Annotated in this window: 35 protein-coding genes and 3 tRNA genes; 16 read left to right on the forward strand and 22 right to left on the reverse strand. The window is 68.7% G+C overall.

What is annotated here, in order from left to right:
* Positions 1–82: 82 nt before the first annotated feature.
* Genes Q9R02_RS15440 through Q9R02_RS15460 form a run of 5 tightly spaced genes read right to left on the reverse strand, consistent with a single transcriptional unit; the run spans position 83 to position 6635 of the window.
* Complete coding sequence (locus Q9R02_RS15440; RefSeq protein WP_305997599.1) at positions 83–1807, reverse strand: glycosyltransferase family protein; 1725 nt, start codon at positions 1805–1807, stop codon at positions 83–85.
* Entirely contained in the window at positions 1804–2706 is a 903-nt protein-coding gene (locus Q9R02_RS15445) for an ABC transporter ATP-binding protein (protein WP_425279290.1), read from the reverse strand. Before Q9R02_RS15445 ends, Q9R02_RS15440 begins: the two co-directional genes overlap by 4 nt.
* The gene (locus Q9R02_RS15450) at positions 2693–3568 is read right to left on the reverse strand and encodes an ABC transporter permease (protein WP_305997632.1); all 876 of its coding nucleotides are present in this window, start codon (positions 3566–3568) and stop codon (positions 2693–2695) included. The genes Q9R02_RS15445 and Q9R02_RS15450 overlap by 14 nt, the downstream gene beginning before the upstream one ends.
* A 5-nt stretch (positions 3569–3573) precedes the next feature.
* Positions 3574–5364, reverse strand: a complete 1791-nt coding sequence (locus Q9R02_RS15455) for a glycosyltransferase family 4 protein (protein ID WP_305997601.1) — start codon at positions 5362–5364, stop codon at positions 3574–3576.
* Positions 5361–6635 carry a glycosyltransferase family 4 protein gene (locus Q9R02_RS15460; protein WP_305997602.1) on the reverse strand — a complete coding sequence of 425 codons (1275 nt, stop codon included), beginning with the start codon at positions 6633–6635 and terminating at the stop codon, positions 5361–5363. The genes Q9R02_RS15455 and Q9R02_RS15460 overlap by 4 nt, the downstream gene beginning before the upstream one ends.
* Positions 6636–7537: 902 nt before the next feature.
* Here Q9R02_RS15460 and Q9R02_RS15465 point away from each other — a divergent pair.
* Positions 7538–8044, forward strand: coding sequence for a DUF3515 domain-containing protein (locus tag Q9R02_RS15465; protein ID WP_305997603.1), 507 nt, complete (start codon positions 7538–7540; stop codon positions 8042–8044).
* A 76-nt stretch (positions 8045–8120) separates the two neighbouring features.
* Here Q9R02_RS15465 and Q9R02_RS15470 read toward each other — a convergent pair whose 3' ends face one another.
* From Q9R02_RS15470 to Q9R02_RS15490, 5 genes are all read right to left on the reverse strand, one after another.
* Positions 8121–9239 (reverse strand): D-alanine--D-alanine ligase family protein, encoded by a 1119-nt coding sequence (locus Q9R02_RS15470; RefSeq protein ID WP_305997604.1) that lies wholly within the window; start codon positions 9237–9239, stop codon positions 8121–8123.
* A 42-nt stretch (positions 9240–9281) separates the two neighbouring features.
* Positions 9282–10304 (reverse strand): NAD(P)H-dependent glycerol-3-phosphate dehydrogenase, encoded by a 1023-nt coding sequence (locus Q9R02_RS15475; RefSeq protein WP_305997605.1) that lies wholly within the window; start codon positions 10302–10304, stop codon positions 9282–9284.
* Positions 10301–11068, reverse strand: a complete 768-nt coding sequence (locus tag Q9R02_RS15480; protein ID WP_305997606.1) for a lysophospholipid acyltransferase family protein — start codon at positions 11066–11068, stop codon at positions 10301–10303. The genes Q9R02_RS15475 and Q9R02_RS15480 overlap by 4 nt, the downstream gene beginning before the upstream one ends.
* Positions 11069–11073: 5 nt before the next feature.
* On the reverse strand, positions 11074–12396 hold the full coding sequence (gene murA / locus Q9R02_RS15485) for a UDP-N-acetylglucosamine 1-carboxyvinyltransferase (protein ID WP_305997607.1): 1323 nt from the start codon (positions 12394–12396) through the stop codon (positions 11074–11076).
* Positions 12397–12508: 112 nt separating this feature from the next.
* Complete coding sequence (locus tag Q9R02_RS15490; protein WP_305997608.1) at positions 12509–13732, reverse strand: ROK family protein; 1224 nt, start codon at positions 13730–13732, stop codon at positions 12509–12511.
* Positions 13733–13999: 267 nt separating this feature from the next.
* Between Q9R02_RS15490 and Q9R02_RS15495 the strand changes: the two genes are divergently transcribed.
* From Q9R02_RS15495 to Q9R02_RS15530, 8 genes are all read left to right on the forward strand, one after another.
* On the forward strand, positions 14000–15262 hold the full coding sequence (locus Q9R02_RS15495; RefSeq protein ID WP_425279292.1) for an ABC transporter substrate-binding protein: 1263 nt from the start codon (positions 14000–14002) through the stop codon (positions 15260–15262).
* On the forward strand, positions 15259–16170 hold the full coding sequence (locus tag Q9R02_RS15500) for a carbohydrate ABC transporter permease (protein ID WP_305997610.1): 912 nt from the start codon (positions 15259–15261) through the stop codon (positions 16168–16170). Before Q9R02_RS15495 ends, Q9R02_RS15500 begins: the two co-directional genes overlap by 4 nt.
* On the forward strand, positions 16170–17072 hold the full coding sequence (locus tag Q9R02_RS15505; RefSeq protein WP_305997611.1) for a carbohydrate ABC transporter permease: 903 nt from the start codon (positions 16170–16172) through the stop codon (positions 17070–17072). Before Q9R02_RS15500 ends, Q9R02_RS15505 begins: the two co-directional genes overlap by 1 nt.
* Positions 17073–17109: 37 nt before the next feature.
* A complete protein-coding gene (locus tag Q9R02_RS15510) occupies positions 17110–18801 on the forward strand; it encodes a glycoside hydrolase family 13 protein (protein ID WP_305997612.1) in 1692 nt (563 codons plus the stop codon).
* A 26-nt stretch (positions 18802–18827) separates the two neighbouring features.
* Positions 18828–20534 carry a glycoside hydrolase family 13 protein gene (locus tag Q9R02_RS15515; protein ID WP_425279291.1) on the forward strand — a complete coding sequence of 569 codons (1707 nt, stop codon included), beginning with the start codon at positions 18828–18830 and terminating at the stop codon, positions 20532–20534.
* Positions 20535–20756: 222 nt separating this feature from the next.
* Entirely contained in the window at positions 20757–21968 is a 1212-nt protein-coding gene (locus Q9R02_RS15520; RefSeq protein ID WP_305997614.1) for an MFS transporter, read from the forward strand.
* 23 nt (positions 21969–21991) lie between these two features.
* Positions 21992–22567 carry a sugar O-acetyltransferase gene (locus tag Q9R02_RS15525; RefSeq protein ID WP_305997615.1) on the forward strand — a complete coding sequence of 192 codons (576 nt, stop codon included), beginning with the start codon at positions 21992–21994 and terminating at the stop codon, positions 22565–22567.
* Between the two features lie 12 nt (positions 22568–22579).
* On the forward strand, positions 22580–23140 hold the full coding sequence (locus tag Q9R02_RS15530; RefSeq protein ID WP_305997616.1) for a TetR/AcrR family transcriptional regulator: 561 nt from the start codon (positions 22580–22582) through the stop codon (positions 23138–23140).
* An 86-nt stretch (positions 23141–23226) separates the two neighbouring features.
* Here Q9R02_RS15530 and leuD read toward each other — a convergent pair whose 3' ends face one another.
* A complete protein-coding gene (gene leuD / locus Q9R02_RS15535; RefSeq protein ID WP_305997617.1) occupies positions 23227–23826 on the reverse strand; it encodes a 3-isopropylmalate dehydratase small subunit in 600 nt (199 codons plus the stop codon).
* A gap of 33 nt (positions 23827–23859) precedes the next feature.
* On the reverse strand, positions 23860–25299 hold the full coding sequence (gene leuC, locus Q9R02_RS15540) for a 3-isopropylmalate dehydratase large subunit (protein ID WP_305997618.1): 1440 nt from the start codon (positions 25297–25299) through the stop codon (positions 23860–23862).
* Positions 25300–25446: 147 nt separating this feature from the next.
* Between leuC and Q9R02_RS15545 the strand changes: the two genes are divergently transcribed.
* The 3 genes from Q9R02_RS15545 to Q9R02_RS15555 all read left to right on the forward strand — a co-directional run bounded on the left by Q9R02_RS15545 (position 25447) and on the right by Q9R02_RS15555 (position 28537).
* Positions 25447–26166 carry an IclR family transcriptional regulator gene (locus tag Q9R02_RS15545; RefSeq protein WP_305997619.1) on the forward strand — a complete coding sequence of 240 codons (720 nt, stop codon included), beginning with the start codon at positions 25447–25449 and terminating at the stop codon, positions 26164–26166.
* 15 nt (positions 26167–26181) lie between these two features.
* Complete coding sequence (locus Q9R02_RS15550) at positions 26182–26721, forward strand: DUF1697 domain-containing protein (protein ID WP_305997620.1); 540 nt, start codon at positions 26182–26184, stop codon at positions 26719–26721.
* Positions 26722–26788: 67 nt separating this feature from the next.
* On the forward strand, positions 26789–28537 hold the full coding sequence (locus tag Q9R02_RS15555) for a DUF4434 domain-containing protein (RefSeq protein WP_305997621.1): 1749 nt from the start codon (positions 26789–26791) through the stop codon (positions 28535–28537).
* A gap of 46 nt (positions 28538–28583) precedes the next feature.
* Here the strand turns inward: Q9R02_RS15555 and Q9R02_RS15560 are convergent.
* The 9 genes from Q9R02_RS15560 to Q9R02_RS15600 form a co-directional block, all read right to left on the reverse strand.
* Positions 28584–28659: transfer RNA gene (locus Q9R02_RS15560), tRNA-Glu, on the reverse strand.
* Positions 28660–28736: 77 nt separating this feature from the next.
* Positions 28737–28809, reverse strand: a tRNA-Glu gene (locus tag Q9R02_RS15565).
* A 38-nt stretch (positions 28810–28847) separates the two neighbouring features.
* Positions 28848–28919 (reverse strand) — tRNA-Gln (locus tag Q9R02_RS15570).
* Positions 28920–29053: 134 nt separating this feature from the next.
* Complete coding sequence (locus tag Q9R02_RS15575) at positions 29054–29869, reverse strand: HAD family hydrolase (protein ID WP_305997622.1); 816 nt, start codon at positions 29867–29869, stop codon at positions 29054–29056.
* 9 nt (positions 29870–29878) lie between these two features.
* Positions 29879–31396 (reverse strand): glutamate--tRNA ligase, encoded by a 1518-nt coding sequence (gene gltX, locus Q9R02_RS15580; protein ID WP_305997623.1) that lies wholly within the window; start codon positions 31394–31396, stop codon positions 29879–29881.
* Between the two features lie 81 nt (positions 31397–31477).
* Entirely contained in the window at positions 31478–32254 is a 777-nt protein-coding gene (locus tag Q9R02_RS15585) for a fumarylacetoacetate hydrolase family protein (RefSeq protein ID WP_305997624.1), read from the reverse strand.
* Positions 32255–32259: 5 nt separating this feature from the next.
* Positions 32260–33078 (reverse strand): MBL fold metallo-hydrolase, encoded by an 819-nt coding sequence (locus Q9R02_RS15590; RefSeq protein ID WP_342006942.1) that lies wholly within the window; start codon positions 33076–33078, stop codon positions 32260–32262.
* Positions 33079–33083: 5 nt separating this feature from the next.
* Positions 33084–34196, reverse strand: coding sequence for a branched-chain amino acid aminotransferase (locus Q9R02_RS15595; protein WP_305997625.1), 1113 nt, complete (start codon positions 34194–34196; stop codon positions 33084–33086).
* 87 nt (positions 34197–34283) lie between these two features.
* Positions 34284–35345 carry a 3-isopropylmalate dehydrogenase gene (locus tag Q9R02_RS15600; protein ID WP_305997626.1) on the reverse strand — a complete coding sequence of 354 codons (1062 nt, stop codon included), beginning with the start codon at positions 35343–35345 and terminating at the stop codon, positions 34284–34286.
* A gap of 140 nt (positions 35346–35485) precedes the next feature.
* On the opposite strand from Q9R02_RS15600, the gene Q9R02_RS15605 reads away from it, so the two are divergent.
* The 4 genes from Q9R02_RS15605 to Q9R02_RS15620 all read left to right on the forward strand — a co-directional run bounded on the left by Q9R02_RS15605 (position 35486) and on the right by Q9R02_RS15620 (position 40832).
* Positions 35486–36709 (forward strand): sensor histidine kinase, encoded by a 1224-nt coding sequence (locus Q9R02_RS15605; protein WP_305997627.1) that lies wholly within the window; start codon positions 35486–35488, stop codon positions 36707–36709.
* Between the two features lie 4 nt (positions 36710–36713).
* A complete protein-coding gene (locus Q9R02_RS15610; protein ID WP_305997628.1) occupies positions 36714–37424 on the forward strand; it encodes a response regulator in 711 nt (236 codons plus the stop codon).
* 103 nt (positions 37425–37527) lie between these two features.
* A complete protein-coding gene (locus Q9R02_RS15615; RefSeq protein ID WP_305997629.1) occupies positions 37528–38304 on the forward strand; it encodes an ABC transporter ATP-binding protein in 777 nt (258 codons plus the stop codon).
* A complete protein-coding gene (locus tag Q9R02_RS15620; protein ID WP_305997630.1) occupies positions 38304–40832 on the forward strand; it encodes an ABC transporter permease in 2529 nt (842 codons plus the stop codon). Before Q9R02_RS15615 ends, Q9R02_RS15620 begins: the two co-directional genes overlap by 1 nt.
* Before the next feature lie 73 nt (positions 40833–40905).
* Here Q9R02_RS15620 and Q9R02_RS15625 read toward each other — a convergent pair whose 3' ends face one another.
* Positions 40906–42054: a sulfite oxidase gene (locus Q9R02_RS15625; protein WP_305997631.1), complete on the reverse strand. Its 1149-nt coding sequence runs from the start codon at positions 42052–42054 to the stop codon at positions 40906–40908.
* Positions 42055–42303: the final 249 nt, after the last annotated feature.

A 42303-nucleotide genomic window follows, 5' to 3' on the forward strand; every position in this document is an offset into this window, starting at 1 on the left:
CGCCTCCACACCCGCACGCTGCTCACGGCGACGCGCCTCACGCGCCTGCTTATCGATCATGGTCATCAGTGTCTCCGATCAATCAGGAGCACCGCCCCTCACACAAACCATCTGACACCCTCAATACCTCTGCACGCGCGGTGATAGTAGGGCCCATCACCATGCGAGTGAACCGGTGTTCCATATGGCCGGTCCGGAGCACGGTCAGATCCCTGGACGCAAAGTACATGTAATGTGCCTGCTTACCCACCACATCTGCCCGCGAATACTTCATCGCATGCAGAAGATCCCCAAGGTACTCGGCCCCGTAGAAATCGTCGTCGTCCATCTTGGTCAGGACCTCTCCTGACGCTGCCGAGACGCAACTATTGAGGCACTCTCCCAAGGAGACGTCACGTCCCGCGGTGAGGTGCACCACGTTGCTCAGACCATGACGCCTGGACAGCTTCCGGATCTGCCGTGCGGGCACCTCGAACCCGTGGGTCAGCAGCACGAGTTCGGTGTCCACACCGCGTTGCCGGGCAACAGTCTCAAACACACGCTCCAGCTGCTGCGGTCGGATGGTGCTCACCATTGCACTGACCGACGGGAGCCGCACCGGCCTGACACGCGCCGGCGCGGCAACGGCGAGCACCGACTCCACGCGGTGGGCATATGTGTGCTGCGACCAGATCTTCCGCTGTGCCTTGTGCACGGTCCGGCTCCGCAGTTCCTCATTCAGCCCGAGAAGCTTGATCTGGGCGGTCGCCTGTGCGCGATCGTCCGCCACGAACACTTCGTCAGAAGCGAAGAACTCTCCGATCGCCTCTGACGGCGCACTGACCACCGGCGTCCCGGACGCTGTGATCTCAAAAATGCGGCGCGCACACATGCTGGGCGAATCCACTACCGAGTTCACATTGAGGAACACCTTGTACGCCCGGTAGGCCGTCAGCATCTGGTCGTAGCTAAGACCACCGACCACGTACTTCGACAGCCCCTCGGGGAACTGGTACTGCAGCTCCCCACCGAGCTGCCGGGAGAAAATCTCAAAGCTCAGGCCCTTGGTCGACGCGGACACATCGGCCGCTCCTCCGAGCAGGAAATCCATCTGTGCGCGTCGTTCCGGGTATTTGTGAGCGAAATACATCCCACCAAACGCCACGCCTCGTTTGTGGAACCCGTGGACAGGACGAACCGGATGGTGGATCGCCGGCTGGGCCGCGAAGGGAAGGACACCCACACGGTCATGGCCCAGCGTCTCGCGATAAGAGTCGATCCGGTTCGCATCCGTGGTGAACACCGAGTCGAACATCGTGGCCGCTTCGATGAAGTCGTCGAAATGGACAGGGTCTTCCTTGTTCCAGAACACGGTGGGAATCCCCGCGTCCCGGCAAGCCGCCAGCAGGTCCTTGAAATCGTCCTTGACGCCGCTCGTGCCGGTCAGCTGATACTTCCACTGGCCGTGGTTCCCGTTCCAGGCTGATTCGACGAACACCAGGTCAAGGCCGTCAAGCTGCTGCCTCCACGCCGACCGGGATAGCTCCACCTGGTCCCACTCATACCGGAATGCACTGAAGGAGAAGTCGTCAAGGATCACCCCCACACGGAGATCGGCACGACGCGGATCGAGGCCTGGATAGTCGAAGGCATTGAACACGGGAGCCGCAGCGGCCTTCACGGAACGGCCTGCTGCCTGGATGGACGGAGCGTGGATCGCCGTCACACCCGTAGCGGCCGCGTGACGGCCGTACCAGAGCCGCAGCTGAGGAACACCCCCTTTGCGCAAGTGCCAGAAGGCTCTCCGAAGAGTGTCGATCTGACTCATGATGTAAATCCTTCCTTCCGCCGCCCGGTCACTCGAGGCATGAGCTGTGCTGTCACGAGCTGCTCCCGCGCACGGTCCTTGATTTTTTGTGCTGACACATTGTTGCCTTTGGACAGATGCGCGGTGAACTGCCGGTAGGCGGCTGTCACTTCCTGCGGGTCCCCGTCCATCACCAGGTCCCCGTAGTCCAGCCAGAGCACCCGCGTGCTCATGTCCACGATCGTCTCCAGGCTGTGGCTGACGATGAAGACGCAGCCGGCATTGGCGCGCAGCTCATCCATCTTCATGCGGCTCCTGTCCAGGAACTGGGCATCACCGGTGTTCAGGGCTTCGTCCACCAGCAGGATCTCCGGCTCCACTGCCGCCGCGATGGCGAAGCGGAGACGCGAGCTCATGCCGGAGGAGTACCCCTTCATGGGCAAGTGGATGGATTTCTCCAAGCCGGACAGCTCCACGATCTCGCTGAACTTCGCCTCGATCGCAGCCCGCTCCAGACCCATGGCCAGGCACCCCAGGACGATGTTCTGATCCCCGGACAGTTCCGGCACCAGCGCTGCGTTGACCCCGAGCATGATGGGCGTGCTGGAGGCGTACACCGCCCCCGCGGACGGCTTCTGCTGACCGCAGATGAGCTTCATCATGGTGCTCTTGCCGGATCCGTTGCGTCCGATGATCCCGATGGACTCTCCGCGCTCCACCACCAGCGAGGTGAGGTTGAGCGCCTGCACGGTGACCGCCCTGGCCTGCCGCCCCACGATGCGCCGGGCCATCCGCTTCAGGGGGTTCCTTGACACCCAGCCGCTCTGTTCGGAGGACCTGACCGTGAAGCGTTTGCCCACAGCATCCAGCACCACACAGGGGCTTCCCTCAACGAAGATCGTCTCCTCAGCCACGGACATAGCCCTCCTCCCCCTGCCAGAAGAACACCAGGCCAATCACCAGGGCACCGAATGCGAACATGCCCAGACCGGCCCAGGACTGCCACTCCGGGAGCCGGTTGTACAGCAGGACGGAGCGGACGATGTCGATCACGTTGAACAGCGGGTTCATTCGGAGCAGCTGCAGCAGCTGCGGGTGCGTCACGAACCGGTCGAAGGAGTAGAAGACCGCCGAGCCGTACATCCAGGCCCTGATGGCGAACGGCAGCAGGTGCGCCACATCGCCCACCGCGGAGATGATCCGGGCCAGGATGAAACTGACACCCAGGTTGAACGGGCTGATGAGCAGCAGGGCCGGGATCACCAGGAGCCACTTCAGGCCGATGTGTTCCCCCGGTGGCAGCAGGATCACCAGCAGGAGCATCGCGATGACCAGGGGGACCGCACGCAGCGCCTCCCGGAGGTTGGCCCCGATGGGCAGCGCAGCCCGTGGGAAGCTGAACGCCTGCACCACCGAGCGGCCGCTGGAGATGGACCGCGCGCCTTCGGAGATGGCGCCGGCGCAGTACTGGAAGATGAACAGGCCCACCACCAGATACCCGATGAAGTCGTCAATCCCGGCACTGGTATGCAGCAGGACACCGAAGATCAGGTAGTAGGTCAGGCCGTTGAACACCGGATTCAGCAGCAGCCAGGCGCTGCCCAGGCGGTCACGCCGGGTCCCTGAGAGGACCCGGGCCCGGGCGTCGTAGGCGATGAACCCCCGGAAGTCCCACAGCTGCACCAGGTACTCCAGGAAGCGCGGCCGCGCACCCACCCGGCCCAGGTTCCTCATGTCGACAGATAGCGCCTGTACCGGCGCCTCCACCGCATCGTCCACCATCGGGTTCACTCCCCCGCCCCCTTCCCGAGTGCGGCGTACGCCGCGCTCATCTTCGCCGCATTCGATGCCCAGGTCCGCTCCGCCAGCACGGACTCCCGGCCGGCCCGCCCCAGCCTCTCGGCCAGATCCTGGTCCCCCGCAAGGCGCCGCAGCGCCTCCGCCAGTGACCGCGCGTCGTCGGGCTCCACCAGCAGTCCCGTCACGCCGTCCCGCACGATCTCCGCAAGCGCCGGCAACCGGCTCGCCACCACGGGCCGGGCCACCGCCATGGCCTCCACCGGCTTCAGGGGCGTCACAGACCGCGTCACCTCCAGGTCCCTCCGCGGGACCACGAACACATCCAGCGCCGCATGGTGGAGGCGGGCCTGCTCCCTCGGTACCCGGCCCGGGAACACCGCCCGGTCCGACACCCCGTGCCGGGCCGCGGCCTCCACCAGGGCCTGCCGGGACACACCGTCACCCACCACCAGGAGCCGCAGCTCCGGCAGTTGCTCCGCCAGAAGGGCGAACGCCTCCACCAGGGTCTCCAGGCCCTCATACGGGACCAGGCTGCTCACGGTGCCCACATAGAACCCGGGAGGCAGCCCCAGCGCTCGGCGGGCATCCTCGGAGGCCACGGGCTCGTCCAGGAAGTCCTCACCCACCCCGTTCGGGGCCAGGAGCACCCGCGCCGCCGGAACGCCCGCCTGAAGAATCCGCTCCCGCATCCGCCCGCCCAGCGTGACCACCAGATCCGCCGAACCCATGACGTCCGCCTCGCGCGTCCGGAAGAGCCGGTACCGCTCGCTGTCCTTGGCCTCCGGCCCACGGGTTGAGGCCCAGGTGTCGGCCAGCTGCCCCCGCACCTCGTACACCCACGGGAGGCCGAGAGCCTCGGCAACGGCGCGCACCACCAGTGCGTTCACGAAGTGCGTGGTGGTGTGCAGCACCGAAGGCCGGAACCGCAGAGCTTCCCGCAGCAGTTCCTCAGCCTGGCGCTGAAGACGGCCATCCACGGTCCCGGGCAGCGCGGACGGCAAGATGCGCCGGTATTCCACACCGTCCACGACGTCCGCGGAGCGGGCGGCGAGCGCGCCGATCTGGACCGGGTAGCCGATGCGCGTCACCGCGAGCACGTCCAGCCCGGCGTCCCGTTGAGACGTCAGGACCGAGTGGCTCCGTTGCGCATAGCCGCTGCCCGTGTGCGGCAACGAATTCGTCAGGACATGAAGCACTCGCCCGTGCACCGGCCGGTAGCCGGCCACGGGAGCCAGGCTTGGACGCCAACCTTCCAGGACGCGGCGCTCGCCGTCCAGGCGTGCTCTCTGCTTCCGCTGTGCCGGGCGCACCGCCCCGGCAAGGACGCCGACGGCGGAACTCACCTCGCCGCGGTGCCAGTGCAGGCGTGCCTGAGCGCCCGCGATCCGGGAGGCACGACGCGCGGACCCCGCCGCGGTCCGGGCCTCTCCCCCGCGGGCGCGGGAGAGCAAACGCTCGGCCAGGTCCGGCCGATCCGCCAGCAGTGCCAGATCGGCCAGCGTGCAGCACCGCGACGGGGACAGCTCAGGCCGTGCCAGCGCACTGTCAATCCGCCGGCAGACAGCGTCGGCATCGCCGGAGGCCAGCGCGGAGAACACCCCGAGCGGATGGTCCTCCAGTGGTATGGGCAGAACCCTCCGCAGTGAGCCGGCCAGCCGGCCCCTGACCGTCGACGGAAGGCGACGGAACAGCTGCATCGCCAGCAGCGCGCCGTCGTCGTTCACATGACCCCCGACGGTCTGCACGGCCAGGGAAGCGTTCCTGAACAGCTGCCTCATGGCGTCTCCCCCGTCCCGGGATTCGCCAGGAGTTCCTCGAGGATCCTCCGGTAATGGCTCGCGAGAAGGCCGTGGTCCGCATGATCGCTTACCCAGCGGCGCCCGGACCCGGACCTGCGCAGTTCGTGGCGGTTCGCCGCGAGATGGCGCCACAGTGCGGCAAGAGGCTCCGGGTGGCAGGCGACGATGTGCCCGGCATCGGCCGCGTCGATGATGCGCGCGGCTTCGCCCCGCACCACGGCGGTGACATGACGGTCCAGCGCCAGCACCTCGTACAGCTTGGACGGGACAGTGGTCTCGAAAGACTTCCAGTCGTCCCGAAGCGCCACCACGCACGTGTCGGCGTCCGCGTACCGGGCCATGACGTCAGGACCGCGCAGGACCCCGTGGAAGGTGACGGGTGCGTCCAGCTCCGCGGCGAGCGCCACCAGGGCGTCATGCTCCACCCCGTGCCCGACGATGTGCAGATGCATCCCCGGACCGACCATTGCGGCCGCCTTGATCGCGACGTCGATCCGCTGGCTCCTGCCCAGATTGCCCAGATAGACAGCGGTGAACCGCTCCCGGTGCTCCGGCGGCTGGGGAAGCTCGGGCAGCTGCCCCACCCGCACCCCATTGCTGACGCACGCCACCTGCCGGATTCCCCGGTCACGAAGCGTCTGTGCGAACCCCTCGGTCACGGTGACCACCAGATCGGCGCGCCGTTGAACGAAGTCGACGGCCCATTCCGCCACACTCTTGATCCGCCCCTTGACCAGCCGGGCATCCCGGGCCAGGTCCGGCCAGGCGTCCCGCATCTCCACCACGAACGGGACCCGGCGCAGCCGCGCCGTCAGATATCCCGTGGCCAGGATGGGCAGCGACGGGGCCGTCGCCAGCACCACGTCCACGCGCGGCACCCGCCAGGCGGCCGGCACGGACAGGATGGCGCTGAAGAACTGGTCCGTGAACTTGCTCAGAGAGGAGTTCCGGTGAGGAAGGAAGGGGACGCGGACGATCCGTTCACCATGGGGCCCGCGTTGCACACGGAAGCCTCGGCCGGCCGCGGCGCCATCCTGGGCGGCGGCGGATCCAGCACCGTGCGCCACGGGCGCCACGACGTGCACGTCCCAGCCGGCGCCGATGAAGTCAGCTGCGAAGGCATTCCAGCGGCGCTGGGGTGGGGAGTGTTCAGGCCAGTAGGAGTGCGTGAGAAGGAGGAGCCGCGAGGGCGGGGAAACCCGCTCCGCCGCTCCCGACGGAGCGGTGCTCCCGGAAGCAGTGGAAATCATGATGACCGGTCAGTGGTTCCCTCGGACGCGCCCCAAGCCCATCCGGCGTGACTTGAGGACCCGGAAATACCAGCCGCCCAGAAGAACCAGACCGATGACGGTCAGTGCCTGCACCAGCATGGGGCTTCCGGAGGACAGAGCCGAGGCCGGGTCCCCGGCCGCTGGCCGGGACTCCGCAGGGACCGCCGCTGTGGTGGCGGTCGACGACGGTCGTGGCGTCGGTTCAACCGTCTTGCTCGAGGTCGGGCTTGCCGAAGCGGCAGGTCTGGATGCGGTGGGATCGACGCCGGCCAGGTCCGGCACGGCTTCCTCCGCTCCGCTTCCGTTCAACTCAGCACCGTCAGGACTCACCGGACCAGGCTGTTGCACGGTACCGGTGCCGTCGGAGCCAGGGCCGGTGGCAGGGAGCCCGCCACCGGAGGGCTGTTGGGGATCCAGAAACGGCGGGGCCGGAGCGATGTTCCCCGGAGTTTTCGGCGATTCCGGAAGGCCCGGCTGTGGGACGACAGGAGCCGGATCCGTTCCTGGGAATGCTGGTTCTGCCGGGGCTGGGGCCGGGATCTCATCCGTCGGCTGCGGGACAGGGATCTCGACTCCCGGATCCGGGCTCGGATCCTCGGCCTGGGCCGGCGGCACGGACAGAACGAGGAGTCCCACCGCACCCAGCAACGATGCCAGGGTACGACCGACGACGCGACGAGATGGCACGGAAACGTGCATGTTCAAAGAAGCCCCCCAAAGGCTGTACGAGTGATGCCACAGGGTTGTTCCCGCAACCCGCAGCTACCCCATCGATATTACAGCAATTGGACGATCCGCCGTAGGGTCTGGCGGGCGCCCCTGTCGGCCTCGTCACACCCGTCGCCGGACGGGAGCCCAGGGAAGCTCGGTACCCTGGTAAGGTGCGTTTTCCTCGTTTCCGCTCCTTGACCAGTGCCGTCATCCTCGCGACGGGCGCGGTCCTGGCGCTCAGCGCCTGCTCCTCCACCGTGGACGTCACGGCGGCCGACGACGCTGCGAATCCCGCCTGCGCACCCATGATGGTGACCCTGCCGGATCAGCTCGCGGACGCCAACCGCAGGCAGACGAACGCGCAGGCCACGGCGGCCTGGGGTGATCCGTCCCAGGTGATCCTGCGTTGCGGGGTCACGCCGCCCGGACCCACCACGGACAGCTGCGTGGACGTCAACGGCGTCGACTGGGTGATCAAGCCCGGCAAGGACGGCAGCTCGATCTACACCTTGACCACGTTCGGCCGTACACCCGCCGTCGAGCTCCTCCTGGACAACAACAAGATCTCCTCCGCCACGGTCCTGGCCACGCTCGCGTCCCCGGTGGCGAAGATCAAGGCCACCGGCAAGTGCGTCGGCCAGGAAGATCTGAAGAACCTGCCCACGCAGGGCAAATAGACCTCGCGAGAAGACAATAGTGGCCGCCTGAATCGAGTCCAGGCGGCCACTATTGTCTTCTCGCGAAGGGACGGGATCAGCGCAGGCCGGTCTTGCGGCTCAGCGCCAGATGGATGAGCTCGTCGATCAGTTCGGTGTAGCTCAGGCCCGTGGCCGCCCACATCTGCGGGTACATGCTCTTGGGCGTGAACCCGGGCAGCGTGTTGATCTCGTTGATGATCCACTCCCCCTGCTCCGTGTAGAAGAAGTCCACGCGGCTCAGACCCTCGGCACCGATCGCGTCGAAGGCCACGGCGGCCTGGCGGCGGACCTCGGCGATGGCCTCCTGGGGCAGCTCGGCCGGGCAGATGAGCGACGCCGCATTGTCCACGTACTTGGCCTCGAAGTCGTAGAAGCTGTGCTCACCGACGGCCACGGCGATCTCGGCGGGCAACGACGTTCGCGGGGCGTCCGTGCCGCGTCCCTGAAGGACGGCGCACTCGATCTCCCGGCCTACGATCCCGGCCTCGATGACCAGCTTGGGGTCGTGCCGGCGGGCCTCCTCGATGGCGGCGTCCAGGTCCTCGGGACGGTCCACCTTGGAGATGCCCATGCTGGACCCGGCACGGGCCGGCTTGACGAACACGGGGAAGCCCAGTGCCGCCACCTGCTCGCGCACGGAAGCCGGGTCGCGGAGCCACTGCCGGTCCGTGACTGCAACGTACGGTCCCACGGCGAGCCCGGCGGACTCGAACACCACCTTCATGAAGTGCTTGTCCATGCCGATCGCGGAGGCCAGCACCCCGGCGCCCACATAGCGGGTGTCGCTCAGTTCCAGGAGCCCCTGGACGGTGCCGTCCTCGCCGAACGGGCCGTGCAGCAGCGGGAACACCACATCCACCTGGCCCAGTTCGGTAGGCACCTGATCAGGCGCTGCCACGATGAGCTGGTGCTCGCCGCCGATCTCCGCCAGGGCCACCGTCGCCTCGCCGGGCGCCACCTCGGGCAGCGATCCGTTGCTCAGGGACCACTGGGCGACGTCGCCGTCGGCCAGGACCCATTGGCCCGTCTTGGCGATGCCGATGGGGATCACGTCGTACTTTTCGCGGTCGATGGCCCCGAGCACGCCGGCTGCGGTGACGCAGCTGACCGCGTGCTCACTCGAGCGGCCGCCGAAGAGGACGGCGATGCGTGGTTTCCGGACAGCGTCGGTCACAGTGTTTCCGTTCAATCAGGGGGTGGTCACGGCCGGGTCGGCTCAGTAACCGTCTTCGGACTTCAGGGAGCGGTTCAGCAGCAGGGGGCCGAGGTCCTCCACGGCCAGCCTACCGGCCAGGACGGCCACCACCGCGGCCGTGATGGGCATCTCCACTCCATGACGGGCGGCGAGCTCGTGAACGGCGTCCGCCGACTTCACGCCCTCCGCCGTCTGGGTCATGCGCTCCACCACCTGCGGCATGGTCAGCCCCTGACCCAGGAGCTTGCCCGCGGTGTGGTTGCGGGACAGCGGGGAGGCGCAGGTGGCCACCAGATCACCCAGACCGGCCAGCCCGGCCATGGTGTGGGCCTCGCCGCCCAGTGCCAGCGCCAGACGGGTGGTCTCGGCCAGGCCACGGGTGATGACGGAGGCCTTGGTGTTGTCGCCCATGTCGCGGCCTTCACAGATGCCCACGGCGAGCGCGATCACGTTCTTGACGATCCCGCCGATCTCCACGCCCACCACATCCGAGCTGGTGTACGGGCGGAAGTACGGCGCGGTGCAGAGTTCGGCGACCTGCTGGGCCACGGTCTCGTCCTCGCAGGCCACCACGGACGCAGTGGGTTCCTCACGGGCGATCTCCAGCGCCAGATTGGGTCCGGAGAGCACCAGGATCCGCTGCGCCGGGATACCCCATTCCTGGGCGATCACCTGGCTCATGCGGTCATCGGTGCCCCGTTCCAGGCCCTTCATGAGGGAGACCACCAGGGCGTCCGGGGAGACGGCGTCCTTCCAGTCCCGCAGCTGCTCACGCAGCGATTGCGCGGGCACGGCGAGGACGACGACGCCGGCCTCCGCCAGCGCTTCCACGGCACTGTCCGTGGCGCGCACCGAGTCCGGCAGCGGGGTGTCCTGCAGGTACCGGCTGTTGCGGTGTTCCCGGGTGATCTCCTGGGCCGCCTCGGCGCGGCGCGCCCACAGGACGATGTCCCGTTCCACACCCGACGCCCGGGCCGCGTCCCCCAGGACCTTCGCGAAGGTGGTCCCCCAGGAGCCGGCTCCCATGACGGCGATGCGGTTCATGCGGTCCCGTCCGTGCGGCCGGCGGCATCCTCGTCCAGGCGGCCGGTGGTCTTCTGGCCGTGCGCGGCGGGGTCCCAGCGCTCGGCCGGCGGCTCCTCGCCGCGCAGCTCCGCGACGAGCGCCGTGACGGCAACCATGATGCGGTCGGTGGCCTCGGTCAGAGTGGTCTTGGTCAGGGGCTTGTCCCGCAGGTCCTCCAGGTCCACGGGAGCCCCCACCAGCACGCGGACCTTCTTCCGGGGGAAGAGGTACAGGCGTTTGGCGTAGCGCGGGAAGACCTCCTGCGCGCCCCAATGGCCGATCGGCACCACGGGCGCACCCGTCTGGAGGGCGAGGCGCGCGGCCCCGGTGTGCCCCTTCATGGGCCACAGGTCCGGGTCCCGGGTCAGAGTGCCCTCCGGGTAGATGATGATGGAGCCGCCGGCGTCCACCACCTCCTGAGCCACCTTGAGGGAATTGTTGGCTCCGGCCGTGGTGCGCTCCACGGGAACCTGGTTGGAGGCGTGCAGGGCGCGTCCCACCACGGGGATCCGGAACAGGCTCGCCTTCGCCAGGAAGTGCGGCGGGCGCTTCTGGTTGTAGAGCATGTGGCCCACCACCACCGGATCGATCTCCGTCACGTGGTTCGGAGCCGCGATGAAGCCGCCCCGCGGGATGTTCTCCAGGCCGCGCCACTCCTTGCCCAGGAGGGCGTTCATCACGGGCCGCAGCACGCTGGCCAGGAAGACGAACGTGGCACGCTCTTTGGAGCTGCTGTATTCCATGGGGTTCAGACTCCGGTCAGGTCGAAGTCCGCACCCAGCCCGGCGAGCTTGTCCGTGAACCGCTCGTAGCCGCGCTGGATGACCTCGGTACCCGTGACGCGGGAGACACCCGTGGCCGCCAGGGCGGCGATCAGGTGGCTGAATCCACCGCGCAGGTCCGGGACGTCGATGTCCGTGCCCGTCAGCCGGGTGGGGCCGGAGATGACAGCGGAGTGCAGGAAATTCCGTTGGCCGAAGCGGCACGGCACACTGCCCAGGCACTCGCGGTGCAGCTGGATCCCGGCGCCCATGCGGGAGAGCGCCTGGGTGAAGCCGAAACGGTTCTCATAGACGGTCTCGTGGACGATCGACACGCCGTCCGCCTGGGTCAACGCGACCACCAGGGGCTGCTGCCAGTCCGTCATGAACCCGGGGTGGACGTCCGTCTCCAGAACCAGCGGGTTGAGCTTTCCGCCCGGGTGGTAGAAGCGGATGCCGTCATCCATGATGTCCATGCCGCCGCCCACCTTCCGGTAGGTGTTCAGGAAGGTCATCATGTCGTGCTGGGCCGCACCGGCCACGAAGATGTCTCCCTGGGTGACCAGGGCCGCGGAAGCCCAGGAGGCGGCCTCGTTCCGGTCCGGCAGGGCACTGTGGTCGTAACCGCGCAGCTCGGCCACGCCCTCGATGCGGATGGTCCGGTCCGTCTGGATGCCGATGATGGCGCCCATCTTCTGCAGGACGGCGATCAGGTCCACGATCTCCGGTTCCATGGCGGCACCGCGCAACTCGGTGATGCCTTCCGCACGGGTGGCGGAGAGCAGCACCTGCTCGGTGGCCCCGACGCTCGGGTAGTCCAGAGTGATCCTGGCACCCTTGAGGCCCTCCGGCGCGGAGATGTGGATGCCGTTGGAGGTCTTCTCCACGACGGCGCCGAACTCACGCAGCACGCGCAGGTGGAAGTCGATGGGGCGGTCGCCGATGCGGCAGCCGCCGAGGTCGGGGATGAAGGCCGCGCCGATCGCGTGGATCAGGGGGCCGCACAGCAGGATCGGGATCCGGGAGTCGCCGGCGTGGGCGTCGATCTCGGTGTGGGACGCCTTGGTGGCATTGGACGGGTCGAGCGTGAGGTCCCCGGTGACCGGGTCCTTCTCCACGGAGACGCCGTGCAACTGGAGGAGGCTGGTGACCACCTCCACGTCCTTGATTTCCGGGACGTTGCGCAGCACGGACGGCTCACTGCCCAGGAGCGCTGCGACCATAGCTTTGGGGACCAGATTCTTGGCTCCCCGTACGGTCACCCGTCCGCTGAGGGGGACCCCACCCCGGATGGTCAGCACACTACTCATCGACACCTGTTCCTTGCATTCCGAGCGGACGGCGAGGCCCGCCGCTCCTGATCAAGCATAGAGCCCCCGGGCGGGCGGCCCGGCGTGCCCGCGCCGTCCCGGTTCCGGGGGCTCAGCTGAGCTTCGGTCCGGCCGCGCCGAGGGAGGCCGGGTACACGTCCAGGGCGTTCTCCTCGACGTAATCGAGAGCATGGCGCACGGCGCCGAGGGACACGATGCCCTCGCCGAGGGAGGACGCCACCACGCGCGGCGGGGTGTGCGTGAATTCCGGCAGATCGCGTTCGATGGCGTCGATGAGCGCGCCCGCCGACTCCGCGACGGCGCCGGCGATGACCACGAGTTCCGGGTTGACCACGGTGCTCAGGGAGCCGATGACCCGCGCCATGCGGTGGGCCACGCGGTCCAGGATCCCGCGGGCGACGGCGTCGCCCTCCGCGGCAGCGGCGAACACCGCCTCGGCAGTCAGCCGCCGCCCGTCCCCACCGCAGCGCGCGCGCAGTGAGGTCTTCGTGCCGCCGTCGAGCGCTTCTCTCCCCCACAGCGCCACATAGTGAGCGATGCCGTGAGTGTCCCCCACGCCGTCGAGGTGGTCCAGGAAGCCGAGCTCGCCGAAGCCGCCGTGCTGACCGTGCAGGAGGCGGCCGGATTCGAGCACCCCGGAGCCTAGGCGGTCCCCGGCGAGCATGACGACGAGATGGTCGATCCCCTGAGCCGCACCCCGCCAGCGTTCGGCGAGCGCGGCGAGGTTGGCGTCGTTCTCCAGCAGTACCTGCCAGCTGTGGCGTTCGGCGACGATCCTGCGGACGTCGAAGGAGCGCCAGAACTCCTGAGCCGTGAGGACGTCACCGTCTCGGCCCACCGGAGCGGCCACCCCCACGGAGACGGCGAGCACGGTGCCGGCATCCACCTCGGCGTCCTGGAGCGCCTGAGCCGCGATCCGGTCCAGGACGTCCGCCCTCTCGTCGGCCGGCACATTGTCCGCCCGGAACGGCAGGGTCACCTGGGACCGTGCCGCACCCGCCATGTCCGCCACGATGGCGGTGATCTTGTGAGCCCCGATGTCGATCCCGAGCACGTGGGCGGAGCGGTCATCGAAGACGAAGCGGCGCGCCGGCCTGCCTTTGACGTAGTCCCCGGCGCCCCGCTGATTCTCCAGTTCCCGCAGCCAGCCGAGCCGGACAAGTTCATCGCAGATGGAGATCACGGTGGCGCGCGACAGTCCGGTCGCGGCCATGAGCTCGGTTCCCGTCAGGACACCGGCCCCGCGCATCGCCTGGAGCATGGCGCGCGCATTGATCCTGCGCACCAGCTGCGTTGAAGGCGCGGTCTCGCTCATCGTTGATGCTCCACATCTGTCCGGGCCGCGGGCTCGATGCCTGAGGCCTCTCTAAATTTAGTTCATAAATCTATGCCTGGAAACACTTCGGCCCGACGCTTGACGCCGTGAGCCATATCACTTCATACTGTCGATAGGTTATAAATTTACCTCCTATCTAAATCTACTCGGCGCTTCCTCCTTGGATCCGTGTGCCCGGTACCTGCGGACCGAGGACCGCATGACGAAAGGACGAAGGTGTTTGAGAAACTGACACGGACCCGGCGCATGGCGGGGCTGGGGCTCGGCCTCTGCCTGCTGGCGGGCCTTCTCACGGGATGCTCGGGTGGAGACGGCGCGGAGACCATCCGCTTCACCTTCAGCAAGCGCGAGGCCATCCCGTTCATGACCAAGGTCGTGGACGAGTACAACGCCTCGCAGGACAAGGTCCGAGTGGTGCTGGACACCTCCGGCGTGGACGTGGTCTCCGCGAGCTTCGTGCGCGGCAATCCGCCGGACCTCATGCTCGCGAACTACAACATGGAGGTCTCCCGCTTCATCGACCGCTGCGCCCTGAGCGATCTGGGCGGCACCGCGGCCGCCCGGGAGATCCGCGACGACTACCAGCCCCTCCTCGACCAGTACGGCCACTGCGAAGGACGGCAGAGCGCGCTGCCGTACTCCGTGATGGCGTCCTCCGTCATCTACAACAAGAAGGTCTTCGCCGACCACGGCATCGCCGCGCCGAGGACCTGGGACCAGCTGATCGCCGCCTGTGACGCCCTCAAGGCCGCCGGCGTCACCCCGTTCGAGGCCACCGCCATGGACAACTGGACGATCGGGCAGGGCTGGTTCGATTACTCCGTGGGCGGTTCGCTCGACGTGGTCGATTTCTTCAAGCGCCTGGCCACCGAGGGTGACTCCGTCGGCCCCGCCTCGCAGACCTCGTTCTCAAAGGACTTCGCCGAACCGATGACGAAGATGCGCAAGCTCCTGGGCTACACGAACAAGAACGCCCCGGGCCTGGGCTACGGCGACGGGAACCTCGCCTTCGCCCAGGGCAAGGCCGCCATGTACCTGCAGGGCCCCTGGGCGTTCAGCGAGATCGCCAAGACCTCCCCCGATCTGCAGCTGGGCACCTTCCCGCTGCCGATGACGAACGACGAGAAGGACCTCGCAGTCCGGGTCAACCTCGACCTCGCCGCGATGATCCCTCAGGGCTCGAAGCACCAGGCCGCCGCCCGGGCCTTCCTCGACTACCTGTACAAGCCGGGGAACATCCAGGCGTACAACGACTCGCAGCTCGGGTTCACCCCGCTCAAGGGCGCCTCGGCACCGAAGGATCCCCGCGTCGCCGGCATGATCCCCTACGTCGACAAGGGACGGGTGTACCAGGGCCCCTCGGTGCTCGTCCCCAAGACCATCCCGGTCTTCAACTACGCGCAGGCCATCGCTCTCAGCGGCGATGCCGGCAGCACCCTGAGCACGCTCGATGCGGACTGGGCTCGGCTCGCGTTCCGCGCCCCGGCCACGAAAGAGAAGGCGAAGTGAGCACCACGACCACCACCGCACCCGCGAAGGGACGCACGGAGCAGCGCGGCCGGCGTCGCGTAGAACCGATCTACTGGTTCTTCCTGCTGCCCAGCCTGATCCTGTTCACCCTGGCGATCACCGTCCCCGGCGTCATCGGCATCACCTTCAGCTTCACCGACTCCATCGGCGTGGGTGACTGGAACTTCAACGGCCTGACCAACTACATCGCACTGTTCAGCGACCCGGCCATCTTGCAGAGTTACCTGTTCACCTTCGGCTTCTCCGTGGTCACCGTGATCGTGGTCAACGTGATCGCGTTCCTGCTGGCGGTCGGCCTGACCTCCCGGATCCGGTTCATGGTAGGGCTCCGCACGGTGTTCGTGATCCCGATGGTCATCTCGGGCATCATCATCGCCTACGTCTTCAACTTCCTGTTCTCCAACTCGCTGCCGGCCCTCGGCGAGGCCACCGGGGCCTCCTGGCTGCAGACGAGCCTGCTCGCCAACCCCGACCTCGCCTGGGTCGCGATCGTGATCGTGACCGCCTGGCAGGCGATCCCCGGCACCCTGCTGATCTACATCGCCGGTCTGCTGTCGGTGCCCGGTGACGTCTACGAGGCCGCGGACCTGGACGGCGCCAGCCGCACTCAGCGGCTGCTGCGGATCACCATGCCACTCGTGGCCGGTTACGTGGTCATCAACGTGATCCTCGGGTTCAAGGGCTTCCTGAACGCCTACGACATCATCAAGGGCCTCACGGACGGCGGCCCGGGCACCTCCACCCGCAGCATCGCCATGAGCATCATCGCCGGCTTCAACGGCGGTGATTACGGCTACCAGATGGCCAACGCGACGATCTTCTTCGTCGTCGCGATCCTCATCTCCCTCCTCCAGCTGTCGCTGACGCGCGGAAGGAACGCACTCTGATGTCGACGCAGACCCTCCTGACCCCCGAGGCCCCGACGAGCCGCGGCGCCCGCGGACGCGGCCTCTCCTCCCGATTCCGCATGGAGCGGGTCAACTGGCCCGCCACGGTCCTGCTGCTGCTCTGCGCCGTCACCGTGCTCCTGCCCCTATATGTCACCCTGTCGATGGCGTTCAAGAGCACCGGACAGGCGGTGGACGGCAACCCGTTCTCCCTGCCGGCCCCGTTGTCCTTCGACGGGTTCGTCCAGGCTTGGAAGCTCACCACCTTCCCGGTGGGCGCGGGCGTCAGCCTGTTCGTGACGGCCGGCACGGTCATCCTGACGATCGTGCTGTCCGCGTTCACCTCCTACGCGATCGTACGCAACTGGGACCGCAAGGTGTTCCGGTACTCGTTCTTCTACCTGCTGGCCGCGATGTTCATCCCGTTCCCCGTGGTCGCCCTCCCGCAGATCCAGCTCACCGGCCTGGTGCACCTGGACAACCCCGTCGGCGTGATCCTCCTGGCCAGCATGTTCCAGCTGAGCTTCAGCGTGCTGCTGTTCACCGCGTTCCTGCGCTCCATCCCGCTCGAGCTGGAGGAGAGTGCCCGGATCGACGGCGCGAGCACCTGGAGCACGTTCTGGCGCATCATCTTCCCGCTGCTCGCCCCGATGAGCGCCACGGTGGGCATCTTCGCCTTCCTCTACGCCTGGAACGACTTCATGATGCCGTCCCTGATCATCTCGGATCCGGCGCTGCAGACCCTTCCGGTGCGGCAGAACCTGTTCCAGACTCAGTTCAGCAACAACTACAACGTCTCCTTCGCGTCCTACCTCATGGCGATGGCCCCCGCGATCGTCGCCTATCTCTTCACGCAGCGCTGGGTCATGGCGGGCGTCACCCAGGGCGCTGTCAAAGGCTGACGCCCGCCCCACCGCACCGATCCTCAAGGAAAACCCCATGGCTGCAGAATCCGCCCTCGTCTCCGAGGCCACCTGGTGGCGTCAGTCCACCGTCTACCAGATCTACCCGCGCTCCTTCGCCGACGCCAACGGCGACGGCATCGGCGACCTGCCGGGCATCACCTCGCGCGTCTCTTACCTGAAGGAGCTGGGGGTCGACGCCGTCTGGCTGAGCCCGTTCTACCCCTCCGCGCTGGCGGACGGCGGCTACGACGTGGACGATTACCGCAATGTGGATCCCCGCCTCGGGACGCTGGAGGACTTCGACGAGATGGCCAGCGCGCTCCACGACGCCGGCATCCGCCTGATCGTGGACATCGTGCCGAACCACTCCTCCGACCGGCACGAGTGGTTCCGTGAGGCCCTGGCCTCGCCGCCCGGCTCCCCTGCCCGCGAGCGCTACATCTTCCGCGACGGCAAGGGCAAAAACGGCGAACTGCCGCCGTCGGACTGGGACTCCGTGTTCGGCGGCTCCGCGTGGGAGCGCGTCACCGAGGCGGACGGCACCTCCGGCCAGTGGTACCTGCACACCTTCGCCAAGGAGCAGCCGGACTTCAACTGGGACAACCCCGAGGTGCGCCAGGACTTTCTGACGACCCTGCGCTTCTGGTCCGACCGAGGCGTGGACGGCTTCCGCGTGGACGTGGCGAACCTGCTCGTGAAGGACCTTCCCGGGGACCTGCCGAGCCGGGCCGAGCTGGACGCCATGGACCGGGACTCCGGGACCCACCCGCTCATGGACCGCGACGAGGTGCATGAGATCTACGCCGAATGGCGAGCGGTGTTCAACGAGTACGATCCGCCCCGCACGGCCGTGGCGGAGGCCTGGGTGGACTCGCCGGTGCGCCGAGCGAAGTACGCCGCACCCGGCAGCCTGGGCCAGGCCTTCAACTTCGACCTGCTCACGGCGGACTTCGATCCCGCCGCGTTCCGCCGGATCGTCACGGACAACCTCGCCCAGTCCGCCTCCACGGGTTCCTCCTCCACCTGGGTCCTGTCCAATCACGACGTCACGAGGCACGCCACACGCTACGGCCTGCCGCCGCTCGGCGAGCGCAAGGGGGTCAAGCAGGGCATCGAGTGGATGCTCGCGGGCGCTCCGGCCGACGGCGTCGGCCTGGAGCTCGGCCTCGCCCGGGCCCGAGCCGCGACACTGTTCCTTCTCGCTCTGCCGGGCAGCACCTATCTGTATCAGGGCGAGGAGCTCGGCCTGCACGAGGTGGGCGGCCTCCCCGCCGAGGTCCGGCAGGACCCGGCGTATCACCGCTCGGTAGATCAGCCGGAGTGGTCCTATGACGGCCTGGGCCGGGACGGCTGCCGCGTGCCGCTGCCCTGGACGTCGTCGGGTCCGTCCTTCGGCTTCGGCCCGGGCGGCGCCCACCTCCCGCAGCCAGAGTGGTTCGGCGCGGTCTCGGTTCAGACCCAGGAGGTCGATCCCGGCTCGACCCTGGACCTGTACCGGGACGCCCTGCGTCTGCGGCGTTCCCTCCTGGGCGCCGAGGCCCTTGAATGGTCCGATGTCTCCGGTGGCGAGGTCCTCGGCTTCGTCCGCCCGGGCGGCTGGCTGACGGTCACCAACTTCGGGACCGCCCCGGCGGCCCTTCCGGCAGGCGAACTCCTGCTGGCGAGCGCCCCGATCGCGGACGGCATCCTGCCCGGCCCGGCCACGGCCTGGCTCCGCATCCAGTGAAATTCAGTAGCGATCCGACAAGGAGCATTGTGAGTACCACCGTCCCCGAAACACTACCCGCCGTTGATGAGAACTGGTGGCGGCAGGCGGCCGTCTACCAGATCTACCCGCGCTCCTTCGCCGACTCGAACGGAGACGGTATCGGCGATCTGCCCGGCATCACCTCCCGAGTGCCCTATCTGAAGGAGCTGGGGGTCGACGCCGTCTGGCTGAGCCCGTTCTACCCCTCCGCGCTGGCGGACGGCGGCTACGACGTGGACGATTACCGCAATGTGGATCCCCGCCTCGGGACGCTGGAGGACTTCGACGAGATGGCCAGCGCGCTCCACGACGCCGGCATCCGCCTGATCGTGGACATCGTGCCGAACCACTCCTCTGACCGGCACGAGTGGTTCCGTGAGGCCCTGGCCTCGCCGCCCGGCTCCCCTGCCCGCGAGCGCTACATCTTCCGCGACGGCAAGGGCAAAAACGGTGAGGTGCCGCCGTCGGACTGGGACTCCGTGTTCGGCGGCCCGGCCTGGGAGCGCGTCACCGAGGCGGACGGCACCCCCGGCCAGTGGTACTTCCACCTCTTCGCGAAGGAGCAGCCGGACTTCAACTGGGACAACCCCGAGATCCGCGAGGACTTCCTGAAGACCCTGCGCTTCTGGTCCGACCGCGGCGTGGACGGCTTCCGCGTGGACGTGGCCCACGGCATGGCCAAGGACTTCTCCGAGCCCATGCCGTCCAAGGCCGAGCTCCAGGCGCTGAACACGGGCACGGACGGCTTCGTGGACGGCTCCCACCCCTTCTGGGACCGGGACGCCGTGCACGAGATCTACGCCGAATGGCGCAAGGTCTTCAACGAGTACACCCCCGCCCGGACCGCCGTGGCGGAGGCCTGGGTCCACCCGGACCGCCGCGCCCGCTACGCCAGTCCCGAGGGCCTGGGCCAGGCGTTCAACTTCGACCTCCTGCAGGCCGATTTCGACGCCGAGGAGTTCCGCACCATCATCACCAAGAACCTGGCCGAAGCCGCCGCGAGCGGGGCCTCCTCCACCTGGGTGTTCTCCAACCACGACGTCATCCGGCACGCCACCCGGTACGGCCTTCCGGCCGCCGGCCCCGCCGAGGCCGGCACGATCATGGCGAACTCGGGCAAGTCCTGGCTCCTGGACGGCGGCGACCCCGCCGAGGTGGACGCCGAGCTCGGCCTGCGCCGGGCCCGAGCGGCCACCCAGCTGATGCTCGCGCTGCCCGGCTCGTCGTACCTGTACCAGGGTGAGGAGCTCGGCTTGCAGGAGGCCGGCCAGATCCCGGATTCCCAGCGTCAGGACCCGTCCTTCTTCCGCAACCCGGGCGTGGAGATCGGCCGCGATGGCTGCCGCGTCCCGCTCCCCTGGTCCGCGGAGGGCGCGTCCTTCGGCTTCGGCACCGGCGGCTCCCACCTGCCCCAGCCGGAATGGTTCGCCGGTTTCGCGGTGTCGGAGCAGGAGGACACCCCCGACTCCACTCTGAGCTTCTACCGCCAGGCGCTGGCTCTGCGCGGCGAGCTTCAGGGGGCCGAGGAACTCGAGTGGCTGCCGTCCACGGACGACTCGGTGCTCGCCTTCCGCCGCCCCGGCGGCTGGATCAGCGTCACCAACTTCGGCAAGGCCTCCGTGGAGCTTCCCGAGGGCGAGGTCCTGCTGAGCAGCGCCCCGCTCGAGGGCCGCACCCTCCCAGACGCCACCACCGCCTGGCTACGCGGCTGAGCCTCGGCGGCTGACCCCGCGGCTCAACGAACGACGACGCCGGCCTCCCCACATTGGGAGGCCGGCGCCGTCGTGCCGGGCACGGCCCGCCTCGGATCCTTCCCCCACATTGCCCACCACAGCCGCTATGTACAGTCGTACATAGCGAGTGTACGATCGTACCTATCGATGCCCCAACGAGGCGTCTCCGCCTCCCGCCCTCCTGAAAGAGCGTCACCCACCGTGAGCATCCCCTCAATTCCCGGCGAGCTGCGCCGCGCGCGCCTCGCGACCATCGCCGAGTTCTTCGTCGCCGGGCTGGCCCTTGCCGCCTGGGTTGTCAGCATCCCATCCATCCAGCAGCGCACGGGCGTCTCCCATGCCACGCTCGGAAGCCTGCTCTTGCTGCTGGGCCTGGGGTCATTCCTCGGGATGACGCTCACCGGGCCACTGATCGACAGGATCGGGAGCCGCCGCGCGATCATCCTCAGTGCCCTGGTTCTGGTCATCGGGGTGAATCTTCCGGGCCTCGCCACCGATCCGTGGGGCCTCGGCGCGGCACTCTTCGTCCTCGGCCTCGGCTCCGGGTCGATCGACGTCGCCATGAACGACCAGGCCGTTCTGGTCGAGCGCGCCTACGGACGTCCGATCATGTCCAGCCTGCACGCATACTTTTCCATCGGCGGCGGAGCGGGCGCCCTGCTCGGCGCGGGCACCCAGGCACTGGGAAGCCCGGCGAACGTGACACTGGCCATCGGCGCCGGTGTGACCGCGGTCCTCACCCTCGTGGCGTACCCGGCTCTGCTACGCACCTCCCGCCCGCCTGCGGAGACCCTGCCGGAAACGGTGGGCGCCGCCCTCACCGGACGGGCCCGCACCCGCACGATCACCGTGCTGGCAGCCCTGGCCTTCCTGATCATGCTCTCGGAGGGCACGGCGAACGACTGGAGCGCCCTGCACGCCGTGGAGCACTTCGGCCTCCCCCAGTCAGCGGCCTCGCTCGCCTACGGCGCATTCGCGATCGCCATGACGGCCGGCCGCTTCGGCGCGGACCGCATCGTGCACCGCTTCGGTCCGGTCGCCGTCGTCCGCTCCGGCTCGGTGCTGGCGGCCGTCGGCATGGCCGCCGTCGTGCTCTCCCCCGCCTATCCGGTCACCCTGGCAGGATGGGCGGCCTTCGGACTCGGCCTCTCGGGGATCGTGCCGCAGCTCTTCACGGCCGCGGGCCGGCTCGGCGGGGCCCAGCAGGGCGTCGTCATGTCCAGGATCGTGGGCGCCGGCTACCTGGGTCTCCTGGCGGGGCCGGCCATCATCGGCTGGGCGTCCCAAGCCGCCGGGCTCACCCTGGCCCTGTTCCTGCCCATCGCCTGCTGCGCGGCCGGGCTCCTCCTGGCCGCGAGGGTCTCCATCCCCGAACCCACGGCTCCGCGCCAGCGCGTCGGAGCAGACCAGTGACCGGCTCTTCACAGAAAGACACCATGAACCACTTCGCCAATGACCCCCGCAGCAACCGGGAGCGCATGCTCGCAGGTGATTTCTACATCGCCGATGACCCGGAAAGCGCCAGACTCGCCCAGCGCGCAGTCAGACTCACCCACGAATACCACCTCGCGTCGGTGCAGGACGAGAACGAGGCGCGACCGATTCTCGCGGAGCTCCTCGGCTCCCTCGGCGAGGAGGCCTTCGTCAAGGCCCCCTTGTTCGTCGACTACGGCGAGCACCTCCACATCGGGGCCAGGACGTTCATCAACTACAACCTCACGGCTCTCGACGTCGCGCCCATCACCATCGGTGAGGACTGCCAGATCGGCCCGAACGTCCAGTTACTGACGCCGATACATCCCCTGGAACCCCAAGCCCGCAAAGACCGGCTCGAAGCAGCCAGGCCTATCACGCTGGGCGACAATGTGTGGCTGGGCGGCGGAGTGATCGTGTGCCCCGGCGTCACCATCGGCGACAATAGTGTGGTCGGCGCGGGCGCGGTGGTCACCAAGGACCTTCCGGCCAACGTCCTCGCCGTAGGCAATCCGGCCCGCGTCATCCGCACCCTCTGACCGAAGGGAACCATGCCAGAAGTACGGCGCCTCCGTCGCACCGACCCGGGTCGCCGGGAACGGATCATCGAAGCCTCCCTCACGCTCATCGCTGAAGCCGGCGTGGCAGGAACGTCGCATCGCAGGGTGGCCGCCGCTGCGGATGTCCCCCTGGGTTCGATGACCTATCACTTCGACGGCATGGACGAATTGCTGCGCGAGGCGTTCACCCGGTTCGCAGGATCGGTCGCGGAGCAGTTCGAAGCCCGGCTCGGCGCAGCGCACGACCGTGAAGAGGCGAAGGCCGCTGTGACGGCCATCATCACTGAAGACCTCTTCGGCAAGCCGCGGGATCTCGTGCTCACTCATGAGCTCTACACCCTCGCGGCCCGGGAACCCCGGTTCCGGGACATCACCAACAGCTGGATGGCGCGCAGCCGCCGTGCGCTGGAATGGCACTTCGACCCTCAGACCGCTCAGTTGCTCGATGCTCTGATCGAGGGGCTCACCATCCACCGGGCTCTGGAACAGGAACCGGAGCGGCTGAGCCGCGGGGCGGTGGCTGACGCCGTCCAGCGCATCGCCGGCTCCTGAACGCCCACGGACACGACGACGCCGGCCGCCCCGCGTGGGGAGGCCGGCGTCGTCGTGCGTTTTCAGTTCAGTCCCGCGCCGCTTGTTCAGCTCTTGGCCGGGAGGGTCTTCGGCTTGAAGGAAGGACGGGTGGCCTCGTACGCCGTGATGTCCTCCTCGTGCTGCAGCGTCAGGCCGATGTCGTCCAGGCCCTCCAGCAGGCGCCAGCGCGTGTAGTCGTCGATCTGGAACGGCGCCACCACATTGCCGCACTCCACGGTCTTGGACTCCAGGTCCACGTGGATCTCGGTGCCGGGGGCGTTCTCCAGGACCTTCCAGATCAGCTCGATGTCATCCTGCGCGACCACCGCGGCCAGGAGACCCTGCTTGCCGGAGTTGCCGCGGAAGATGTCCGCGAAACGCGCGGAGAGAACCACGCGGAAGCCGTAGTCCTTGAGGGCCCAGACGGCGTGCTCGCGCGAGGAGCCGGTGCCGAAGTCGGGGCCGGCCACCAGCACGGAGCCGCGGCTGAACGGCTCCTGGTTCAGGATGAAGTTCTCATCCTTGCGCCAGCCGGCGAAGAGCGCGTCTTCGAAACCCGTGCGGGTGATGCGCTTGAGGTAGACGGCCGGGATGATCTGGTCCGTGTCCACGTTGCTCTGCCGCAGCGGGACGCCGATGCCGGTGTGGGTGGTGAATTTTTCCATCGTGTGCTCCTGGGGATCTTCTCGGTGAGCCGCTCAGGCGGCAGCGTCCTGGGTCAGCGGTTCCAGGTCCGAGGGCGAACTCAGCGTGCCCCGGATGGCGGTGGCCGCGGCCACGACGGGCGAGACCAGGTGGGTGCGCCCGCCCTTGCCCTGACGGCCTTCGAAGTTGCGGTTGGACGTGGAGGCGCAGCGCTCGCCCGGTGCCAGCTGGTCCGGGTTCATGCCCAGGCACATGGAGCAGCCGGCGAAGCGCCACTCGGCGCCGAACTCCTTGAACACCTTGTCCAGGCCTTCGGCCTCGGCTTCCAGGCGGACACGGGCGGAGCCCGGGACCACCATCATGCGCACGTTCGGGTCCTTGACGCGGCCGCGGATGATGTCGGCCGCCGCGCGCAGGTCCTCCAGGCGGGAGTTGGTGCAGGAGCCCAGGAAGACGGTGTCCACCCGGATGTCCTTCATGGGGGTCCCGGCTTCCAGGTCCATGTACTCGAGGGCGCGGCGGGCCGCAGCCTTCTCGTTCTCATCCCCGAAGGAGTCCGGGTCCGGCACGGCCTGGGAGAGGGAGACGCCCTGGCCCGGGTTGGTGCCCCAGGTGACGAACGGCTCCAGGGTGTCGGCATCCAGGAAGACCTCCGCGTCGAAGACGGCGTCCTCGTCCGTGGTCAGGGTCTCCCAGTACTCGACGGCGGCATCCCAGTCGGCGCCTTCCGGGGCGTGCGGACGGCCCTGGACGAAGTCGAAGGTGGTCTGATCCGGCGCCACCATGCCGGCGCGGGCACCGGCCTCGATCGACATGTTGCAGATGGTCATGCGGGCTTCCATGGACAGCGCCCGGATGGCGGAGCCGCGGTACTCCAGGACGTAGCCCTGGCCACCGCCGGTGCCGATCTTGGCGATCACCGCCAGGATGATGTCCTTGGAGGACACACCCGGCTTCAGGGTGCCTTCCACATTGATCGCCATGGTCTTGAACGGCTTCAGGGACAGCGTCTGGGTGGCCATGACGTGCTCCACCTCGGAGGTGCCGATGCCCATGGCGAGCGCACCGAAGGCGCCATGCGTGGAGGTGTGGGAGTCACCGCACACCACGGTCATGCCGGGCTGGGTCAGGCCGAGCTGGGGGCCCACCACGTGGACGATGCCCTGCTCCTTGTCGCCCAGTGAGTGCAGGCGGACGCCGAACTCCTTGCAGTTGGCGCGCAGGGTCTCGATCTGAGTCCGGCTGGTGGGGTCCGGGATCGGCTTGTCGATGTCGATCGTCGGAGTGTTGTGGTCCTCGGTGGCGATCGTCAGATCCGGGCGGCGCAGGGGGCGGCCGGCCAGGCGCAGACCCTCGAAGGCCTGCGGGGAGGTGACTTCGTGCACCAGGTGGAGATCGATGAAGATGAGGTCCGGCTGGGCATTGACTCCTTCGCCCTCACCCTTGCGCACCACGTGCGCATCCCAGACCTTCTCGGCCAGTGTCTTGCCCATGGCCTCTTTCTCCCTTCGGTACTGAACCTTCATGCATGGGCTTTGGCCCATGGAGTTCTTGGCTGTACTTCAACTGTTCCAGCACCAATGGCCCGGATGCCAGTGAATTGATTTGCATCTCAGATACTGAGACGGCAATATCAATGTATGGACAGTTCCAGTGGCGTAGGCGTCATCGACAAAGCAGCACAGGTTCTCGATGCTCTCGAGGCCGGTCCCACCACCTTGGCGCAGCTCGTGGCCGCCACCGGCCTGGCCCGTCCCACCGTGCACCGACTGGCCCTCGCCCTGGTCCACCACCGCCTGGTGAGCCGCGACATCCAGGGCCGCTTCGTGCTGGGCAGCCGCCTGGTGGAGCTGGCGTCCGCCGCCGGTGAGGACCGCCTCATCGCCTCCGCGGGCCCCGTACTGCTGCAGTTGCGCGACGCCACCGGCGAGTCCGCGCAGATCTTCCGCCGCCAGGGCGAATGGCGCGTCTGCGTCGCCTCGGCGGAGCGTCCGGTGGGCCTTCGCGACACCATCCCGGTAGGCACCCAGCTGTCCATGAAGGCCGGCTCCGCCGCCCAGGTCCTCCTGGCGTGGGAGGACCACGACCGTCTGCTGGAGGGCCTGCAGCACGCCCGCTTCACGCCCACCGTCCTGGCCGGCGTACGACGCCGCGGCTGGGCCCAGAGCCTTGGCGAACGGGAGCCGGGCGTCGCGTCCGTCTCCGCCCCCGTGCGCGGGCCCTCCGGCCGGGTGATCGCGGCCGTCTCCATCTCCGGGCCCATCGAACGCCTGACCCGCCAGCCGGGCCGGATGCACGCCGAGGTCGTGTGCAATGCGGGCCGGTTGCTCACCGAGGCCTTGCGGAAGGGCAACGACTGAGAGAACCTCAGGACCATGACCGCACCGTCTTCCTACGCCGTATTCCTGCGCGGCATCAACGTCAACGGCATCAACCTCAAGATGGCTGAACTGAAGGAGTGCCTGACGCAGCCGCCGTTCGAGGGCGTGAAGACCCTCCTGGCCACGGGCAACGTGGTCCTCTCCAGCCCTCAGACGGCCCTGGAGGTCAAAGCGCGCTGCGAAGCGCTCCTGCGGGAGCGTTTCGGCTACGACGCCTGGGTCATCGTGACCTCGCCCCAGGAGATCGACCACGTCGTGGACGCCACCCCCTACCCTGCCGACGACCCCGCCATGCACTCGTACGTGACGCTGGCGAGCGATCCGGACGTCCTGGACGCACTCGTGGCGGAGGCCTCCGCCCAGGGCGCCTCCGGCGTCGTGCGCCTGAGCCCGACCGCCATCGGCACGCAGGTCGCCGTGGGCTCCAGTACCGAGGCGCCAGTCTCCAAGCTCATGATGAAGGCGCGCTACAAGCCCTTCACCACCACCCGCAACCTCCGTACGCTGCTCAAGGTCCAGGCGGCACTGGGCTGACGGCGGCGACCCGCCGGACCAGATGCAGGCCACTGAGCTGGGCCGACGTCTTCGCTAGAGTCTGACCATGCGAGGAAAGACCAAACTCCTGATCGCGGCCGGCAGCGCGCTACTGGTGACGGCCTTCATCATCGGCGCCTTCCTCGTGCGCCTTGGTGGCTCACAGAGCGTGGCCCGGCCGGTGCCTGGCGGCCCTTCCTCCTCCGCAGCGTCCGAGGCGCCGTGGACCGGCCCGGCCCAGGCGGTCACGGACGCAAGCCCCATCAGCGGCTACTTTTACACGCCCACGGACGATCCGGGACGAAACGGCCAGGCCCTCCAGGGCATGAAGTCGCTCGGTGCAGACACCGTGGTGACGTTCGGGCACCCGGTCCGGCCGGCGGAAGACCTGTCCCGGAATGACCGGGAGCATCTCTTCGCGGCGTGCCTCGTCGACCGTCAGCCCTGCCTGTCCGCGTCCTTCCCGGGCATTTCGATCCAGAGGACGCTCACCTACACCGACGGCACCGACTGGTCCGGGCCGGCGACGAGTGGCGGACTTCGCGCCTGCACCCTGGACCGGGACGTCCTCTCCGGCGGGAAGAGCTACACGCTCCTGTTCCTGCCGGCCGGAGGCGCCGGATGCGATGACCCGGCCACGGGCTACGACCTCGTGGTGGTGGCGAACAGCGCGCCCACCGGACGGAAGGACGGCCAGGACTTCCTGGACCAGGCGAACGCCCACGGCATGAAGGTCTTCGCCGGGCTCCCGCAACCGGTGGGAGATCCGAAGCACCCGTGGCTGCCCGATGTCAGTTACAAGCCGGCCTTCGGACAGTTCCTCACCCGCTATCTGCACGCCCAGCAGCAGCGCAGACCCAGCGCACTGGCCGGGTACTACCAGAGCTTCGAAACCTCGATCAGCGCCCGGCCGGACCTCGCTCCCGTACTCGAGCTGTACTCACTGGTCAACGCCGCCGTGGACCACGCCTCCCCCGGCGCCACGGTGCTGGTGAGCCCCTATCTCGACTCGCGACTCACGATTCCCCATCACGACACCCCGGACGGGGTGCGGGCCGGAGTCCGGCGACTCGCGGACACCGCCCAGGGCGTCGCCCTGAAGATGGCACCGCAGGACGGCTTCGGAACGGGGAAGATGGGCGCCTACGAGGTCACCGAAGCCTCGCAGGAGCTCGAGAAGTACGCGGCGGCGGCCCATGGGGAGATTGCGTGGGATGCCGAGTACCCCGCACCCCTGTCGGCCTTTCACCGCGCCATCACCGAAGGACTCCGCGGTACGGGAGTGGAGCAATGGGCCAATATCGAGGCCATGACGCCCACTGTCACCCCGGACAACCGCTGTGCCGGCGACGCTCTCAGGGGCCGGACCACCCTGGACCGGCTGGCCCGTCAGCTCCAGCAGCTGAACCCGGCCGTCCGCAAGGTGATCAGCTACCGGTGGAGCCCCAACTTCACGTGCACTCCGGGTGGGACCTCGCTTGCGCAGGAGCTCGTGGCGGACCGTGGACGGCCTCTCATCCTCGGCTGGCAGAGCACCGGGACCGGATTGGCCGTGTACGGCTACAACCTACGGGGAGGACGGCTCACCGTATCGCTCACGGCCGACGGCGGGCACTCCTCCGGCGCCTCGGCGCTCTTCAGCGGCTGGGATGGCGGCTACGGGAGGTCGGCCGGAACCGAGCCACGACTGGAACGCGCCGTGGTCCAGGACCTCGGCCTCCCCCAGGGCTACGCGAGCGGCATCCTCACCCTGACGGTCACGGCGCCGGACGGCCGCAGGAACCGCGCGCCGTACGCCTCCACCGCGTGGGAGTGACGCCGGAAAACAGAAAATCCCCGGTCCCTTGGACCGAGGATTTCATTGGTGACCCCAGCGGGATTCGAACCCGCGTTACCGCCGTGAGAGGGCGGCGTACTAGGCCGCTATACGATGGGGCCGAAGTACATGCTCGCCGGAAACCGGCAGCACCCGTGTGACACGCCTGCGCGCATCGTGAAAGCCCTTGCGGACTTCGTGACCCCAGCGGGATTCGAACCCGCGTTACCGCCGTGAGAGGGCGGCGTACTAGGCCGCTATACGATGGGGCCAAAGCACTTTCCTGCGTTGACCCGCGAGGGTCATTGCGCTGGGATACCAGGACTCGAACCTAGAATGACGGTACCAGAAACCGTAGTGTTGCCAATTACACCATATCCCATCGGCATTTCGGGACTTCATCGGCTCCCCTCGCGGTTCACCGTGCCCCTCAGCACGAGAAATTACTTTACCCGTTCCGCGCCCCGGAAACAAATCGGGGCTTCATGCCGTGCTTCACCGGTCCTTTCGGACCGTTCAGACCGATTCCACGGATGCCGCCAGGCCCAGGAGCAGCGGCAGTTCCTCCAGGCCGTGGATGGTCAGCCTCTCCCCGGGATTCCGCGCCGGAACGGGAACCGGAGAGTTCCCCGAACTGCCGCTCCCCATGACCCCGCGGTCCAGGTACACGCCCCGCAGACCAGCGGCCACCGCGCCGTCGTGGTCCACCACCGGGTTGTCGCCCACGTACCAGCAGTCCGCGACGGCGACGCCAAGCTGGCGCACACCCTCGCGGAAGATCGCCGGGTCCGGCTTGGTGACCCCCATGGTGTCGGTGCCCACCACCACGGAGATGCGTGACAGCCCGGCGTGGCCCAGCTTGGCCCGCTGGAAGTCCTCCACGTTGTTACTCACCGCGCCATACGGGATACCATGCGCGTCCAGCAGATCCAGCACCTGGACCACATCCGGGAACGGCCTGACGCCGGTCTGCGCGAGCTCGGCGAAACGCTCCACCCAGCGGTGCGCGACGTCGTCGGGCACCGTCACACCCAGCAAGGCTGCCGCCCGGTGCAGGCGCAGGATGCGCATCTCTTCGAAGCTCAGGCGGCCGGCGAGGTAGTCGTCGTAGGTTCCCGAGACGTCAGGGACGAAGTGCTCGCTGAACGCCAGCCAGCGGCGCCGCGCCTCGCCGTCGTCGTCCATTGACGGGATCCCGGAACCCAGCCCCAGCAACGCCGACGCCCCGGGCGGCAGGACCTCGGTGAGGCTGCCGCCCAGGGCGTCGGTCATGGCTGTGGCCAGATCCACCAGGGTGTCGTCGATGTCGAACAGGACTCCCGTGGCAGTCATCGGCCTGCCTCAGCGGGTGGCGCGGAAGGCGCGGAGACGGGCCAGGGAGGACTCCTTGCCCAGGATCACCATCGACTCGAACAGCGGCGGCGAGATCCGGCGGCCGGAGATGCCGGTGCGGACCGGGCCGAAAGCCAGGCGGGGCTTGAGGCCCAGGCCGTCCACCAGGGCGCCGCGGAGGGCCTCCTGGATGCTCTCGGCGTTCCACTCGGGCAGGGCGTCGAGGGAGGCGACGGCGGCGTCCAGGGCCTCCCCGGCGTTCTCCGGCAGGCCCTTCAGGGCGTCGTCCGCGACGTCGATCGCGTCGTCGGCCTTGAACAGGAAGGCGAGCATCTCCGGGGCCTCGCCGAGCAGCGTGATGCGCTCCTGCACCAGCGGTGCGGCTTCGGTGAGGATCTCCTCCTCGCGGGCGGTCAGGGTCTCCCCCACCAGGCCGGCGGCCTGCAGGTACGGCACCAGGCGATCCCGGAAGTCGGCGCCGTCGAGGAGGCGGATGTGGGTGCCGTTGATGGCGTCCGCCTTCTTCTGGTCGAAGCGGGCAGGATTGGCCAGGACGTCGTGGATGTCGAAGTTGGCCACGAGCTGCTCCACCGTGAAGATGTCCTCATCCGCGGAGAGGGACCAGCCCAGCAGGGCCAGGTAGTTCAGCAGGCCCTCAGGGATGAAGCCCTTGTCCCGCTGCAGGAACAGATTGGACTGCGGGTCACGCTTGGAGAGCTTCTTGTTGCCCTCACCCATGACATACGGGAGGTGGCCGAAGAGCGGCATGTACTGCGCGACGCCGATGGCGTGCAGGGCGCGGTAGAGCGCAATCTGGCGCGGGGTGGAGGAGAGCAGGTCCTCGCCGCGGAGCACGTGAGTCACGCCCATGAGCGCGTCGTCCACCGGGTTGACCAGGGTGTAGAGCGGCTGGCCGTTGGCGCGGACCACCACGAAGTCCGGCACGGAGCCGGCCTTGAAGGTGATCTCGCCGCGGACCAGGTCGTTGAAGGTCAGGTCCTCGTCCGGCATGCGCAGGCGGAGCACGGGCTCGCGGCCCTCCGCCTTGAACGCGGCAACCTGCTCCTCGGAGAGCTCGCGGTCGAAGCCGTCGTAGCCGAGCTTGGGGTCGCGGTCCGCGGCGCGGTGGCGGGCCTCGATCTCCTCCGGGGTGGAGTAGGACTCGTAGACGTGGCCGCCGGCCACGAGCTTGCCGATGACGTCCTGGTAGATGTCGCCGCGCTGGGACTGGCGGTACGGCTCGTGCGGGCCGCCCGTGACCACGCCTTCGTCCCAGGTGATGCCGAGCCAGGCCAGGGCCTCCAGGAGCTGCTGGTAGCTCTCCTCGGAATCCCGCTGCTGGTCCGTGTCCTCGATGCGGAAGATCATCTTGCCGCCGGTGTGGCGGGCGTAGGCCCAGTTGAACAGGGCGGTGCGGATCAGGCCGACGTGCGGGGTGCCCGTGGGAGAGGGGCAGAAGCGCACCCGGACGGGGGTGTTCTCATCGACGCTGGGGATATCGGAACCAAGGAGATCAGCGGTAGTCATAGTGGTTCCGATTTTACCTCTACGGCGGGAGCGCCCCGACTCGATGCCGGGGCGCTCCTGATCACTGTTCCGCGACGGTGTCTAGCGGCGGACCACCGGGTTGCTGAGTGTGCCGATGCCTTCGATCTCCACGGAGACGCGGTCGCCTTCGTTCAGGAGCCCGACGCCGGCCGGGGTGCCGGTGAGGATCACGTCGCCCGGGAGCAGGGTGAAGGCACGGGACACCTCGGCCACCAGCTCCTTGACGCCCCAGATCATGTCCGCGGTGTCACCGTCCTGCTTCAGCTCACCGTTGACGGTGGTGCGCAGGGACAGCGTCTCAGTGTCCAGTTCGGTCTGGATCCACGGGCCGAGCGGGGCGGAGCCGTCGAATCCCTTGGCCCGGGCCCACTGCTTCTCGCGGCGCTGAACATCGCGGGCGGTGAGGTCGTTGGCGCAGGTGTAGCCGAAGATGACCTCCTCGGCGCGCTCGGCGGGGACGTCCTTGCAGATCCGGCCGATCACCACGGCGAGCTCGCCTTCGTAGGAAACCTCGTCGCTGAACTCCGGCAGGAAGATCGGCTCGCCCGGGCCGATGACCGAGGTGTTGGGTTTGAGGAAGAGCAGCGGCTCGTCCGGCACCTCATTGCCCAGTTCAGCGGCGTGCTCGGCGTAGTTGCGGCCCACGCCCACCACTTTGCTGCGGGGGATGATCGGGGCCACGAGGCGGACGTCGGAGAGCGGGTGCACAGCGCCGGTGCGCTCCACCCCGTTGAAGAAGGGGTCGCCGTGGATCACGGTGACGGTCTCGGACCCGGCAGGTCCGTCCACGATGCCGTACAGGGGTTCAGAGTCAACGACGAAACGGGCGATACGCATGGGTGTCAGTCTAGTGAGTCTGTGGCCTCAAGCGAGTTCTCCCGCAAATAGCGCAGCTGTGCCTCGATGCTCAGCCGCGCGGCGGGCAGGACGCCCGGCGGCACGTCCGAGTACACCAGGGCGGTGACCGCACCGGCGTCGTCGCCCAGCTGTGCCACGGCGGCGCGCACTTCCGCGAGGCGCGCCAGGCGGTGGTCGCGGTACTCATGCACGACGTCGGCCAGCTCGCGTCCCAGCCCACCGTGGGCGGGCAGCACCCGGGTCCCCTTGGCCGTCTCCGCCAGGGCGGCGAGGCGCTCGAGACTGCGCAGATAGTCGCCGAGCGTTCCGTCCGGGTGGTCGATCATGGTGGTGCCGGTGCCCAGGATCGTGTCCCCGCTGAGCAGCCAGGACTCTTGCTCCGTCTCCCAGTGGAAGCTGAGCGAATCGGAGGTGTGGCCCGGCGTGGCCAGGACGGTCAGCCTGCCCTCCCCCGCGGTCACGGCTTGCCCGTCGTGCAGGGGCTCCGCGGCGCGGCAGAACCTGGCCGAGGCGGCCTGCACGGGCGCACCCGTGAGGGCGTGGAGCCGGTCCACACCGGCAGTGTGGTCGGCGTGCCGGTGGGTCACCAGGATCAGGCGGGGCCGTGTGCCGGCCAGAAGTCTCAGATGCGCCTCATCCTCCGGGCCCGGGTCCACCACCACGCAGTCGCCGTCCGGCCCCAGCACGTAGCTCTGGGTGCCGTCCAGGCTCATGGGGCCCGGATTCGGGGCCAGAACGAGGCGCACCCCCGGAGCCACCTGCATCAGGTGGCCGGGGGTGCGCAGCCCGTCGTCGGAAGGCAACGGACTCAGGCCAGGCGGGTCAGCCAGCCGTGGGTGTCCTCGACGGCGCCGGTCTGGATGCCGAGCAGACGTTCGCGGATGGCCATGGTGACCTCACCGGCCTTGGCGTCCTCGCTGCCGATGTGCTCCGTCTCGTCCTTGAGCAGACCGATCGGGGTGATGACGGCGGCGGTGCCGCAGGCGAAGACCTCGGCGATCTCACCGGAGGCCACGCCGTCGCGCCACTCGTCCAGGGTGATCTTCCGCTCGGTCACCTCGCGGCCCATCTCGCGGGCCACGGTGATGATGGAGGAGCGGGTCACGCCCTCCAGGATGGTGCCGGAAAGGGCCGGGGTGGCCAGCGAGCCGTCCTTGAAGACGAAGAACACGTTCATGCCGCCGAGCTCTTCCACGGCGTTGTCGTTGAACGGGTCCAGGAAGAGGACCTGCTTGCAGCCGTTGGCCTCGGCTTCCATCTGCGCGATGAGGGACGCCGCGTAGTTGCCGCCGCACTTGGCGGCGCCCGTGCCGCCGCGGCCCGCGCGGGCGTACTGGCGGGAGATCCAGATGGAGACGGGCTTCAGCTCACCGCCGAAGTAGTTGCCGGCCGGGGAGGCGATGACGCGGAAGGAGACCTCCTGGGCCGGGCGGACGCCCAGGAACGCCTCCGTGGCGATCATGAACGGACGCAGGTAGAGCGCCTCACCGTCGCCGGAGGGCACCCACTGAGCGTCCTCGGACACCAGTCGCTTGATGGCCTCGACGAAGATCTCTTCGGGCAGCTGAGGGAGCGCCAGGCGTGCCGCGGACTTGTTCAGGCGCCGGGCGTTGGCGTCGGGGCGGAAGGTCCAGACGGAACCGTCGGCGTGACGGTAGGCCTTCAGCCCCTCGAAGATCTCCTGGCCGTAGTGCAGGACGCCGGCGGCGGGATCCAGGCTGATGGGACCGTAGGGCTCCACGCGGGCGTCATGCCAGGTGCCCTTGCCGTCCTCGCCGACGGTGTAGTCGACGACGGCGGTGTGGTCGGTGAAGTAGTTGCCGAAGCCCGGGTTCTCCAGAATCGCGGCGCGTTCCTCAGCGGTCTTCGGGGTCTCCGAGCGCTGGATGGTGAAGGTGACGTCCTGTGCCGTCTCAGTCATGGTTCCTCCAAAAGATGCCGTCGGGACCGGCCGCCTGCTCATCGCTGAGAGGGCCGCCGACGACGGCTGGTGAGTTGTCCTTGTAGCTTACGCTTCGCGGACGGCCCGGGTGATGGCCTCGCCGATCTCGGCCGTGGTGCGCGCGGCACCCGTCCGGGACTCGACGTCGGCCGACACCGCCGTCTCGATGCGTCGGGCCGCCTGGTGGTGGCCCAGGTGATCGAGCAGGAGCGCGGCGGAGAGGATGGCCGCCGTGGGGTCCGCCTTCTGCTGGCCGGCGATGTCGGGCGCCGAACCGTGCACGGGTTCGAACATGGACGGTGCGGTGCGGTCCATGTTGATGTTCCCGGACGCCGCCAGGCCGATGCCACCCGTGACGGCAGCGGCGAGGTCGGTGAGGATGTCACCGAAGAGGTTGTCCGTGACGATCACATCGAAGCGGGAGGGGTCCGTGACCATGAAGATGGTGGCCGCGTCGATGTGCAGGTAGTCGTGCGTGACCTCGGGGAATTCCTGGGCCACGGCCTCGACGGTGCGCTTCCACAGGTGCCCGGCGAAGACCAGGACATTGTGCTTGTGCACCAGCGTGACCTTCTTGCGGGGGCGCTCGGAGGCGCGCCGGAAGGCGTCCCGGACCACGCGCTCCACACCGTGGGCTGTGTTCAGGGAGACCTCGGTGGCCACCTCGTGGGGGGTGCCCGCGCGGAGGCTGCCGCCGTTGCCCACATAGGGGCCTTCGGTGCCTTCGCGGACCACCACGAAGTCGATCTCCCCCGGGTTCGCCAAGGGGCTGCCCACCGTGCCGTACAGGCGGGAGGGACGCAGGTTCACGTAGTGGTCCAAGGAGAAGCGCAGCTTGAGCAGCAGCTCGCGTTCGATCAGTCCGGACGGGATCCGGGTGTCACCGGGGGCCGCGCCGATGGCGCCGAACAGGATGGCGTCACGGGTCTTCAGGTCCTCCAGCACCGCGGCCGGCAGGGTCTCACCGGTCTCCAGCCAGTGCTGTGCGCCCAGGGCGTAGTGGGTCGGGTTGACCTCGACGCCGTCATGCTCGACGGCGGCCGTGAGCACCTTGAGTGCCTCGGCCGTGACTTCGGGGCCGATGCCGTCGCCGGGGATGACTGCCAGATCGATGCTGCTCACGCTCATGCCTCCACTGTGCCAGCGCATCCAGAATATGGGCAACGCGTCTCACATCGTGGTCACCATCCCTGCAGTTGAGAGAAGGCAGGGAGGATCAGACCGCAGGTTGAGGACGACGGCGGGCCGGCCACCTTAAGCTCACAACGATGGAATTCTGGCAGCGCATCAGCACCTGGGCCCACCGGCGGCCGTTCACCGTGGACCTCATCGTCGCCCTTCTGAGCACAGGGCTGGTGAGCATCATCTACGCAGCCACGCTGATTCCCAGCTGGGCCGATCATGACCCCCAGTGGGGAGACCGGGCCCAGGCCGCCCTGTTGAGCGTTCCCATGCTCCTCACCTTCGCCTGGCGCCGCACCCGGCCCCGCCTCGCGATGTGGATGCTTGCGGTGTTGTCCGTCCTGAGCCTTCCCATAGCGGAGATCGTCGCAGGGATCATCGCGGTACCGTTCATCGTCTATGCCGCCGCTGCCTACGGCAAGCGCGCAGACGGCCGGTGGGCGCTGATCCTCGGTATTCTCGGCGGCTTTCTTCTGTCGGGCCGGATCCTCGTACAAGGACCTCACTACGGGTTTCCTCAGGAATTGCTCCTCATGGCCGCAACAGCGATTCCATGCTGGCTCATGGTGTTCTTCGCCTGGACCCTCGGCGCCCTGACCCGGGCCCGCCGCCTCCGCTTCCAGGCCATCGAGGACCGCGCCCGCAGGCTCGAGGTGGAGAACCGGCAGGAACGCGCCCTGGCCGCCGCCGACGAGCGCGCCCATATCGCCCGCGAGATGCACGACATCGTGGCCCATTCCCTCTCGGTCATCATCACCCAGGCGGACGGCGGCCGCTACGCCTCGGTGGCGGACCCGGAGATGGGCCGCCAGGCCCTGGAGACCATCGCCCGGACCGGACGGTCCTCACTCGCCGAGATGCGCCGCCTGCTGGGTGTGCTGCGGCAGGAGGGGAACACCGAATACCGGCCCCAGCCCGGGGTGGAGGACGTGCCCTCGTTGCTTGCCGGCATCCGCGCCAACGGCCTCACCGTGGCTCTCCGTCAGGAGGGTGAACCGAGGCATGAACTGCCCGCCGGCGCCGGCCTCACCGTCTACCGTCTGGTCCAGGAGGCGCTCACCAACTGCCTCAAGCACGCCGGCCCGGCCGCCGTCGTCGACGCCCGCCTCGAGTGGACGGCCAAGGGCCTGGACGTCCACATTCACGACGACGGCCGGGGCGCCGCCGCCGACCCGCCCGGCCCGGGCGGCGGCAACGGACTGCGCGGCATGCGCGAGCGTGTTGCGCTCTACGATGGAACGGTCACGGCAGGACCCGTCACCGGCGGCGGCTTCGCCGTGGACGCACACATCCCCTACTCGGAGGCCTGAATCCATGCAGGAGAGCACCCCCATCCGCGTCGCCCTGGTGGACGACCAGCAGCTGGTCCGCTCCGGCTTCGGGATGCTGATCAACTCCCAGCCGGACCTCGCCGTGGTGGCCGAGGCGTCCAACGGGCACGAAGCGCTCCAGGCCCTGGCCGCCACCACCGCCGACGTGGTCCTCATGGACGTACGCATGCCCGGCATGGACGGCATCGAAGCCACCCGCAGGCTCCTGGAGGACGCATCCCGTGCCGCCACAGGCTCCCAGCGGGCCGGGCTCAAAGTGGTGGTCTTGACCACCTTCGACCTGGATGAATACGCCCTGGACGCCATCCAGGCCGGGGCGAGCGGATTCCTCCTCAAGGACGCGCCTCCCGAGGAACTCCTGGAAGCCATCCGCACCGTGCACCGCGGGGACGCCGTCATCGCCCCGTCCACCACCCGGCGTCTCCTGGACCATGTGGCGCCCATGCTCCGCAGCAGCCAGCAGGCCGACGGAGCCCACCTGCAGGAGCTGGGCTCCCTGACCCCCCGCGAGCGCGAGGTCTTCGAGATGATCGCTCAGGGTGATTCGAACCCGGAGATCGCCCAGAAGCTGTTCGTCTCCGAAGCCACCGTGAAGACCCACGTGGGCCACGTCCTGGCCAAGATGCACGCCCGGGACCGTGTCCAGCTGGTGGTCATGGCGTACGAGACCGGCGTGGTTGTTCCCAGAGGCTGACCTGCCGCGGCTCCTGAGCTCCGCCCTGGGTATGAGGCCCTCCCGCCCAAGAGCCTCCTGAAGTCCGATTCCCCACCCTGCAGTGCGGCCATACCGTGGAATCATGACCAGTTCACTCCCACTCCAGCCGCTTCCCGAGGCCCCCGCCACGTCCGGTCCGGCCGCCGTCAGCGCCCGCAATCTGGTGAAGAACTACGGCAAGGGCGAGACCGCCGTCGCCGCCCTGCGTGATGTCAGCATCGACGTCGAACAGGGGCGCTTCACCGCGATCATGGGCCCGTCCGGCTCCGGCAAGTCCACACTCATGCACCTGCTCGCCGGCCTGGACACCGCCGATTCCGGCACCATTCACCTCGGCAGCACGGAGATCACCGGGCTGAACGACACCCAGCTCACCACCCTGCGCCGTGACACCGTCGGCTTCGTCTTCCAGGCGTTCAACCTGGTCCCCACTCTCACCGCCCAGCAGAACATCCTCCTGCCGATCGAACTCGCGGGCGGCAAGCCCGATCTCGAGTGGTTCGACTTCGTGGTCGGCGTGCTCGGTCTGCAGGACCGGCTCAAGCACCGCCCGCACGAGCTCAGCGGCGGCCAGCAGCAGCGCGTCGCCGTCGCACGCGCCCTCCTGACCCGGCCCCAGGTGCTCTTCGGCGACGAGCCCACGGGCAACCTCGACTCGCGCTCCGGCGCTGAAGTCCTCTCTCTGATGCGCCGCAGCACCAAGGAGCTCGGCCAGACCATCATCATGGTCACGCACGACCCCGTGGCCGCCAGCTACGCCGACCGCGTGATCCTCATGAGCGACGGCCGGATCGTGGGCGGGATTGAGAATCCCACCGCGGAGACCATCCTGGCCGCCATGAGCGAGCTGGGCGCCTGATGCTACGCGTCGCACTGTCCCAGCTGAAAGCCCATTCGCGCCGCTTCATCGCCGTCGGACTGGCCATCATGCTGGCCGTCGCCTTCCTGGTGAGCACACTCCTGGTGTCCTCCAGCACCAAGGCCTCGCTCGCCGCCAGCCTCGGCGAGAGCTACCACCGCGCGGACCTCATCGTCTTCCCGCAGGACTCGCGGGACGCCTTCACCGCCCAGGACCTCAAGACCCTCAGCACCGTTCCCGGGGTCGCGTCCGTGTACGGGCAGAGCTCGCTGATGACTGTGGCGGATTCCCGCGACGGCGGCTCGTTCGGCGCCGTCATCCAGAACACGGCGCCCGCAGAGCTCGAACCGGCCACCGCCCGCAGCGGCATCCTTCCGGGCCGTGAGGGCGACGTCGCCGTGGACGCCCACACCGCGGAGCAGTACCACCTCGGCATCGGGGACGTCCTGCGCATCCGGCCCGCCACCGTGCAGAACCCGGGCGGGGACACCGCCTCCAGCCAGCAGGACCTGAAGATCTCCGGCATCCTGGAACCGACTGCGGACCCGCTCCGCGGCAGCATGTCCCAGCTGGTCACCTCCACGCAGGTCCTGGACCGGCTGTCCGGCGGCCCCGCGAAGGTGGCACAGCTCCAGCTCAAGCTCTCCCCCGGAGCCGACCCCGGGACCGTCCGCACCGCCGTCGAGCACGCGATGGGCGCCCAGCCCGTCGCGAGCTCGGTACGGACGCCGCAGGAAGCCGCCCTGGAACAGGTCAAGCACCTCACCGGCGGCCAGGACCAGCTCACGATCGTGCTCGTGGCGTTCGCCGTGATCGCCCTGTTCGTCTCCGCCCTGGTGGTCGCCAACACCTTCTCCGTCATCATCGCCCAGCGGACCCGGGAGCTGGCGCTGCTGCGCTGTATCGGCGCCACCCGGTCCCAGATCCGCTCCTCCGTCCTGGCGGAAGCCGCGATCGTCGGCCTGGTGTCCTCGCTCGTCGGCGCGCTCGCCGGCGTGGGCGTCATGGCAGGCCTGATCGCCCTGGCCAAGACCGATCCGAGCCGTTCCTTCGCCACCCTGGCCGTGGATCCGGTGGCCCTCGCGACCGGCGTCGTGGTCGGCATGGTCATGACCGTGGTGGCCGCGCTGTTCCCAGCCCGCGGCGCGACGCGCGTGGCTCCCCTGGCCGCCCTGCGCCCCGCCGACGACGCCTCGCTCGGCAACCGCCGGGGCCGGGTCCGCCTGGTGATCGGCGCCATCCTGCTGCTCCTGGGGCTTCCGCTTCTCCTGGGCGGTGCCTGGTTCAACCAGCTCCTGGTCGCCCTTCCCGGCGGTCTCCTCACCTTCCTCGGCGTGCTGTTCTGCGCCGGGCTCTTCATCCCGGGCGCCGTCCGCGCCGTCGGCCGCCTCGCCCGGGCCTCCGGGGTCCCCGGCCGTCTGGCCGCGCTGAACGCCGTACGGAACCCCGCCCGGACCTCCGCCACGGCCTCCGCCCTGCTGATCGGCGTGACCCTGGTGAGCATGATGATGGTGGGAGCCGGTTCGGCCAAGGCCGCCCTCAGCTCCGGCCTGGCCGAGCACTATCCGGTGGACGTGACGGTCCTGTCCCCGCACACCACTGGCTCCAGCGCCGGGGCGCCCCAGGGCTTCGGCCCCACCGCCGTGCAGACGGCCGACTCCGTGAACGGCGTCGCTTCCGCGGCACTCCTGCGGACCGTGGGTACCCTCCCCGCCCCTGCGGAGCAGGGCGGAGGGACGCAGGAGGTCTACGCCCTGGACCCCGCCACCGCACATGACGTCCTGACGGACAAGAACCTGCGCCTGGCCAACGGCACCATCGTGGTGCCCAAGAGCCATCCGGCCGGGCCCGTCACGGTGACGGGCAGCCGCGGCACGATCACTTTGCAGGCCGTGCAGGCGAACGCCTGGACCATGCTCCCGGTCATGACCGAGGACGACGCCCGGAGCATCAACGGCGGGGCCCTCCCCCAGACCGGCACCCAGCTCTGGGTCAAGCTCGCCGACACGGTCCAGCCCTCCGACATCCGGACCGTGGTCAACGCTCTCGGGACCGCCCTGAACGTGCCGCAGCCGTACATCTCCGGCGCCGCCATCGAGCGGGCCTCCTTCGAAGAGGTCATCAACGTGCTGCTCCTGGTGGTCACGGCCCTGCTGGCGGTCGCGGTCTTCATCGCACTGATCGGCGTGGCCAACACCCTGAGCCTGTCCGTGCTGGAGCGCACCCGGGAGAACTCGCTCCTGCGGGCGCTGGGCCTGACGCGGCGTCAGCTGCGGCTGATGCTGGCCCTGGAGGCCGTGCTCATCGCGGGTGTCTCTGCGCTGCTCGGGGTCCTGCTCGGCTCCGCCTTCGGATGGCTGGGTGCCAAGTCGGCCATCGGCGGGCTCGGAGCCGTTCCGTTCGATGCCCCGTGGGCCGCCCTGCTGGGCACCCTTCTGGTGGCGGTGGTCGCCGCGCTGCTCGCGTCGATCGTGCCGGCCCGGCGGGCCGCCCGGCTCTCCCCGGTGGAGGGCCTCGCCACCACCTGAGCCGGCCCCCTCGACCGACGACGGCGCACCTCACGCGAGGCGCGCCGTCGTCGCACTTTTGTTGGCCGCCGGGTCACACCCGGGGAGCGCGCACCGTGACCTCCACGCGCTGGGCCACGTTGTTCCCCATGCCCTGGAGGTTCCACTCCGGCTCCAGCGGCTGGACCGCTCCGGTGGAGTCCGTGGCGCGGCAGCGCAGCTCATGGTCGCCGGGTTCGGCGTCCCAGCTCACAGACCAGCCCCGCCAGGCGTGCCCTCCCAAAGCAGGCTCGAGCTCGGCCGGGGACCACGTCCCGTCCACGCCCATCTCCACGGACTCCACGGTGCCGTGGCCGGACCAAGCCCGCCCTTGCAGCCGGACCGTCCCGGAGTCCACGATCCGCCGCCGGGTGAAGAAGTCCGGGATCCCGGGCGGGACCATGAGCGACCGCACGCGGATGCGGTTGACGGGTGTCCCCTGCTCCTGGGGGTCCTGGAGGTAGCGGTAGGCGACGGCCTGCTGGTACCCGTCGAACGGCCGTGTGACGGCCTCGATGGAACTCAGCCACTTCACACTCGTCATCCCGTACCAGCCGGGCACCATGAGCCGCACCGGGAAACCGTGCTGTGGCGGCAGCGGCGCGCCGTTCATGGCGTAGGCCAGGAAAGCGCCCTGCCGCTCGATGTCCTCCAGCGTCAGGCTCCGGGCGTAGTCCTCCTCCCGCCCGCCCTGGATCCCCCGGTCCGCGCCGGTGAAGACGAACTCCACGGCGTCGTCGTGCAGCCCTGCCTCACGGAGGATCGGCGCCAGCGGCGTCCCGGTCCACCCGGCGGTGCCCACCGCTTCCAGGACCCAGGGCTGGCTGAGCGGGCGGGGGCGGAGGAGCGAACGGCCGTTCCCCGCGCATTCGAGGGTCACGGGAACGGTCACGGCCGGCCGGGCACGGAGGTCCTCAAGACTGAAGGAGAGCTCCCGCTGCACGGCCCCGGCGACACTCAGGCGCCAGGAACCCGCATCGATCGCCGGGATGTCGAAGTGGATCAGGAGGTAGTGGAGCCCGGGCGGAGTGACCTCCTCCCGGAGGATCTCCAGCGGCAGGGCGTGGTTCCGGGCCGCAAGCTGCAGCTCCGCGTCCGTCAGGGGCCCATCTGTGGGTCCGCCGGAGCCGCGTGCCGCATGGGTGACCGGTTCGTCCTGTCTCTCCGGAAGACCAGGGAACACCGTGGTCCACTGTGTGGTCATGGCCTGACCGCCTTCCCTGGTCGCCATCCCGGGGAACGGCACGCAGCCGTGCCGTCTCCGTCCAGAAGACACCCGGCACCGTCCGGCGTCAAGACCTCGCGAAGTAACAGCTGATGCCGGAAAGATCGGGGCGGTTTCAAGGGGTTAGCGCAACACTGTCGATCAGTTGGGTCAGTCTTTCACGTGGGGTGTCCCAGTGGAGGGTTTTGCGGGGCCGGATGTTCAACAGCCGTTCGGTCTCGGCGAGTT

This window comes from Arthrobacter horti, assembly GCF_030731045.1.
Lineage (GTDB): Bacteria > Actinomycetota > Actinomycetes > Actinomycetales > Micrococcaceae > Arthrobacter_E > Arthrobacter_E nanjingensis.

Excerpts from the sequence above, each read along its gene's own strand:
- leuD (WP_305997617.1), bottom strand. The coding sequence starts at position 23,826 with ATGGAAAAATTCACCACCCACACCGGCATCGGCGTCCCGCTGCGGCAG.
- Q9R02_RS15460 (WP_305997602.1), bottom strand. The coding sequence starts at position 6,635 with ATGATTTCCACTGCTTCCGGGAGCACCGCTCCGTCGGGAGCGGCGGAG.
- Q9R02_RS15490 (WP_305997608.1), bottom strand. The coding sequence starts at position 13,732 with ATGAGCGAGACCGCGCCTTCAACGCAGCTGGTGCGCAGGATCAATGCG.
- Q9R02_RS15480 (WP_305997606.1), bottom strand. The coding sequence starts at position 11,068 with ATGGAATACAGCAGCTCCAAAGAGCGTGCCACGTTCGTCTTCCTGGCC.
- Q9R02_RS15510 (WP_305997612.1), top strand. The coding sequence starts at position 17,110 with ATGGCTGCAGAATCCGCCCTCGTCTCCGAGGCCACCTGGTGGCGTCAG.
- Q9R02_RS15505 (WP_305997611.1), top strand. The coding sequence starts at position 16,170 with ATGTCGACGCAGACCCTCCTGACCCCCGAGGCCCCGACGAGCCGCGGC.
- Q9R02_RS15545 (WP_305997619.1), top strand. The coding sequence starts at position 25,447 with ATGGACAGTTCCAGTGGCGTAGGCGTCATCGACAAAGCAGCACAGGTT.
- Q9R02_RS15495 (WP_425279292.1), top strand. The coding sequence starts at position 14,000 with ATGGCGGGGCTGGGGCTCGGCCTCTGCCTGCTGGCGGGCCTTCTCACG.
- Q9R02_RS15440 (WP_305997599.1), bottom strand. The coding sequence starts at position 1,807 with ATGAGTCAGATCGACACTCTTCGGAGAGCCTTCTGGCACTTGCGCAAA.
- Q9R02_RS15530 (WP_305997616.1), top strand. The coding sequence starts at position 22,580 with ATGCCAGAAGTACGGCGCCTCCGTCGCACCGACCCGGGTCGCCGGGAA.
- Q9R02_RS15555 (WP_305997621.1), top strand. The coding sequence starts at position 26,789 with ATGCGAGGAAAGACCAAACTCCTGATCGCGGCCGGCAGCGCGCTACTG.
- Q9R02_RS15615 (WP_305997629.1), top strand. The coding sequence starts at position 37,528 with ATGACCAGTTCACTCCCACTCCAGCCGCTTCCCGAGGCCCCCGCCACG.
- Q9R02_RS15450 (WP_305997632.1), bottom strand. The coding sequence starts at position 3,568 with ATGGTGGACGATGCGGTGGAGGCGCCGGTACAGGCGCTATCTGTCGAC.
- Q9R02_RS15455 (WP_305997601.1), bottom strand. The coding sequence starts at position 5,364 with ATGAGGCAGCTGTTCAGGAACGCTTCCCTGGCCGTGCAGACCGTCGGG.
- Q9R02_RS15625 (WP_305997631.1), bottom strand. The coding sequence starts at position 42,054 with ATGACCACACAGTGGACCACGGTGTTCCCTGGTCTTCCGGAGAGACAG.
- Q9R02_RS15575 (WP_305997622.1), bottom strand. The coding sequence starts at position 29,869 with ATGACTGCCACGGGAGTCCTGTTCGACATCGACGACACCCTGGTGGAT.
- murA (WP_305997607.1), bottom strand. The coding sequence starts at position 12,396 with ATGAGTAGTGTGCTGACCATCCGGGGTGGGGTCCCCCTCAGCGGACGG.
- gltX (WP_305997623.1), bottom strand. The coding sequence starts at position 31,396 with ATGACTACCGCTGATCTCCTTGGTTCCGATATCCCCAGCGTCGATGAG.
- Q9R02_RS15475 (WP_305997605.1), bottom strand. The coding sequence starts at position 10,304 with ATGAACCGCATCGCCGTCATGGGAGCCGGCTCCTGGGGGACCACCTTC.
- Q9R02_RS15585 (WP_305997624.1), bottom strand. The coding sequence starts at position 32,254 with ATGCGTATCGCCCGTTTCGTCGTTGACTCTGAACCCCTGTACGGCATC.
- Q9R02_RS15605 (WP_305997627.1), top strand. The coding sequence starts at position 35,486 with ATGGAATTCTGGCAGCGCATCAGCACCTGGGCCCACCGGCGGCCGTTC.
- Q9R02_RS15550 (WP_305997620.1), top strand. The coding sequence starts at position 26,182 with ATGACCGCACCGTCTTCCTACGCCGTATTCCTGCGCGGCATCAACGTC.
- Q9R02_RS15445 (WP_425279290.1), bottom strand. The coding sequence starts at position 2,706 with ATGTCCGTGGCTGAGGAGACGATCTTCGTTGAGGGAAGCCCCTGTGTG.
- Q9R02_RS15600 (WP_305997626.1), bottom strand. The coding sequence starts at position 35,345 with ATGAGCGTGAGCAGCATCGATCTGGCAGTCATCCCCGGCGACGGCATC.
- Q9R02_RS15595 (WP_305997625.1), bottom strand. The coding sequence starts at position 34,196 with ATGACTGAGACGGCACAGGACGTCACCTTCACCATCCAGCGCTCGGAG.
- Q9R02_RS15525 (WP_305997615.1), top strand. The coding sequence starts at position 21,992 with ATGAACCACTTCGCCAATGACCCCCGCAGCAACCGGGAGCGCATGCTC.
- Q9R02_RS15620 (WP_305997630.1), top strand. The coding sequence starts at position 38,304 with ATGCTACGCGTCGCACTGTCCCAGCTGAAAGCCCATTCGCGCCGCTTC.
- Q9R02_RS15610 (WP_305997628.1), top strand. The coding sequence starts at position 36,714 with ATGCAGGAGAGCACCCCCATCCGCGTCGCCCTGGTGGACGACCAGCAG.
- leuC (WP_305997618.1), bottom strand. The coding sequence starts at position 25,299 with ATGGGCAAGACACTGGCCGAGAAGGTCTGGGATGCGCACGTGGTGCGC.